Origin of the sequence: Microcoleus sp. AT8-B5 (genome assembly GCF_036705565.1) — a bacterium.
Taxonomy (GTDB): Bacteria; Cyanobacteriota; Cyanobacteriia; order Cyanobacteriales; family Microcoleaceae; genus Microcoleus.
The window spans coordinates 57,672-100,905 of record NZ_JAUBUY010000025.1 but is presented as its reverse complement, the minus strand read 5'-3'; the positions used below and the strand labels follow the sequence as shown (position 1 = coordinate 100,905).

38 protein-coding genes and 2 tRNA genes are annotated in these 43,234 nt (G+C 45.8%); 25 read left to right on the top strand and 15 right to left on the bottom strand.

Annotated features, from left to right (window positions below; translation table 11 throughout):
- Positions 1-206 precede the first annotated feature (206 nt).
- From QUB39_RS18180 to QUB39_RS18165, 4 genes are all read right to left on the bottom strand, one after another.
- Positions 207-926 carry a DUF2786 domain-containing protein gene (locus QUB39_RS18180; RefSeq protein WP_333058261.1) on the bottom strand — a complete coding sequence of 240 codons (720 nt, stop codon included), beginning with the start codon at positions 924-926 and terminating at the stop codon, positions 207-209.
- A 178-nt stretch (positions 927-1,104) separates the two neighbouring features.
- Positions 1,105-2,322: a DUF790 family protein gene (locus QUB39_RS18175; protein WP_333212226.1), complete on the bottom strand. Its 1,218-nt coding sequence runs from the start codon at positions 2,320-2,322 to the stop codon at positions 1,105-1,107.
- A gap of 15 nt (positions 2,323-2,337) precedes the next feature.
- On the bottom strand, positions 2,338-2,799 hold the full coding sequence (locus QUB39_RS18170; protein WP_333058263.1) for a DUF3598 family protein: 462 nt from the start codon (positions 2,797-2,799) through the stop codon (positions 2,338-2,340).
- Positions 2,800-3,073: 274 nt separating this feature from the next.
- Positions 3,074-4,612 carry a DEAD/DEAH box helicase family protein gene (locus QUB39_RS18165; RefSeq protein WP_333212228.1) on the bottom strand — a complete coding sequence of 513 codons (1,539 nt, stop codon included), beginning with the start codon at positions 4,610-4,612 and terminating at the stop codon, positions 3,074-3,076.
- A gap of 309 nt (positions 4,613-4,921) precedes the next feature.
- Here QUB39_RS18165 and ald point away from each other — a divergent pair, with 309 nt between their 5' ends.
- Positions 4,922-6,010, top strand: a complete 1,089-nt coding sequence (gene ald / locus QUB39_RS18160; RefSeq protein WP_333058265.1) for an alanine dehydrogenase — start codon at positions 4,922-4,924, stop codon at positions 6,008-6,010.
- A 22-nt stretch (positions 6,011-6,032) separates the two neighbouring features.
- On the opposite strand, the gene QUB39_RS18155 is transcribed toward ald, so the two are convergent.
- The 3 genes from QUB39_RS18155 to QUB39_RS18145 form a co-directional block, all read right to left on the bottom strand.
- Positions 6,033-6,182, bottom strand: coding sequence for a hypothetical protein (locus QUB39_RS18155; RefSeq protein ID WP_333058266.1), 150 nt, complete (start codon positions 6,180-6,182; stop codon positions 6,033-6,035).
- A 117-nt stretch (positions 6,183-6,299) separates the two neighbouring features.
- A complete protein-coding gene (locus QUB39_RS18150) occupies positions 6,300-6,647 on the bottom strand; it encodes a hypothetical protein (RefSeq protein ID WP_333263861.1) in 348 nt (115 codons plus the stop codon).
- Positions 6,607-6,930 (bottom strand): hypothetical protein, encoded by a 324-nt coding sequence (locus tag QUB39_RS18145; RefSeq protein WP_333212231.1) that lies wholly within the window; start codon positions 6,928-6,930, stop codon positions 6,607-6,609. Before QUB39_RS18145 ends, QUB39_RS18150 begins: the two co-directional genes overlap by 41 nt.
- A 4-nt stretch (positions 6,931-6,934) precedes the next feature.
- Between QUB39_RS18145 and QUB39_RS18140 the strand changes: the two genes are divergently transcribed.
- From QUB39_RS18140 to QUB39_RS18120, 6 genes are all read left to right on the top strand, one after another.
- Positions 6,935-7,066, top strand: a complete 132-nt coding sequence (locus QUB39_RS18140; RefSeq protein WP_333212233.1) for a hypothetical protein — start codon at positions 6,935-6,937, stop codon at positions 7,064-7,066.
- Between the two features lie 35 nt (positions 7,067-7,101).
- Positions 7,102-7,395, top strand: coding sequence for a hypothetical protein (locus QUB39_RS18135; protein WP_333212235.1), 294 nt, complete (start codon positions 7,102-7,104; stop codon positions 7,393-7,395).
- Positions 7,395-7,583, top strand: coding sequence for a type II toxin-antitoxin system PemK/MazF family toxin (locus QUB39_RS18130; protein WP_333212237.1), 189 nt, complete (start codon positions 7,395-7,397; stop codon positions 7,581-7,583). Before QUB39_RS18135 ends, QUB39_RS18130 begins: the two co-directional genes overlap by 1 nt.
- Before the next feature lie 25 nt (positions 7,584-7,608).
- Positions 7,609-7,752 carry a hypothetical protein gene (locus QUB39_RS30645; protein ID WP_445243128.1) on the top strand — a complete coding sequence of 48 codons (144 nt, stop codon included), beginning with the start codon at positions 7,609-7,611 and terminating at the stop codon, positions 7,750-7,752.
- Positions 7,753-7,930: 178 nt separating this feature from the next.
- A complete protein-coding gene (locus QUB39_RS18125) occupies positions 7,931-8,275 on the top strand; it encodes a hypothetical protein (protein ID WP_333058271.1) in 345 nt (114 codons plus the stop codon).
- On the top strand, positions 8,272-8,481 hold the full coding sequence (locus QUB39_RS18120; protein WP_333058272.1) for a hypothetical protein: 210 nt from the start codon (positions 8,272-8,274) through the stop codon (positions 8,479-8,481). Before QUB39_RS18125 ends, QUB39_RS18120 begins: the two co-directional genes overlap by 4 nt.
- A gap of 253 nt (positions 8,482-8,734) precedes the next feature.
- On the opposite strand, the gene QUB39_RS18115 is transcribed toward QUB39_RS18120, so the two are convergent.
- Positions 8,735-9,934 carry an ISAs1 family transposase gene (locus QUB39_RS18115; protein WP_333485123.1) on the bottom strand — a complete coding sequence of 400 codons (1,200 nt, stop codon included), beginning with the start codon at positions 9,932-9,934 and terminating at the stop codon, positions 8,735-8,737.
- 196 nt (positions 9,935-10,130) lie between these two features.
- On the opposite strand from QUB39_RS18115, the gene QUB39_RS18110 reads away from it, so the two are divergent.
- The 7 genes from QUB39_RS18110 (at position 10,131) to mutT (ending at position 15,744) form a co-directional block, all read left to right on the top strand.
- On the top strand, positions 10,131-11,156 hold the full coding sequence (locus QUB39_RS18110; RefSeq protein WP_333057353.1) for a site-2 protease family protein: 1,026 nt from the start codon (positions 10,131-10,133) through the stop codon (positions 11,154-11,156).
- 70 nt (positions 11,157-11,226) lie between these two features.
- Positions 11,227-11,904: a PEP-CTERM sorting domain-containing protein gene (locus tag QUB39_RS18105; RefSeq protein WP_333057354.1), complete on the top strand. Its 678-nt coding sequence runs from the start codon at positions 11,227-11,229 to the stop codon at positions 11,902-11,904.
- 158 nt (positions 11,905-12,062) lie between these two features.
- A tRNA-Leu gene (locus QUB39_RS18100) sits at positions 12,063-12,144 on the top strand.
- Positions 12,145-12,217: 73 nt separating this feature from the next.
- Positions 12,218-13,015, top strand: a complete 798-nt coding sequence (locus QUB39_RS18095; RefSeq protein ID WP_333212241.1) for an RNA methyltransferase — start codon at positions 12,218-12,220, stop codon at positions 13,013-13,015.
- Positions 13,016-13,615: 600 nt separating this feature from the next.
- Positions 13,616-14,575 carry an RNA polymerase sigma factor, RpoD/SigA family gene (locus tag QUB39_RS18090; RefSeq protein ID WP_333057356.1) on the top strand — a complete coding sequence of 320 codons (960 nt, stop codon included), beginning with the start codon at positions 13,616-13,618 and terminating at the stop codon, positions 14,573-14,575.
- A 220-nt stretch (positions 14,576-14,795) separates the two neighbouring features.
- Entirely contained in the window at positions 14,796-15,137 is a 342-nt protein-coding gene (locus QUB39_RS18085; RefSeq protein WP_172187001.1) for a DUF760 domain-containing protein, read from the top strand.
- A gap of 202 nt (positions 15,138-15,339) precedes the next feature.
- Positions 15,340-15,744, top strand: a complete 405-nt coding sequence (mutT, locus tag QUB39_RS18080) for an 8-oxo-dGTP diphosphatase MutT (protein ID WP_333057357.1) — start codon at positions 15,340-15,342, stop codon at positions 15,742-15,744.
- A gap of 54 nt (positions 15,745-15,798) precedes the next feature.
- Here mutT and QUB39_RS18075 read toward each other — a convergent pair whose 3' ends face one another.
- Positions 15,799-17,037, bottom strand: coding sequence for a histidine kinase (locus QUB39_RS18075; protein ID WP_333212244.1), 1,239 nt, complete (start codon positions 17,035-17,037; stop codon positions 15,799-15,801).
- Positions 17,038-17,126: 89 nt separating this feature from the next.
- Between QUB39_RS18075 and QUB39_RS18070 the strand changes: the two genes are divergently transcribed.
- The 3 genes from QUB39_RS18070 (at position 17,127) to QUB39_RS18060 (ending at position 21,663) form a co-directional block, all read left to right on the top strand.
- Positions 17,127-18,815, top strand: coding sequence for a DUF2079 domain-containing protein (locus QUB39_RS18070; RefSeq protein WP_333395765.1), 1,689 nt, complete (start codon positions 17,127-17,129; stop codon positions 18,813-18,815).
- Between the two features lie 250 nt (positions 18,816-19,065).
- On the top strand, positions 19,066-20,253 hold the full coding sequence (locus QUB39_RS18065) for a glycosyltransferase family 4 protein (RefSeq protein WP_333057362.1): 1,188 nt from the start codon (positions 19,066-19,068) through the stop codon (positions 20,251-20,253).
- A 165-nt stretch (positions 20,254-20,418) separates the two neighbouring features.
- On the top strand, positions 20,419-21,663 hold the full coding sequence (locus QUB39_RS18060; protein WP_333232224.1) for an MFS transporter: 1,245 nt from the start codon (positions 20,419-20,421) through the stop codon (positions 21,661-21,663).
- Positions 21,664-21,922: 259 nt separating this feature from the next.
- On the opposite strand, the gene QUB39_RS18055 is transcribed toward QUB39_RS18060, so the two are convergent.
- A tRNA-Arg gene (locus tag QUB39_RS18055) sits at positions 21,923-21,996 on the bottom strand.
- A gap of 78 nt (positions 21,997-22,074) precedes the next feature.
- Here QUB39_RS18055 and moaC point away from each other — a divergent pair.
- The 3 genes from moaC to QUB39_RS18040 all read left to right on the top strand — a co-directional run bounded on the left by moaC (position 22,075) and on the right by QUB39_RS18040 (position 23,411).
- On the top strand, positions 22,075-22,599 hold the full coding sequence (gene moaC, locus QUB39_RS18050) for a cyclic pyranopterin monophosphate synthase MoaC (protein WP_333212248.1): 525 nt from the start codon (positions 22,075-22,077) through the stop codon (positions 22,597-22,599).
- 187 nt (positions 22,600-22,786) lie between these two features.
- Positions 22,787-23,044, top strand: a complete 258-nt coding sequence (locus QUB39_RS18045) for a 2TM domain-containing protein (RefSeq protein WP_006633890.1) — start codon at positions 22,787-22,789, stop codon at positions 23,042-23,044.
- A gap of 64 nt (positions 23,045-23,108) precedes the next feature.
- The gene (locus tag QUB39_RS18040) at positions 23,109-23,411 is read left to right on the top strand and encodes a DUF3181 family protein (RefSeq protein WP_333057367.1); all 303 of its coding nucleotides are present in this window, start codon (positions 23,109-23,111) and stop codon (positions 23,409-23,411) included.
- Between the two features lie 407 nt (positions 23,412-23,818).
- On the opposite strand, the gene QUB39_RS18035 is transcribed toward QUB39_RS18040, so the two are convergent.
- The 3 genes from QUB39_RS18035 to murJ form a co-directional block, all read right to left on the bottom strand.
- A complete protein-coding gene (locus tag QUB39_RS18035; protein WP_333485122.1) occupies positions 23,819-32,821 on the bottom strand; it encodes an Ig-like domain-containing protein in 9,003 nt (3,000 codons plus the stop codon).
- A gap of 303 nt (positions 32,822-33,124) precedes the next feature.
- Positions 33,125-33,301, bottom strand: coding sequence for a hypothetical protein (locus tag QUB39_RS18030; RefSeq protein WP_333210815.1), 177 nt, complete (start codon positions 33,299-33,301; stop codon positions 33,125-33,127).
- A gap of 629 nt (positions 33,302-33,930) precedes the next feature.
- Positions 33,931-35,544: a murein biosynthesis integral membrane protein MurJ gene (murJ, locus tag QUB39_RS18025; RefSeq protein WP_333210817.1), complete on the bottom strand. Its 1,614-nt coding sequence runs from the start codon at positions 35,542-35,544 to the stop codon at positions 33,931-33,933.
- Positions 35,545-35,952: 408 nt separating this feature from the next.
- Between murJ and sfsA the strand changes: the two genes are divergently transcribed.
- Positions 35,953-36,690, top strand: a complete 738-nt coding sequence (gene sfsA, locus QUB39_RS18020) for a DNA/RNA nuclease SfsA (protein ID WP_333058200.1) — start codon at positions 35,953-35,955, stop codon at positions 36,688-36,690.
- Positions 36,691-36,692: 2 nt separating this feature from the next.
- On the opposite strand, the gene QUB39_RS18015 is transcribed toward sfsA, so the two are convergent.
- Both QUB39_RS18015 and QUB39_RS18010 read right to left on the bottom strand, forming a co-directional pair.
- Positions 36,693-36,920 (bottom strand): hypothetical protein, encoded by a 228-nt coding sequence (locus QUB39_RS18015; RefSeq protein ID WP_333058199.1) that lies wholly within the window; start codon positions 36,918-36,920, stop codon positions 36,693-36,695.
- Between the two features lie 99 nt (positions 36,921-37,019).
- Positions 37,020-38,300, bottom strand: a complete 1,281-nt coding sequence (locus tag QUB39_RS18010) for a S8 family serine peptidase (RefSeq protein WP_333058198.1) — start codon at positions 38,298-38,300, stop codon at positions 37,020-37,022.
- Between the two features lie 628 nt (positions 38,301-38,928).
- On the opposite strand from QUB39_RS18010, the gene QUB39_RS18005 reads away from it, so the two are divergent.
- The 4 genes from QUB39_RS18005 (at position 38,929) to aqpZ (ending at position 43,156) form a co-directional block, all read left to right on the top strand.
- Entirely contained in the window at positions 38,929-40,251 is a 1,323-nt protein-coding gene (locus tag QUB39_RS18005; protein ID WP_333058197.1) for a 3-isopropylmalate dehydratase large subunit, read from the top strand.
- 282 nt (positions 40,252-40,533) lie between these two features.
- On the top strand, positions 40,534-41,322 hold the full coding sequence (locus tag QUB39_RS18000) for a hypothetical protein (RefSeq protein ID WP_333210820.1): 789 nt from the start codon (positions 40,534-40,536) through the stop codon (positions 41,320-41,322).
- Positions 41,323-41,364: 42 nt separating this feature from the next.
- Positions 41,365-42,123, top strand: a complete 759-nt coding sequence (locus tag QUB39_RS17995; RefSeq protein ID WP_333485121.1) for a DNA-binding protein — start codon at positions 41,365-41,367, stop codon at positions 42,121-42,123.
- 334 nt (positions 42,124-42,457) lie between these two features.
- Positions 42,458-43,156: an aquaporin Z gene (gene aqpZ / locus QUB39_RS17990; protein WP_333058193.1), complete on the top strand. Its 699-nt coding sequence runs from the start codon at positions 42,458-42,460 to the stop codon at positions 43,154-43,156.
- The last annotated feature ends 78 nt before the right edge of the window (positions 43,157-43,234 follow it).

Here is a 43,234-nt window from a genome sequence, read left to right as displayed (position 1 = left end):
AACCAAAATTGGGACGTATTCTCCGCTTATAAAGCCAGTTTAGGCTTTGTTTGGGCTTAAAATTTGTTTAAGTCCCGCTAATTGATGCTTTGCGAGATAGTGATTATAGGGTAAAACAAGCGGCAAATGAAGCCTGGGATAAACTGGCTGCAAAATTTCCTGAGCTTGACGAACAAATTCCCTTTTAATGCTAACTATACATAAACTCAAAGACATTCATTAAGTTGTTTCAGATCCCCTTGCGGCTGCACTTGCTTGTGCAAACTAATTTTGTCGCCCACTTCATACCCCGAATTAAAACCCGCCGCGCTACTGACTTGAGAATCTGTTCTCGTTCTAATTTTAACCCCTCGGCCCTCTAGATAATCCGCGATCGCCAGTTGATTTTTCTCAAACATCGATCGCACTACAATCGCTGGAGTCGCCGCCGCATCCCCGGAACCCGGAATCCCTGAGTTTTCCATCTCCTGTTTTTGTTCCAACAATCTTTGTCTCAACCTCGTCGCGCATCCAACCCGAAAAGCATTCAGATACGCCAACCCTCTGCCATTTCCTTTGCGGTATTTAGCCCTTTTTTCAATCGCAGAGCTCAAATACTCGTACAGATGTTTGCAAACAATCAGGTTGGTAGAAGTTCCCACCAAAAACATACTGCCATTATAAGTGTTTCGCATGGCAGTGCAACCGTTAGCGTCGGCAATTCCCGAAAGCAGCATCATTTTCCAAGTGACAAATTTGGATGTTGTTTCAACTGAGTCTTCGTCAATCTCTTCTTGGTGATTTGGCCCTAAATCGGCGAGACTGAGATTGTACTGTGCCAGTAACAGGGAAGCTTTTTCGGCTGCCGCAGTGGATTCGTTTTCATTTGATGAGGTGGCGAGGGCTAACAGCTTTTTGATTCTTTCGACAATACTTGTGTCTGCCATTTTTCTATCGGTTTTAGGGTGAGAGTATGCGGTGGCAAGGATTTGGGTGAATTCCTATTTTAGTATAGCTGGGAATGTGGGAGGTTTTTTGAGGAGGATTTTTTTGAACCGCAGAGGGCGCAGAGGGCGCAGAGAGAGAGAAAGAAAGAAAGATGTTTGCAACTGATGCGCGGATTGGTTACTCTTCGAGGACTTCCAGGACTGATTTGGGCAACAATTTATCTTTAAACCAGACTACTTTTGCTGGCACTTCATTTACATTCACTCCGGCTTTTTCTAAATTCAGCCGTTCGGAAATAGCTAAAATTAAGTTATCGCATTCAGACTTCTGTACTTGTGCAAATTTCTTTTGCAAATACTCCGGCCGCCAATAGCCAACTATTTCTAATAAAAATACTCGCCCGTCGGGATGCACTAACCGAAAGTCGGGAATCATCACACTACCTGGAATCGGAATTAAATCTACTTCTCGCTCTAGTTGCCACTCGGTTTTTGTGGAATTCCATCTTTCAGCAAATGCTGCTTCTAACATACTATCATAAGGCTTGCCAGGGGGATAGTGGCTGACTAAACCGCAGTCGGAATTTAGGGTAAATTTACCTGTTTTCAAAACGCCACTAAAAGGATCTTTTGTGTGCAGTGTGGAGTGCATACTCCATTTGGTGACGTGCAGCAGTGCGGGCAGCATTTTCGCCAGGGCTAAGCCGTAGCGGGTGCTGGGTTTGAATAAGCTTGTAGGGCCGTCTATTGTCAGTGTAAAACCGTGGTCGGCATCGCCTTCGATGTAAGTCATTAATTGAAATAGTTTCAGATAGCGAAATAAGAGTTTGTATTCTCCTGGATCGTTGCGGTGGGCGGTTAATTGGACTTGACTTGCTCGGTAAAATATGCCTTGAACTTGAGAAAGATTGTATTTGTGAAGCAAGTTTTCGGGTGTTGGTGCATTAAACTCAGTGAGGATTTTGTTTTCGTTTAAATCGGCGTATAAACCTGTAGTGATTTCGTGAGGAAAAACTTCTCTGTTTAACTCTTGGCTGAGTTCACTTGCTACTTTTTCCAGGGTTAATTGGGTGGATTGAGGGCTGGGAGTCGATCGCGCGGACAAGGCAAAAACCCGCTGTCTCAACTCTGAGGGTTCTAGGGGACTGATGACTTCCAAGGTGCAGAAACCGCCTTTCAGCAGGTGCGCTAATCCCCGTTTCAGCCGATAATCGGGGCTGTCGCCTTCTAATTCTAGCAAGCGTCCGTCGAGTTCGCCTTGGGTTTTGCCGATCGACTCTTGGAAGCAGTCGATCATTTCCGTTGCGGCTTCTAAGTTTTTAGCATCTATCTTGAGGCGGAGAGGGATGATTGATTCTCCGTTTTGGCGGTGACTTAATAAATCAGTTGGTAACATACGCAGTAAAAACTTTTACTCAATTCTTTGTTCAACAATCACCATAACTCCCCTAAGTTTTCCCTCTTCTGTCAAGCTTTGGGTAGTCCGAATTCGCCGATCGGAACTGACAAGATGGATGGTTTCAACAGCCCTCATAAAGCCAGTTGCTTTGTCCCATACTTGAAAAATTATCAAATCATCTCCAACTTCTGTCGCTAGTGTATTGTAGTTGGAAAAAACTGAGTCCAGACCTTCAATTTGCACTTGTCCTTCGCCGACAACATAACCCACAAACTTTTGGGTTTCACTCTGACCATTGGCATAAGTTTGAAGGTTAGTTTGCCTCCACTCGTTATCAACTATTTTCTGGGTAACAACTGCTGTAAAACGCCTGGTTTCTTTGCAGTCGGCATCGAGTATTGTCCAGTCTCCCTCCCAAACTCCTGTATGTTTGGGGAAAATTTTAAAGTTAGTTAGTTGTGCAGTTTCGCTCATTTTTATGTAAGGTGACTTAGTTAATAGTGAGATTATACACTAATTGGGCAATTTTCAATTTTCCGGGGAATCATCATTGTATTTTCCCCATTTTGCGGGTGATTCGGCTGCTTTTTTAGTCACATCCCCGTTAACTCCTTAAATCGATTTGAGATTTGATATTTGATATTTGATATTTGAGATTTGAGATTTTAAATAGACCTAGGAGTGCTTTAATTATATAACCATCCTTTCGCTAAGACTTCCCATCCCACAACTAAGTTATTTAAGCTTGCTACCAGGGAATTTCATCATTGTCTTCTCCCCATTTTGCTGGTGATTCTGCTGCTTTTTTAGTCGCCTCCCGGTTGACTCCGTAAATGGGTGTCGGTTTGACAATTTCTAATTTCTGATATTCTGGCTTGGGCGGTTCTACTTGTGTTTGTGGTTTCGGTTTATGAGGCTGCATTCCTCCTCGGCGGCGTTGAGAAGTTCTTTCTTCGCTGGTGTCTTCGGTGACGACTTCGTAGAGAATTGCTAACTTATTTACATCGCTGCTTTTGCGGAGAACTCGACCCAATCGCTGAATGTATTCGCGTTCGCTGCCGGTGCCTGACAATATGATAGCAATTCGGGCGTCGGGAACGTCCACTCCTTCGTTGAGAACGTGGGAGGCGACGAGGGTTTTGTATTCGCCGCTGCGAAAGCGATCGAGGATTTCGTGGCGTTCTTTGACTGGGGTTTGGTGGGTAATTGTGGGGATGAGAAATTCTTGGGAAATTCGGTAAACTGTGGCGTTGTCTCCGGTGAAAATTAGGGTGCGCTGGGGAGAGTGTTCTGCTAGTATGTTGGCTAAAATTCGCAGTTTGCCTTCGGTACAAAGGGCGATTTCTTTGGCTTGGCGGTGGGCTAGCATGGCGCGCCTTCCCAGGGGCGATCGCGCGCTTGCCATGATAAACTGTTTCCAACCTTCGAGGCTGGATATTTTGATGTTAGACTGTTTTAAGAAGTCGTTGCGAATGTTGATTAATTCGGCGTAGCGAGATCCCTCTTCTTTTGACAGTTTTACCATGATTTGAACTATTTTATGGTCGGCTAAAGCATCGCCTGCCAAATCTTCGGGTCTTTTGCTAAATACTGTCGGGCCGATCAGGAAATGCAAATCGCTGTGGCGGCCGTCGGTGCGATCGGGTGTGGCTGTCAGTCCGAGTCGAAAAGGCGCGATCGCATATTCGGAAATTACTCGATAAAAGTCTGTTGGCAAATGGTGGCATTCGTCAAAAACCAGCAAACCGTATTTATTGCCCAAGGTTTCTGCATGAATACTTGCACTGTCGTAGGTTGCGACTAAAATTGGCGTTTTGTCCCGCGAACCTCCGCCCAACAATCCGATTTCGATGTCGGGAAAAGCTGCCTTTAAATTAGCATACCACTGGTGCATTAAATCGAGAGTTGGTACTACAATTAATGTACTGCGACCAGTGACTTGCATGGCTAATTGTGCCAGATAAGTTTTGCCGGAAGCGGTGGGAAGGACGACTACTCCTTGGCTTCCTGCTTCTTGCCAAGCTACGAGGGCCTGTTCTTGATGTGGGTAAGGCTGCATTTCCACGCTGGGTACGAGTTCGAGTAGTTCGTATGCCCTAGCTTCGTCCGTGAAGTGAATGCACTCGGCTTGGAGGCATTCTACCAGCGGGCGGTAGTGAATTGCTCGAATGCGGTATTTTTCCACGCGATCGTCCCAAGTGGCAAAGTCCACCCAGTCTCTGCCTTTGGGCGGCGGGTGTAGCAAGAGAGTTCCGCGATCGAATGTTAAGGTAGGTGTGCGTGGCATTTGTTTAGATAGGGGGGCGAGTTATGCCTGTTAAATTATAAGTGACAGATCAAATATATTGACTCTTCTTGAAATTATCTGCGTTACTCTGTGTTAATCAGCCCTACATCTGCGGTCGATCTATCAATCAAAAAATTATGTAATTCAAGTCTAAATTGAGGAAATTGCGATCGATCTGGCGGAAAATCCAACACAAATTATCCTACCCCAGCCGGATTGCCAAATCTAAAATCTACAAGAGTATTGGCCCGCTGGGAATGGTTTTTAAGTTAGATTCGATCTATGTATGCCTGAGATTAGAGGTTATAGATGGAAATAGGCGTCCCCAAGGAAATCAAGGATTTAGAGTTTCGAGTCGGGCTCAGCCCCACAAGTGTCCGGGCTTGTTCGGACAAAGGCCACACAGTTTTTGTGGAAACAAATGCTGGTGCTGGGGCCGGTTTCGCAGACGAGGACTACGTTCAAGCAGGGGCTAAGATTGTCTTAAAGGCTTCCGATGTCTGGAAGCGCGAACTAATTGTTAAAGTTAAAGAACCGCTGCCTGCTGAGTATCCGCTGATACAAAAAGAGCAGTTGCTGTTTACATATTTGCACTTGGCGGCCGATCGCACATTAACCCAGCATTTAATTAGCAGCGGAGTCCAGGCCATCGCCTACGAAACCGTCGAACTCCCGGACAGAAAGTTGCCGCTGCTGACGCCGATGAGCATTATTGCAGGGCGTTTGGCCGTGCAGTTCGGTGCTCGATTTCTGGAACGACAGCAAGGCGGCAGGGGCATACTTTTGGGTGGCGTACCGGGGGTAAGACCGGGTAAAGTTGTGATTTTGGGCGGCGGCATTGTCGGCACAGAAGCAGCCAGAATTGCTGTAGGAATGGGCGCCAGAGTACAGATATTAGACGTAAATGTCGATCGCCTAGCCTACTTGGAAACTCTGTTCGGTTCCAGAGTAGAATACCTCTACAGCAGTCCTTTGCAAATTGAAGCAGTTGTTCCCGATACTGATTTGTTAATCGGTGCGGTTTTGGTTCCGGGGAAAAAAGCTCCGGTGCTAGTTTCTCGCGAATTTGTTGCGAAGATGCACCCCGGTTCTGTGATTGTTGACGTAGCCGTTGACCAAGGCGGCTGCGTGGAAACTTTGCGGGTAACTTCTCACACAAATCCTACTTATGTTGAGGAAGGAGTTGTGCATTACGGCGTGCCGAATATGCCCGGTGCCGTGCCTTGGACTGCGACTCAAGCTTTGAATAACAGCACTTTGCCTTATGTTTTGCAGTTGGCAAATAACGGGATTAAAGCTTTGGAAATGAATCCGAGTTTGGCGAAGGGATTGAACGTGCAGAATCACCGATTGGTGCATCCGGCCGTGCGCGAGGTTTTCGCAGATTTGGCTGATTAGATTCCCATTTTTTTTAAGTAAGCTATCCCGCATCTAAATTGTATTTTGGTGCGGGTAGGAGCAACAGTCTCGATCCCCCTCGCATCCCCTTAAGAAGGGAGACTTTGAGTGAGGAGAGTTGAATGGCTTGCTCGATGCGATCGAGGTCATCAGATAAAATATTAGGCAGCATAATTCAGTCGTTGCGCTAGTTGCTGATGCAGCCCTCGATTGAGAAAAAGGAGTAAAGGGCGATCGACCTTTTTATGCCAAAAAGAGCGATCGACCTTCTCCCTAATTCACAAGATAATCACTCAGAGTTTTTAGTAAGCGTTGATGTCGCTTGCGATGAAATAGCTCCAATAGAACCGATAATTTGATTGCGAGGCAATACAGCAAGGAAACCTAACCGAATTAACGATTGAGACCGTAAACCACTGGGAGCAAAGTCTGGGTCTGAAGGGGAAATAATATCGACAAAATCTGGAACCTGTTGATGTAGTTGGGTGCTAACACCACAAACTAAAAAATCTCCATAAGGAGGTAGTTCCCTCAGAAGGATGACTGGACGATTCTTAATTTTCCCGTCAGCTTGAGGAATTGGGGTGAGAACAACATCAGCTTCCTGCATAGTCAGGATTTGGTGTTTTAATTGCATTGAGCGGGTAATCGTCGTTCTGATTGTAGGCTTTGTTTAGTTGATGCCTTGACAACCACAACCCGGCTTCGCGTTCTGCTAATTGTTCCGGGAGGACTGTGATAATGAGTTTTATGTTTGGTTCAAGCTTATAGGGTTCATCTAGCTGAATAGATTGCCCATCAAAATGTGCTGATAAAGAAATAAGCTTCATGGCTTGGATATCTTGAAGGCGAGTGCTTTTACTAAGTTTATCATATTTTGACGCTCTAGGGACACAGGCTTTGACCCGTTTCTCTACCATAAATTTGCTCCATTCCTTAGAAAAACGATCGCCCCTCCTCGAAGCAAAAAGCGAGATTCCTCGATCGAGAAAAGCGATCGAGCTTTCCATGACAAAAGAGCGATCGCTAACCCACTGGACGCGAATAGTTGTATAATAGACAAACTAGGCAAGCGCAAAAAGTGAAAACCTATGTCACAGGCAATCCTCAAACAAATTGTTAATCAGCTTGAAATGCTGGAAGTTTTAGAGTTACAGGAACTCGAGCGCGTAATCTGGAAATATCTGGCTGACAAACAGCAAGCTACTCAACAATATCTACTTCAAAAATCTGCTAATAAAAAACAATTATTTCGAGAATGGGATGACATTTCTGATGAAGAAGCTGCGATACTAAAAGCTGAGTTTGCCGCCGAGGATTTAGCTTTTGCAGAAGTCGCCTTAAGTGATTATCTGCCTCGACTTCAGCAACAGGATAAAATCTGATGCTAGGAGATATTTATTTGGCAGATTTGAATCCTTCTAGAGGGTCAGAACAAGCAGGAATTAGACCAGTCATTATTGTACAGCGAGATACATTAGACCGCTTTACTACAACAGTAGTCGTAATTCCGGTAACAAGTAATCTGCGACGATGCTCAAATACCAGGGACAATTATTTTACCGACTGGTGAAGGTGGTTTAACACAAGATTCGGTCGTGCTTTGCTATCAAATAGTAGCGGTAGATAGAGAGCGATTAATCAAAAAATTGGGCACTCTTTTAGCCGATTATGTATCAAGATTACAGGTAGCATTGCAGTATACATTGCAAATGGATGAATTTGAGAATGTAGAAGAATAGAATGAGTTGAAGCGCGATCGCACTCACAGCCCCAAAGAGCGATCGCCCCTGTCCATCCACAAGACCGAGATCCCTTTCCATATCCCCAAAAAGCGATTTCCTATGGGATAGCTTCGCACGCGGACTGCACGATCGTTTATAATTACAATGATTGACGAGTTATGAGGAGCGTGCAAGTATGGCAAAATTCCTCAACGAACTTGCGGAAATTATCTGGAATTTGAAACGCCAGTTGCTAGATATTGTTGACGCAGCAACAGCAGCAGAATTGACTCTATTTGAACTTTTTGGAGAAACGAGTGATACGATACCATTTCTGGATGAACTGAAAAGTGTGGCTGAACGTGCTACACCCTGGTTTAATCGGCTGTCTAATTTTCAGTTACGCATAGCTGAGTCTCAACCCACAATTTCGGTTGATATGCTAAACTTAGTAAACCAATCTATTGAACGCATCCAAATCGAAATTCCGGCAATGGAACGGAGTATTCAAGAAGTGAAAACGGAGTGGAATTTGCCATGACTAGCCAACCGCGTATTCCCAATCCTGAAACAGCCAAGAGATTATTGGCTAATTTGCGCCGCAGTCGTTTAGCAATGGAAGCAGCGACTCTGGAATTAGAAGACATTACAATGCAGTTGGAAAATGACAGCAGACAAAGGCGTTTGGTGCGGTTGAGGCAGGCAATTAACGATGCTGAGGCTGCTAATTTTTCAGTCAATGTCTGAAATTATTTCTTAAATCTCGCCCCAAAACCTATAATTTAAATATTGACGAAAACAGCAAGATCGATCGCACTTTTTGACTCATAACAAAAGAGCGATCGACCTTTCCCTATCCCCAAAAGATCGCCCTAGTTGTCAAGTAGACATGGTTTGAGATAAACTAATTCTGAAACTATTCCCTAAATATCGCCCCATCACCTATAATTTCTATTAACATCTTGTCCCCCCCTTCTTAAGGGGGGTTAGGCAGGGTGGATTAATTGTCAAAAGAGTAAACCAGTGGGGTTAGGCTATTTGCTGACGAGCACGCGCCAGATTTAATTGGTTTGTCTTGATGAGATAAACCGAAAAGTAATTCGCTAACATATTCAAGTTGATTGGCCATAAATCTCAAAGCTTCAGGAAGTGTATTTGTACCGAGCATCCAAGCTAGAGATAGTAAAAATTGTCTGACCATTGCCCAGTTGGCAGGTGCATTGCCACCTCGATGGATGCAGTTATCCTCATTTAACGTCACATCTTTAACCCAATGCAGCCGATTCTCTATTAACCAATGTCCTCGAATTGCCGACGCAAATTGGCTTGCCGACCAATCCTTACTACTTAAATAATAATGCGTTTCAGGGAAATCAACTAACCGACGACGACTTTTTTTGCCTGACCACCTACTGCCAGTTCTTTTGATAGCAATTATATGTTTGACACCCGCCCACGCTGGTAATAACTGAGTAGATACGGGATAAATTGTCGTAGAGCGAGTTGTGGTGCGGCCATGCAAGCGTTCTGAGGTTTGAGCTGAATCGATCGCGCCCACAGATGCGACTAATTTTTGAGCCACTTTAAACAAACTAGATTGATTTTTTTTGATGGTAATTATGTAGTCATTACCTCCATCAATAATTAACTGAACAGTTTTTTTTTGCATGTGCAGTGCATCGGCAGTAATTACTACTTGAGAACCCGCAAGTTGTTGCACGAGTTCTTCAACAACTTCGATTTCACTTCGCTGCTGATTCTCCATAACTTTATGTCGGACTACCCAGCCGTGATCGTGACTGTATGCAGAAACTAGACTCACAAAATTTTGGTAAGAACTATTACCGCCAACACTTGTGCTTTTGATACTTTTACCATCAATTGCCATCAATTCTCCTGGTGCTATCGATAATGTTTCCCCTGCCCATATATTAAAAAGGACGGCAATTACCTCAAAATCTAATGAGAGAATGATGTTTCTAAAAGTTGAGTCGCATGGAAAACGAATATCTGGTGGGAGGTGAAAGAGTTTTATCAGAGTAGAGCGATGATTTTTCGTAAATTCAGCTAAGGGCTTATATCCCCAATATCCCGTACAACTGCCCAATAAAATTATCATGAGTATCAGCCATAAGGGATGCCTAATCCCCCTCGGATGTCGGTGGTCAGGTACTGATTTAATTGCTTCAATTAAATTCATTGTTGATGCACGGCTTAGGATAGTCGAGCGCGAGCGGACGATCATCCGATCGCGCTCGACTATTATAATTTACTTGGGGACAATTAATCCACCCTGCTTATTAAGGGGGGCTAGGGGGGATCAGAATCTCCGCCTAAAAACGAGTAACTCCTATTCAATTAAATCGAAACTTTGTCAGCCAAAGTGACAATCTACCATGCAACTAAAATCAGCCGTACAGTGGATACCTCATCCCGACGGTTATTGGATACTTCGCAATCCCGAAGACATTACCTGTATTCAAGTTGACGACTTTGACAAACAGGTAATTTTGCAACTAAGTCAACAACCACTAACTAATATTCTCGCTGAATACGACCTGGATTTAGAAGACGTGCAAAATCTCTTAAGAGACTTAGCACAAGCAGGAATGCTAGAAGGAACCAAGCCACCGAAAGCCAAATTTAACCTGCTATCCTTCACAATTCCCCTAGTCAATCCCGATGTTTGGCTATCGCGGCACATCGACAAATTCCGCTGGATTTGGACATGGGAATTTGGCTTTTTTCTGTGCGCTTTCATCGCTTCCTCTGTAGCTGTGTGGTTGGCTTCCTCTGCCGAAGTCGCAGCCTCACATCAGCAGTTGTGGATAGCGGGAAAAAATGAGAATATTTTCAAATTTGTATTGCTGACAATGCTGGTAATAGCTTTGCACGAACTCGGTCACGCTTTCACGCTAAAACACTACGGCGGTATTGTTAAAGAAATTGGATTATTGTTTATGTGTTTCATCCCTGGATGTTACACAGATACAACCGACCAATACAGTTTAGTCCGGCGGAAACAGCGGGTTTTAGTAGTAGCCGCCGGAGTATTAATCCAAGTAACAATTTGGGCATGGGCTGTTTGGATGTGGCTGTTATCTCAGTCCAATCCGGTTTGGCATCAAATTAGTTATTTGTTGATGGTAGCCGCCTTGCTGACAGTTGCAATTAATTTAAATCCGTTGAATAGATTCGACGGTTATTATTGGTTAGTAGCAGCAACTGGCATTAACAATCTGCGACAAAGGTCGTTTGATTTTTATGTAGACTTGTTGCGGAGGGAGGAGATTGAGGAAACAGCAGAAACGCAATGGGTTTTGGCGGCTTACGCGCCTTTGAGTATACTTTATACTGTTTGGGTTTTGAGTTATCTAGCGTCATTGCTGGGTAATTTGGTTTTGCGGGTTTGGAGTTTTTAACCGCAGATTTATCACAGGCGGGACGCCCGTGCCACGAAATGCAAATTGATTATTTTAGGGGTTTACTGCAATGAATGTTTATCAAAAGTTGGGAATTGTTGGCGGAAGTTTAAGTTTGGCAGTTGTTAGTCAATGTTTTTCTGTACAAGCTGCTACTCTTACTCAAACTTATACTGTGGATCTGGGTTCCCAGCCATTAAATAGTAGCACTAATGTGGTTTTGCCTAAATTTAATTCGCTGTTAGGAACGCTATTAAGGGCTTATGTTACAGTTAAATCTACTGTTAATAACACTGTTAGCATTACTCCTTTGACTGGAGATTTTATGGGGACGGCGGCGAGTAATGCAAATATTGCTGTGAATATTCCGCTGTTAAAAGTTGACCCTAATTTGACTTTGAGTGTGTTAGCAAGTCCACCGGAAACGAGGATTGCTAATGGCGCTACAGGAAGTGTTAGCGGTTCGGCTTCGGGTACGGTGTCAAAGAGTTATGATTCCCAGCAGTCTCTGAGTGCGTTAAGTGGATGCGATGGAGATACTTTTATCGCAGGTTTGGTGACAACGGGTTTTACTCAAATTCAGGGGAATCCTGTTAGGGGAAGTTTCGATGGTAAGGTTGCGACTAACACTACAGTTAGTGCAATTTATGAGTATGAACCTGTGCCGGAACCGATGACTGCTGTTGGTACGTTGCTGGCTGCTGGAATGGGTTTGTGGTGGAAGAAAAAGGCGGCAAAAAAGGTGTAATATTAATTTGGAGATCCCCCTAGCCCCCTTAATTAACCAGGGTGGATAGGGGGAATCTCAAAGTTCTCCCTATTACTCGCAGCCCACAAAAAAAATAAATTCCCCAAAACACTTGACAGATTCGCGGAGGTATGGCAGAGTAGTAATTCGTGACCGATGCGGAACTGGCGGAATTGGTAGACGCGCATGATTCAGGTTCATGTGGTGCAAGCCTTCCGGGTTCAAGTCCCGGGTTCCGCATTCCAAAGGCAGAAGGAAGTTTGGGGTTAACCCGATACAGGCAATAACCCCATTCGCTCTGCTGAATTAAACAATGCTGACAAGTATTCAAAACCCCCTAGTTAAAGAAATCCGCAAGCTCCACAGCTCGAAGGGACGCAGGGAACAACAATTATTTTTACTCGAAGGGACGCACTTGCTCGAAGAAGCTTGCGCTGCTAAATACCCGCTAGCAACTGTTTGCTGCACTCCCGAATGGCTGGAGGAACACGGGGAACTTTGGGAGGAAGTTGGTAATTTAGCCGATCGCACCGAATTAGTAAGTGCAAAGGTGTTAGAGTCGATCGCCACTACAGTCCAACCCGACGGCATTGTCGCCACCGCACCCCGCACCGCAACAGAGCCCGCAAAATTGTCAACTTTAGGAATAGCCCTAGAAACAATCCAAGATCCCGGCAACTTGGGGGCGATCGTCCGCACGGCTGCGGCTGCTAATGCCGACGGTTTGCTGCTGAGCGCTGAGTGCGCCGATTTAGACCATCCCAAAGTGCTGCGCGCCTCCGCAGGAGCTTGGTTTAAGCTGCCAATGGCAGTCACTCCAGATTTAACCGCCGAAGTCTCCGGGTATAAAAATCGAGGAATGCAAATTTTAGCAACCGTCGCCGGGGCAAGTTTAAGTTATTGGGAAGTAGATTTGCGAGTGCCGACTCTGATAGTTTTGGGCAACGAAGGCTCTGGTTTGTCGGAAGAATTGAGGAGTTTGGCCGATCGACAAATCCAAATTCCCCTGAGTCGCGGCGTAGAATCTTTAAATGTGTCGATCGCCGCAGCCCTCATCTTGTACGAAGCTCAACGGCAAAGAAGTCAGTCGATTTTAGATTTTAGATTTTAGATTTTAGATTGAAGCATTGAGCCCACGGATAAATTCGGGGGCCAGTTTATCCGATACAGGTTTTTTATTTCTGGACGGATGAATCCGGGGGCTTGTCTCCTGGATGTTTTCGGTCATTAGTTATTAGTCATGACTCATTAGTCATTATCTGTTGGGGCGGGTTCATCAATACCTGTAACTTCATATTCAGGGCCGCCACGGGGGGCTGCCCCTACAAGATAATGAAACAGCCCTGCCCCTCTACCAATCTCCCCCTCTGAGATGTGGCGGCTTTTGTTTATATTGATGCACACTGTAAAGCCAGGAAAGCGGGTACTCTCGTATCAACAGTTCAGGCTGGCATGAAATAAATATGAAGAAGTGTAGCCAAGTGCTCTCACAAATGTTAAGATTCTTAACATAACGTAGTATTGTGCTCGCCCCAACCAAAACCTAACCTGAGACGGTGCTGACTGGGAGTAGTAGCTAGCTACCATAAAATTAAGCCTCTTTAAATGGAAGGAAAGCGCAAGTCCCCGCCCGCTTTCCTTCCCAGCTAAAGCTAGGGGTTTGCGACTACCGCAAACCTTTAGAGGCACAGATCCTCAGCGGGAAAAGCTCATGAAAACTCTTAAGTCCTCAGATACAGATTCTGTTCGCGCTTACTTGCGGGAAATCGGCCGCGTTCCCTTGTTGACCCACGAGCAAGAAATACTCTACGGGAAACAGGTACAGCGCTCAACCGCACTGCATCAGGAGAAAAATATTTTAGCCGAAGAGTTAGGCCGCGACCCGACGGCGGCTGAATGGGCACAGGCAGTTGGGCTGTCTGAGGCACAGTTGCAGCGGACGATCGAACACGGGGAAAGGGCAAAGCGCCAAATGGTGGAAGCCAATCTCCGCCTGGTAGTGTCTGTTGCCAAGAAATATATCAAGCGCAACGTAGATTTACTGGATCTTATTCAGGAAGGCACGATCGGGATGCAGCGGGGAGTAGAAAAATTTGACCCGACTAAGGGCTACAGATTTTCTACTTATGCTTATTGGTGGATTCGTCAGGCAATTACTCGGGCGATCGCCGAAAAAGGCCGCACCATCCGCTTACCGATCCACATCACCGAAAAGCTCAACAAAATTAAAAAAGCTCAGCGCCAACTTGCTCAACAGCTTGGTCGCGCGGCCACGGCTGCTGAATTGGCATCCGAGTTAGAATTGACTCCCAAACAGATTCGCGAATATCTCGATCGGGCGCGCCTGCCACTTTCCCTGGACTTGCGCGTGGGAGACAATCAAGATACAGAGTTGGGCGATTTATTGGAAGATACGGGTACTACCCCGGAAGATTTTGCCCTGCAATCTTCCCTGCGGACTGACTTAGACCAGCTAATGGCGGAACTGACTCAGCAACAGCGAGAAGTGCTCGCCTTGCGGTTCGGTTTAGAAGACGGGCAAACCCTAACTTTGGCAAAAATAGGCGATCGTCTCAACATCAGTCGGGAACGAGTGCGGCAAATAGAACGGGAAGCTTTGACCAAACTCCGCAAGCGCAAGCAAGATATCAACGATTATCTAGCCAGCTAGGTAGATTGGGGATTGGCGATCGGGGTCTCCCCCTTGCAATCCCCAATCTAAAATCGTAAAAACCGCCGCTTTTAATTCGGTTGTGCCCACTTGGTTGCTATGATTGTCCTGCTACATTAGTAATTACTTAGTAATAAAGATCAGCAGCGATCAGATAAGGGTTATTTAATTTAACCGCCCGCGTCTAACATAACAAGCTGTGTCTGAAACGGAGGTACTCGTGAGCAACTCATCTAATAAATCCCCAGAATTCTTTGAAGAAGACGGAGAAAATGCCAACTTATTATGGCAATACGTGCAGTCAATGGCTCCCGACACAGTTTCTCAGTTGTCTAAGCCGACTTCTCACGAAGTGTTTCAAGTAATGGAGCGAAATATTGTTGGACTATTGGGGAATTTGCCTTCGGAACACTTCGGGGTGACAGTGACTACCAGTCGCGAACATTTGGGTAGATTGCTCGCCTCGGCTATGATTAGCGGTTATTTTCTCAAAAATGCCGAACAGCGAATGACTTTTGAAAAGTCCATACAAGCCAGTGAGAGACATGGCTCGGACGATTAGTAGATTCTTAACATTTAAGTGATCCAAGTGTCAAGCCCCCCCTCGCAAGATGGGGGCTTAATATTTTAGATTTTAGATTTTAGATTTTAGATTTTAGAGGGTTGATTTTAGAGGGTTGATTTTAGATTAAATAATTGAATAATTATTGATATTATTCTTACATTCCCAATTCCCCATTCCCCATTCCCCATTCCTAATTAATATGTCTCTTCCTCCTGTTGCCCACAAAGTTATCGGCGTTGCTGCAATCTGGAACGATCGCCAACAAATTTTGATTGACAAGCGCCGACAACATGGACTACACGGGGGTTTCTGGGAGTTTCCGGGCGGAAAAATAGAGCCTGGGGAAACCATCGAAGCTTGCATAAAACGGGAAATTATGGAGGAGTTGGGGATTGTCGTAGAAGTTGGCGATCGCCTGATTACGATTGACCACGACTACACTAAATTTACAGTTAGACTATACGTCCACCACTGCCGCTACGTCAGCGGGGAACCGCAAACGATCGAATGCGATGAAATTCGCTGGGTGACACTCGACGAAATTGACCAATTTACTTTTCCCAAGGCAAACGCACAGATTATTGCTGCACTGCGGAAAATTTGAGCTGTAATATAAAATTCGGTTGCTACTGAACAACTGACAAATGACAGCTAACTTTTATTTTTGGACGGGCAGAGTAAAGTGAAAACAACTGCCTCTATCGGGTACGGAGTCTACCCAAATTTGACCGTAGTGCGCGCGGATGATGCCTTGACACAGAGACAGCCCAATGCCGTAACCGTCTTTTGATTTATCTCGCTGCAACCGAAAGCTGTCTTCAAAAATGCTCGCGCAATCTTCTTCAGGAATTCCCGGCCCGCTGTTGCAAATGCTGACTTGAACTTTGTAAGCGGTGCGGTGGAGAATGGACAGATTAACCGTTCCTTGGTCTGGGGTGTACTTGCTGGCGTTGTCAAGCAGGTTGACTATGACTTGTTTGATGCGATCGGGATCGGCATAAACCAAGGGCAAATCTGCGGGAATGTCTGTTTCTAAGTTCAGACTTTTCGCCTGAAATTTGTCTTGAAACTGCAAGATTACATCTTGACAAATCGCCCCCAGTTCGATTCTTTTTGGTTCAATGTGGAGTTGAGCGTTTGTACCCCGGGCTGCTTGCAGGATATCTGTAATCATACGATCGACAATTCGGATTTGGCGGCGGGCTTGTTTCATCAAATGAGCCGCCAGACTCGGTGTCAAACGCGACTTTTCCCCCTCTTTCACCTTCTGACTTGACTCCAAAGTCTCCAAAGCCAAAGATGCGGCAGTCAAGGGATTACGCAAGTCGTGGGCTAGCATCGCAATAATCCGGTCTTTCAACTGCAACTGCTCTTGCAAGTGTTCTTTTTCCTGTTTGAGGCGAAAAACTTCATCAGAAAGCTGCACGAGTTCGGCCGCGCAAGCAACGGAATAGATGGGTTTTGCGTCAGTCAGGGTTTCCGCAATAGCTGCGGCCGACTGCTGCCCAGGTGTGTATTCGTCTACAGAACGCTTCCAGCGGGGCCACCAGTGTTCGAGTTGGGCGATTAAATTGCTGCCGGCGAGAGTTTGTCGCGGATCGGGATGAATTTTGAGCAGCGAGGGAGTGGCTACAAGTTTAAAGTGTTCGGCTAAATCGGGCTGTTCTCCTACGTCGATGATTTGAAGCTCAAAGTCGCACTCTGCCTTCAAATCCTTTAGGGACTTGCGGATGTGTCTGGTCTGTTCCCTGGAAGAGGGACGCTTGTCTACGAACAGCAAAAGCTGTAAAAGCGGTGCGGGATTTACCGGCTGTTCGGGAGAACAGTCAGTGCCGCTGGTGCCGAGTGTTGGATGGACGCTGTTGAGCTTTTCGATCGGGTGAAAATAATTGAGCATTGCCGAGCCGAGTTATTTCACTTCTACTTTAATTTAATACTTACTTTAGATTTATGCTATTGTCCGATAATTTCATTACAGGCGGGCAGATGATATTTTTGAGATGGAAGAAAAATGAGTCGCTGCGGGTGGTGGTTCAAGTGGCGGTCGCCTTTTTTGTGCTGTGCCTGTTGCTGACGCTGCACCGCTACTACAGCTTTTACGCTACTTACGACCAAGGAATTTTCAATCAACTTTTTTGGAACGGCACTCGGGGTCACTTGTTTGAGAGTTCCCTCTCTTCGGCTTTGTCCACTAATGTGGTTCACCAAAACCAGCTTCCGGAGGTATCTTACTACCGGTTGGGTCAGCATTTCACCCCGGCGCTAATGCTGTGGCTGCCAATTTACTCTCTGTTTCCCTCTCCCGTCACTTTGACGGTGTTGCAGGTGACTTTAATTACGGCGGCTGGAGGAGTGCTCTATGCTCTCGCCAGACACTATCTGGAACCCCGGCTGTCGGCGACAATTGTTGTGAGCTATTACTGCGCTAACGCGGTCATCGGCCCGACTATGGGCAATTTTCACGATGTTTGTCAAATTCCGCTGTATGTCTTTGGCTTGCTGCTGGCGATGGAGAAGCGCTGGTGGCCATTGTTTGGGATTCTGGCAACTTTAATTTTGGCCGTGCGAGAAGATGGGGGAGTTGTGTTATTTGGCGTCGGAGTTTACCTGATTTTGAGCCGGCGCTACCCTCGGACTGGTTTGGCTGTCTGCATACTCAGTTTTGGTTATATGATCGTCCTGACCAATCTGATTATGCCTTTGTTTTCTGCTGATATATCCCAGCGGTTTATGATGGAGCGCTTCGGTCAATATGCCGAGGGAGATGAAGCTTCTACTCTAGAAATTATTTGGGGAATGGTGAGTAATCCCGGACGGTTGGTAGCTCAGTTATTTACGCCGTTTTTTGGTAAGATTAGGTACCTGCTTGGCCAGTGGTTGCCATTAGCTTTAGTGCCAGCTTTCGCACCTGCGTCTTGGATGATAGCTGGATTTCCGCTGCTGAAGCTATTTTTAGCAAAAGGAGAGTCGGTGCTGGCGATTAATATTCGCTATGCGATGACTGTGGTTCCAGGGCTTTTTTATGGGGCGATTCTGTGGTGGGCCCAGCGTCAAAAGGAAGAAGATAGAATGGTGAGAGAGGAAAGAATGTTTTTGCGTTTTCCTTCTGCTTTATTTCCTCTCCCTTCTTCTTCAAAGTTTCGCCGCTTTTGGGCGTTTTGCATCTGTTTGTCGCTATTTTTTACCTTCACTTCTAACCCAAATCGGACTTTTTCTTGGATTTTGCCCGATGCGATCGATCCTTGGGTGCAGGTTCCTCTCGTCAGACAATGGCAGCACGTTTTGCAAGTGCGGCCGCTATTGGCTCAAATTCCTGCGGATGCTAGCGTGGCAGCGACGAATACTATTGTGCCGATTTTGTCAAGCAGGCGGGAAATTCTCAGGTTTCCGATGTTGGAACTCCGCAATGATGCGGGGAAGGCAGTGAAGATGCAATATGTAATTGCCGATTTGTGGCAGTTGCAGCAGTATCAGGCTGCGTTTCGCGCGGAACGGGGACAGTTGCGGGAGATCGTACCGGCGATCGATCGAATGTCCAAATCTGGAGAGTACGGCATTGTTGGCTTTGAAGACGGCGCGATTTTGATGCGTCAGGGTGCTGTTTCTAATTCTGCATCAGTTGCTGCTTGGACTCGTTTTCGGCGCGAATTGGAGCCGATTTTGAAGAAACAGTAAGCGGGTAGGCGCGATCGCCATTGCTGCCCTCAGTGGCTCAAATCTTGAGGAAACCTGTTTTTTTCAGGTAATGGCGATCGAGCAATTTCCTGCAAAAACCAGGTTTAGCCATGATTTTCTGTCTTTGTTGCTGCCAAAAGTCAGGCATTCGGCATCAACTTGCGCTCAACTTAAATTTAAGGGTGATAATTATACAATAAATCTGTTAATCCTAAACATTAAGTTATATAAAAAATTTGGAGGAAGAAAGATGAAAATTTTGGTATTGGCATGGGAGTTTCCTCCCAGAATCGTAGGCGGTATAGCCCGCCACGTATCAGAACTATATCCAGAATTGGTGAAGCTGGGACACGAAATTCACTTAATTACAGTAGAGTTCGGCCACGCGCCGATGTACGAAGTGGTGGAAGGAATACGTGTGCATCGGGTGGTGGTGGGGCACGCTAGGGACTTTTTTCACTGGGTGGCGAACCTTAACCAAAGCATGGGCTACCAAGGCGGGAAACTGATGCTTGAGGAAGGCCCCTTTGATATCATCCACGCTCACGATTGGCTAGTGGGAGATGCGGCGATCGCCCTCAAGCATACCTTTAAAGTACCGCTAATTACCACCATCCACGCCACCGAATACGGGCGCTTCAACGGCATCCACAATGAAGGGCAGCGCTACATTAACGCCAAGGAAAACGACCTCGCTTACAATTCTTGGCGGGTAATTGTTTGCAGTGATTATATGCGGCGGGAAGCCGAACGGGTACTAGCGACTCCGTGGAACAAAATAGAGGTAATTTACAACGGAATTAGACCAGATAAAAAGCCCCGATGGCACGAATTTGACGCGATGAACTTCCGTCGTCAGTTTGCTGCAGACGACGAAAAAATAGTTTATTATGTAGGAAGAATTAGCTACGAAAAAGGTATTTCTGTATTTCTAAATGCAGCACCTAAAGTAATTTGGGAAATGGGGGGGAAAGCGAAAATAGTAATTGTTGGCGGCGGCAATACAGACCATCTAAAACAGTTAGCTTGGCATTTAGGAATTTGGAATAAGTGTTATTTTACTGGGTTCATGTTTGAGGAACATCTCGACAAATTTCAGACGGTGGCTGACTGCGCGGTTTTTCCCAGTCTTTACGAACCTTTTGGGATTGTAGCGTTAGAAAGCTTTGCTGCAAGAGTGCCTGTGGTGGTTTCGGATGCGGGCGGACTTCCAGAGGTGGTGCTGCACACTAAAACTGGCGTTGTTACTGAGGCAAACAATCGGGATTCTTTGGCCTGGGGAATTTTGGAGGTTTTGAAAAATCCGGGTTACGCGCAGTGGTTGGTTGACAATGCTTATCAAGATTTGGAACGCCGGTTTAGTTGGCCGAAGTTGGCGATAGAAACCCAGTGGGTTTATGAACGGGTGGTGGAGGAAAGGGCTGAGGTTGATTGGTAAGAATGCTCTTTTTTGACAGTTGACAGTTGACAGTTGACAGTTGACAGTTGACAGTGAGTCGAATATCAACTTTTTTGGGGCAAATCTTAAGAATTTGTAACACAATGATAGAGACACTCGAACTTACTTTGAGTGCACTCATAAGATTTAAAGGGAATTCGCATCTTGAATATTTTTAGGGAAATCGATCCCCAACCCAGACGCAGCTTACTGATTTTATTCACCGCAGGGCTGCTATTCTGGTCGAGTTTGGCTTCGCTACTGCCAACTTTGCCGCTGTACGTTCAATTTGTGGGCGGCACAAAACAGCAAATTGGCTTTGTGATGGGTGCATTTGCGATCGGACTTTTGCTATCGAGGCCACAATTGGGCAAAATAGCCGACAGCAGGGGGCGAAAACAAGTTTTGCTTCTAGGTGCGTCAGTTGCTGCGATCGCCCCTTTGGGCTACCTGTTAGCTCAATCTATCCCCTTACTGTTACTTCTTCGCGCTTTTCACGGTATTAGCATCGCCGCTTTTACCACAGCTTACAGCGCTTTGGTAACAGATTTGTCGCCACCAGGAAAGCGGGGCGAATTAATCGGTAACATGAGTTTGGTAAGTCCTATTGGTCTAGCATTTGGCCCGGCTATTGGCGGATTTGTGCAAGCTGGGGTTGGTTATACTCCTTTGTTTGCGATGTCGGCAGTTTTCGCTGCAATAAGTGTATTTTTTACCTGCCAAATTGCGGAACCTAATTTTGCCGATTTAACAAAATCGGACTCGCTATCGGAGGACAAAAATAGCCAAAAATACTGGAAAATGCTCTGGAATCCGAGAGTGCGGATTCCGGCTTTAGTGTTATTGGTGGTTGGTTTGGTATTCGGAACTTTGAGCACTTTTATGCCTTTGTTTATCCAAGAAACCAAGGCTAATTTCAATCCGGGATTATTTTATTCTACGGCAGCTATCGCCAGTTTCGGTATGCGGTTAGTCACGGGACGGGCTTCGGACAAATACGGCCGCGGCTTGTTTATTTCTGGCGGCTTAATCTGTTATGCCGTATCTATGTTATTGTTGTATTTTGCTAACAACACCAGTGCTTTTTTAATAGCAGCTTTGGTTGAAGGTTGCGCGGGCGGTACGGTTTTGCCGATGATGGTAGCGCTGATGTCGGACAGGTGCGAACCTCATGAAAGGGGCCGGTTGTTTTCGCTTTGTATTGGCGGATTTGATTTAGGCATTGCGATTGCTGGGCCGACTTTAGGCTTTGTGGCTGAACAAGTTGGCTACAGAAATATGTTTGGTTTTGCTGCTGGCCTCGCTGGCTTGGCTTTGCTGATTTTTATTACTCAGTCTAGCAAGGGCTTGTCTAATTCGATGAAGTTTGCGATCGGTCGAGGCAAAGATGTTTATGCTTTGAATCGATGATATTACAGAAGCAAGAAGGAAGAGGCAATCATGGGACTTACCAAAAAACCCGGTTTCTCCCAAAAATCGTGAATCTATGCGACAGATATTGAGGCAGAAACCGGGTTTTTGTTCCCGCGCAGCATTCTGAAAAACAGGCAAGATGCCTGTTCCACAAAGATTAAAAAAGTTCTGAGTTTTAAATCGTGAGTTGAATTAATTTCTTAATTCAAAACTCAAAACTCAGAACTCAGAACTCACAGCTTATAACGTTTTTAAATGGGCTTGGAGGGATTCGAACCCCCGACCTCATGGTTCGTAGCCATGCACTCTATCCAACTAAGCTACAAGCCCCTGTTGAGTTAAGATTTAATCTAAAATTGATTAAGTTCTTTTCTCACAGAATCTAACAGTAACACCATTACCAAAAAAATGCAAGACCTTTCGCAAACTTTTTCTAAATTGCCCGATCGCACACAGCTAACTCACCTCAACAACAGCGGGGAAGCCCAAATGGTGGACGTTTCGGCGAAGGTGCCGACTGTTCGGCAAGCTGTGGCGGCTGGCCGGGTGCGGATGCTGCCGGAGACGTTTGCGGCGATTGAAGCGGGAAATGCGCCGAAAGGTGATGTGTTGGGCACTGCAAGGCTGGCTGGAATTATGGCGGCGAAACAGACTGCACATTTGATTCCTCTGTGTCACCCTCTGCCGCTGAGTAGCGTGGAGGTGCAGGTGATGCCGGATGCTGGGTTGCCGGGGTATCAAATTCGGGCGACGGTGAAAATTAAGGCGGAAACAGGGGTGGAAATGGAGGCGCTGACGGCGGTTTCGGTGGCGGCGCTGACTTTGTATGATATGGCGAAAGGATTGGAAAAGTCGATCGCCATTGAGTCAATTCGCCTGGTGAGTAAAAGTGGTGGCAAGTCTGGAGACTATGAAAATAATGTAGAGGCATAATACCAATTTCATAAAGTAGCGCTAGATATTACCCCCCCAACCCCCCCTTATTAAGGGGGGCTAAGACTTCATCCATAGCACATCTTTAGAAAAATGGTATAAGTTTCCAGCCGAAAGAGGGATGCAGCATTCAAAAAGCTGCACTTATGATTAAAATAGGCACTGAACTACTATCAAGTGAAAAACTATGCCTCCTCGTTGGCCTCGCAAACCCGATCGCAATGATCCAGAGTACCGTCGCTTAGATGACAGGATGAATTTTGCTATCCACGTCGGTCTTTTTTCTGCTACCAATTCTGGGTTGTGGTTTGTTCACAATTTGCAAAAGGCTGATTGGCCTTGGGCAATTTCGGTAACGGGTGGATGGGCTCTAGTAGTTTTGGCCCACGCGATTTACCATTTTGCGATCGCCGATTATTCGCCCCTCACCAAAGATTCTGGCTGAAGGCAGTTGGCGGCGATTTGTTAAGTCTTTTGATTGATAACAAATAACTTTGTGCTTTTTTGATATGGCTAATACTACACAGGCGATCGAATCTTTAGCAGCCGAAATCGGCGAAAATGTCTACATTGACATTGCCAAATGGCATTTGTATCTCAATGATGCCCACCTGCATACAGTTGTTGCCCAACAACTTTATTCGATGCTGGAAGATGGCGATTTAGATGCTGACAAAGTTGGACAAGTTTTGCAAGGAATTCCAGTCAAGTTGGGCGGCGGCAAGCGGGAAGTGCCGCTTGCCGATTTGATTCCGATGCAGTGTCAAGTTCAGTTGATGGATGTGCTTGAGGAATTTCAGCGGAAGATGTGATACAGCAGATTTCACATTTATGAAGTACACCCCCAGATAAATCCCGGTAGGGACACTCCAAGAGCCCAAGGAGTGTCAACTTAAGCTGTGAGTCCGCCAGTCCTCTCGCCAGTCCGCCAGTCCGCCAGGGAATGAATTCCCTGTCTAATAGCTAAAGTCCTCTGAAAGAGGACTGATGAGTTTAAAAATTCTTCTTCTGAGTCCTCTTGAGAGGACTTTCGCTTTGAGGCAGGGGTTTCAACCCTTGCCGGACTATGGGTTGTACTTAAGTTGACACCTATGGGCATTGCCGTATCCTACACTTCCTAAACCTGGAATACGCTGTATCAATTGTTGATTTGGGTTTAAGTGCGATCGCCTTTTTTGGTCTTTTTGTACCGAAGGGCGATCGCGCTTTTTTCCTTTCCTTAAACCAGCATGAAATTAGCCGATGTTATCGCATTGGCACTCACTCCAACCATCACACCTAACTGCTCCCCTGTCAAGAGATTCTTAATAATAGTTCCCTGAGTATTTTGAGTTATTTCTAACTGACCAAAACTCAACCCACCGCTTAATCCAATCAAATCTTGACCCAGAGTAAAATCAGCGATAATATCAAATCCTTCACCAGTTGTTAAGGCAAAGATATCGTTGCCGCTACCGCCAATCAAACTATCATTTCCCATGCCTCCATCCAGGAGATCGTTGCCTTTGCCACCAGTGAGAGTATCGTTGTCTGCGCCTCCGAAAAGAGTATCATTTCCGGCACACCCTCCCAGGATATCTGCTCCTTCATCACCGTTGATTAAGTCATTACCTTCACCGCCGCAGATTGTATCATTTCCCTGTTGTCCAAACAGATTGTCATCACCTTGACTGCCAAGCAGGATGTCGTTACCTTTGCCTCCATATAAGGTGTCATTATCCTTACCACCATCGATGAAGTCATCATCTTTGTTGCCATAAATGATGTCAATACCTTCGCGGCCATGTAAGAAGTCATTGCCTTTGCCTCCGAAGATTAAGTCGTTACCCGACTCGCCAAGAACGATGTCGCTTCCTTCATCTCCGTAGAGAGTATCTTCATCTTTGCCTCCGGCGATGAAGTCATTGCCTTGGTTGCCATTAATAATGTCATTATCGGCACCACCGTATAAGTTGTCATCCCCGGATTTGCCCTCGAATATGTTGGCAGCATCGCTACCTAGTAATTCATCGTTTTGGGCAGTGCCTATTTGAATGTCGGATGCGTCGAGTATGGTGTTTTCAACTGAGTTGGGTCGGTTTAAGTTGGGATAGGTAATTTGGTCGCAGATGCACTCATCGTCTGAGAGGTTATTAGTTGTTGGCGTGGGAGTTGCTGTTTCCGATGGTGTCGGTGTTTCCGACGCTGTTTCCGATGTTGTCGGTGTTTCCGAGGCTGTTTCTGATGGGGTCGGGGCGATCGGTGTTGGTGTGACGGGTGTGGTGCCAGTGTCAGTGCCGGTTTCGGTAGAGTCCTCCGAGCCATATTGTACGTTTTTGACAGTCAGGGGGCTTTCAACATTCGCCTCTGCAATCATCTTGTCAAAAGCAGCGCCCGTGTTTTCAGCAAGCGCCTCCTCAATGTTCTTCGTACCAGCCCCCACTTGCTGGAGGTCTTTAGCCACCTCAGCTAACATCGCCTTTTCCACTTGAGCGAGGCGAAGCGCCGCCTCTGCGATCGAGATATTACTGGCTGCAATATCGCTGATGCGCTGATTGCCAGCAGCAATGATTTTTGCCACATTGCCTGCTAGACTGGCAACTTCTGGCTTTTGCACGCTTTGGGCAACTGACTCAATCAACTTCTGCAACAGAGCCGGATCGCTCAAGTTTACAGGAGTTCCCGGCTCTACAACCTTAGATAGCTCTCCGATGACTTTTGTGGCAATCTCCACTTTAGAAAGATTGGAAGCACTGGCAAATAAATTGGTCACCAAGACAATTGCAACTTGAACCTGAACGTGCGGGCTGTAGATAATTAACCCAGTAAGTTCATTGTCCCGCATCGCTTCGATCGCATCGTAATTGCCCAAGTCAACATCTGCCGGAATTCCCAAAGCCGCCTGCACCTTGGCTTGAGCCTCTTCTGCATCCATTCCTTTGCGCTCTAACTCGCTGACCAAGGTCGTAAGCGGAGTGATGGTCGTACCTTCAGAAGCAAACAGGGGCGTTTCCAGAGGCAAATTCGTGGCAGTATTGATGCCACCAATTCCCACCACCCGGCCCTCTTCCGGGTCTAGGAAACCGCTTTGGTTGGTATCGAAATTAGGGACAAAAATATCTAAATCATAGGTACCGTCAGCGTTAGTAATCGTAAAGGGTTCGTCGGGATCTAGAATTCCATTAAAGTTGCCATCAAAGAAAACCTCACCCCCAGTCACTTCACTGTTAAACAGCTTTCCAAAGAATTTACCGACAGCTTTGCCTGCCTTGACGACTGGCTTCACACCACTGCTAAAGCTCTGAACGGTATCCTTAATAGCCGCTTTAGGACCTTGGCTAATCATGTTGAAGGGTAGAGTCAGCACTGAACCCACAACGTTTCTGCCAGTGTTAGCTAACTTATTGATCGGTTCTAATATGGGAGCCGGCAAAATCTTTTTGATAACAGGGTTATCTGTTATAGCAACAGCTAAGTTTAAAGCGCGGTAAGCCGGATTGAAATTCAAATAGGTCTTGCCCGTAGCCTCAGCAATTCCTCTAACTGTAAAGGATTTTGGCAGAACTGGAAAGGGAACAAACACATCGAACAAGCTGGGAGATTTTGATGTCCCTTGGGGAGTGGTAGAGTTTCCAGTTTCCCAACCAAATTTTGCCAGTGGGAAAGTTGCCAGGTTGTTCTGGTACAGGGTTTTCTTTAACGGCCCAATACCTGCTGTGGCTCGAATATCCAACGAACCATTAATTGTGCCGGAAACTGAATTGATGATATTCCAAGGTTGGGCGGTGTTGAGGACAGTATCTATCTCGGAAGCCCGCAATTTCCCATCGCTTCTACCTTCTCGCTCTCCAGCATCTCGCAAATCGACGTTGACATTTCCCTTGATTCCGCCCAGGATGTAAAAATCGGCTACCTTAATATCTGGGCCAGCTTTGGCAGCGATATTTGCGGAGATTGTCAGTTCGGGAACGTCTTGGCCAGTTCCGTCAGCGTTCTTGCGATCGCTGACATAAAAGCCATCTCTTAACAATTGGATTTTATCCGAGGCGTAGTTCGTTCCTTTCCACTGTTGCAGTCCGTAGGTGTCATAGCCAAATTTTAGGTCAGCCTTTGCTTTCAAGTTTCCTTCAAAGCCTACACTCACCGGTGGGAAAGGAGGCAGAGGCTTTGTAATATTTATCGGCACATCCAAATCCAGATTGTCCAAATTCAGGGTCACAATTGGGACATCTGGTTTGCCTAAAAGTAGCTGGATGGCTGTTTCTGGCTTAGTGATAATTGGCACGTCCAGTCCATCAACCACCTCTAACGCTGTCAGAAGTGCAGCAGCTTTCGGATTTTTTTTCTTAAGCTCTTCCTTGCCTATTTCAACGATAGCTTTAGCCTGCGGAGATGTTTTCTCGAACTCTTCTATCCGTTTTAACGGGTTGTAATTATCTAGTTTAAAAGAGCCGAGATCCATCAAAATAGTCTCATTGTTTTTGATGGAATCGTTAACCAGCTTAGTCACCCGGTCTAACTTGACGATTGTTTCTATGAAGCCAGTGGATATTGGTCGGCCTGACAAACTGGAAAGGGTAGATACCATTTCGATGACACTGACCCGCTTCCGGTTGCCATCTATATCCTTAAACAAATTCTCCAGCCCGATTTTGGAAAATATCTGCGTGTCCGCATTCAGGAAATCAATAACTGGCCGAAAGGGTTTAAGAACCTGGTCAACCTTAGTGAAAACAGGTTGGGCAATGCCGGTTATAAATTCGCCAAAATCCAGTTTTGCATTATTGACCTCAACATTGGGTATGCTAGCAGAACTGACGGATTTACCGTTGACGTAATCAGCTTTTGGAAACCCGAACTTCATCTCGAAGACCAAGTTGGGGAATGCTTTGCTGACCACATTTGTCCGGCCTTTCAGGCTCAGATCCCCACTGGTGGAGAATGTAGACTGTGATAAGTTTTGCGGGTTGTAGGAACTATTGAGTTCTGCCTCGGTCAGGCGATCGCCATCATTGATACCTCCCAGATTATCTAAGTCATTCAGCTTGAGCTGATATGTGCCCCCAATTTTAGTGCGCTTGCCTTCGGTGGTATTTTCGTTGAGGGTGGCTGGGAAAAATCCTAGTTTTGCAGAAGTCTTGAACGAGTCATTTAGACCAAACCCCAGGTTAGTCGTCAGATTCGTTTTGGTCGTATCGATATAGTTGCCAAAAGTTTTGCTGTTACCCAGGCTGAAGTTTAACTGATAATCGAGGTTGGCATTCCCATTACCATCGGCGTTAAAGCCAAGGGCAGGCATTCCTATATCTTTGAGGACGTTAACTGTACCGAGTTGATATTTCCGGCCTACTGCAATATCCCAGGTGCTTTCCTCGTTAGTCGTATTCTTTTGAACCCTAATGTTGAAGTTAGTTCCTAGAGAACTCCGCAGGTTTGTTTGTAACTGCTCTGCCGTTAAATCACTACCTGTTTTGAGCGCATTAACCAGGCCATTTTTGAAGCTACCAATAAAATCTTGATTGAGGTTCTGGAAGGGGCCGATGATGGGAAGCTTAATACTTTCCTGTTCTTTTTTAAGAATTTCATCCAGCTTGGTCAATCCAGTTTCTACAATGGAAAAAACCTTAGTATCAGCGGCGACAGCAGTGGTGAAATTCCAAGCAGTTGCACCTGTAGTACCGGCATAATTATTACCAGCTAAATCTTTAATTGCACCGCTGGCAATTTCAACGTAGTAACCAGTACCGGGCGCTAAATCTGCTGTGGGATTAACTGTGACTGTACTACCGCTAACCGTGACATTTGTTGAGGTAACATCAATGGTTTCTACAACTGAGTTGTCGGAGACTTTCTTGATGACAATATTGCCGATGCCTTTTTGTACGGCTTCACTCAAGGTGACGACTAAATCAGCAGCAACTGCAACACTGGTGGCATTGTCTGCGGGGGTAAAAGTGGCTGTGGGGGCTGTGGTATCAGCGGCGACAGCAGTGGTGAAATTCCAAGCAGTTGCCCCTGTAGTACCGGCATAATTGTTGCCCGCTAAGTCTTTAATTGCACCAGCAGCAATTTCAACGTAGTAATCAGTACCAGGCGCTAAATCTGCTGTGGGATTAACGGTGACGGTACTACCGCTAACGGTGACATTTGTTGAGGTAACATCAATGGTTTCTACAACTGAGTTGTCGGAGACTTTCTTGATGACAATGTTGCCTGTACCTTTGGCAACAGCTTCACTCAAGGTGACGACTAGATCCGCACCGACGGCGACAGCAGTAGCGTTATCTGCGGGGGTGAAAGTGGCTGTCGGGGCTGTGGTATCAACGGCAGCCGCAGTGCTGAAATTCCAAGCAGTTGCGCCTGTAGTACCGGCATAATTGTTGCCTCCTAAGTTTTTAATCGCACCGGCAGCAATTTCAACGTAGTAATCAGTACCGGCAGCTAAATCTGCCGTGGGATTAACGGTGACTGTACTACCGCTAACCGTGACATTTGTGGAAGTAACATCAATGGTTTCTACAACTGAGTTGTCGGAGACTTTCTTGATGACAATATTGCCGATGCCTTTTTGTACGGCTTCACTCAATGTGACGACTAAATCAGCAGCAACTGCAACACTGGTGGCGTTATCGGCTGGGGTGAAACTGCTGGCTGTGGGCGCTGTACCATCAAGGCCGTTACCTTGAATGGTAAAGGTATAAGTAGATTCGTCGAGATCGTTGCTGGAAATATTAATTCGTGCGGTGCGAGTGCCGATAGCCGAAGGTTGGAAAGTAATTTCAAATGGGGTAGCTTGACTGGCACTAATAGTGTTGGCTGGTAATGTCTTGACGGTAAAATCACTGGCATTGGCCCCTGTAATGGTGACTACAGGCGTACCCGATAACGTCAAATTACTAGAACCCAAATTTTCAATGCTAAAGGTGCGAACTAGCGGGCTACCAACTGGGGTATCAGCAAAAGCAGTGCCATCAATTGTCGTGGGTGTAATATCTTGATTGGCGATGGAAGTACCATTGCCTTTGAGATCAATTTCCGGCGGGTTAATGAAGAAAGCTAAATCATTAGAGGCATTGGCATTGCCGTAGTTGAAGATATAGTTCCCACCCCCATAAGGGTTGGTATTCGAGAAAGAGAATGTACCTGTTCCCTCAAAAATAACGGAGTAGGTTTGCCCACTGGTAGCCGAATAAGGAGTGTCTAATTTAACTGTTTTCCAACCCATGCCCGATGGGAGTGATATGCTCTGTTGATAGGTAGGAGTACCTTTGTTCCCGCCAGCACCGCTGCCATTACTGCTGTTGTAAATCAATAAATTGCCAGTAAAAGCACCTCCGGTATAAACCGCAATCTCGCTAATTGTTCCATTCTCAGAAGCTGTGAAGCTCTGTCCCTGATGATTGGTATTAGCACTACCGTTTTGGGTTAATTGCGGGATGGGAGGAATCGGCAGCGTGGAAGCGGTGAGGGTTGTGAAGTTCCAACTGGTTGGCCCTGTAATCCCGGCATAATTGTTACCAGCCGAGTCTTTAATCGCCCCGCTAGCAATTTCTACATAGTATTCGGTACTTGGTGCGAGGTCAGCGGTAGGATTAATGGTGACAGTAGAACCACTGACGGTGACGTTAGCTGATGTGACATCAATGGTTTCAACAACTGAGTTGTCGGAGACTTTCTTGATGACAATATTGCCAGTGCCTTTTTGTACGGCTTCACTCAAGGTGACAACTAAATCAGCAGCAACTGCAATATTAGTGGCGTTGTCTGCGGGGGTGAAACTGGCTGCTGTCGGTGGTGTGGTGTCAGCTACGGTGCTGAAATTCCAAGTGGCAGCACCTGTAGTACCGGCATAATTGTTACCAGCTAAGTCTTTAATTGCACCAGCGGCAATTTCAACGTAGTAATCTGTACCCTCAACTAAATTTGCTGTGGGATTAATGGTGACGCTACTGCCAGTAACTGTGACGTTAGCTGAGGTGACATCAATGGTTTCCACCACTGAGTTGTCGGAGACTTTCTTGATGACAATATTGCCAGTGCCTTTTTGTACGGCTTCACTCAAGGTGACAACTAAATCAGCAGCAACTGCAATATTAGTGGCGTTGTCTGCAGGGGTGAAACTGGCTGCTGTCGGTGGTGTGGTGTCAGCTACGGTGCTGAAATTCCAAGTGGCTGCACCTGTAGTACCGGCATAATTGTTACCAGCTAAGTCTTTAATTGCACCAGCGGCAATTTCAACGTAGTAATCTGTACCCTCAACTAAATTTGCTGTGGGATTAATGGTGACGCTACTGCCAGTAACTGTGACGTTAGCTGAGGTGACATCAATGGTTTCTACAACTGAGTTGTCGGAGACTTTCTTGATGACAATATTGCCGATGCCTTTTTGTACGGCTTCACTCAAGGTGACGACTAAATCAGCAGCAACTGCAATATTAGTGGCGTTGTCTGCAGGGGTGAAACTGGCGGCTGTCGGCGCTGTGGTGTCAGCTACGGTAATCGTTCCATAGGTATTACTATTATCAGTAGCAGTGGTACTGGCATTTGTGGCAGAATTACTACTGTAGGTCACTCCTGATGCTGTTACGGTTGCACCAGCGTTCACGAAAATAGCACCGCTTTTACCCTGACCGGGCTGAGCGCTAAATCCGCCCGCACCTCCAGTGGCGCTGTTGTTATTAAACGTGGCATTCGTTAGCACCAGAGAACCATTGCGAAGGAAAATGGCTCCGCCTAATCCAGCTCCGCCGCCACCGCCAGCGTCGTAACCATTGCCGCCGAAACTGCCTCCTAAGCCACCGCCGGTATTCCCGCTACCACCACCACCACCAAAGCCACCATTACCACCAAGGCCGTAGGTAGAACCGTTAGCAGCAACGCCCGCATTACCACCACCCCCACCGAATCCTCCAGAACCGCCTTGACCCGATACACCGCTAAACTGGCTAGCACCACCGGCACCGCCGCCACCAAAGTCACCTCCTTGACCGCCGTTGGTACCATTAGCATTGAAAGCACTGAGGCCACCGCCGCCACCCCCACCGAACCCTCCGTTGCTAGCAACTCCACTATTGCTGGTTGTGCCGCCCGTGCCGCCGTTGTTACCAAAGAAGCTACTGCCACCACCGGTACCCCCACCAGTGGTGCCATTAGTCCCAATGTCACTAAATCCGCCGCCACCACCCCCACCACCAGGTTGGTAGCCACCTGAGCCACCGGCTCCGCCGAAGCCGCCACCACCACCCAAACCATTAGAAGCGCCTCCTTGACCGCCTACTGCCTGGTTCTGGGTAAAGGTAACATTATTGATGGTTACTTGAGCGGGCAGTGAAGTTCCGTTGCCATTGATAAATAATGCACCACCAGCCCCTAGTCCACCACCACCGCCAGCAGCACCATTGCCACCATTGCCGCGTCCGCCATGCAGGGTGAGGTTGCTAAAACTCACTGTGCCTTGGTTAACAAAGAACAGGCGCACATCACCGTTGTCATTAATGCCATTATTATTGGCATCCCCACTTATCTTTACGAGGTTCAGCCCAGTCCCCTGAATGCTCACACTGTCATCGACGATTAGTTGCGAATTGAGGCGGATGGTTTGGGAGGTGTTAAATACACTGGGATCGAAAACAATGGTGTCTGCACCGGTCTGGGTGTTGGCTTGGGCGATCGCCTCGCGCAACGACCCCGCCCCACTGTCGTTGGTGTTCGTCACGGTAAAGGTGGCAAGTACCCCGTCATACTTCTGTGATCCTTGTGTCTGAAAAGCTATGGGAGTCTCAATGTTGCCGGTGTTTACCTCCAAAGCCCAGTCGCCACCTAATGCTGCATTACCGGTCTTGTTGGTAGATGCTGCCACATCCGCCCCTGTGATTTGACTCAGGCGCTTTACGAAGTTTTCTCCAACTTCTCCGGCTGCTACATCGCATCCATAAAGTAGAATATCCCCATTTGCTGTCAGCGCACTTCCCCACTGTTTTATCTGAGCGCTAAAATTTTCTAGGTTATTGTCATTGAGTACGTCTGCACCGAGTTTTAAACTGCCTTCGCTGCCGTGAGAAACTATATGAACTGCTTCAATATCTTTTTGATCTGCCAAGGCTTTAGTAATTTGGTCGATCGCGCTGGAATTTTCATTTAAAATCACAATTTGAGCGGGATCGATGCCTTGGATCAGGCTTTGATAATCTTGTACAGAGGAGTCAACGAAAATAATTTGCTTGTTCATGGTTGGTACGTTCATAATTCCTGACATCCTTGATATCTATATATTGTTTACATCCAAGTCCGGCCGGGGTTTCAACCCCCGCCTCAAATCTTAAGTGATCCCTATGATGACTGAAGAATTTATTAGTTCTATTGCTTAAATAAATCGGGCGGTAAAATTGTTAGCCCGTTCCGCTGGAGGATTAAATAACCTGGAAACATCCAAGGCGTTACCGCGAATTAGTAGCTCGATGCTGTCCATAATTCAAGCGATGTTTCTGATACAGCAGATCACTTTGGCTTCGGGAAATAGTGCCAGGATTAATGACAGTTTGCTGCATCACAGGCGATTGGTGTCGCCGATCGCTTCTTTTTCCGCTTGTGGCTGGTAGTCAGCCGAAAAGATACTCATAATCAGCGTCGGTTTTAGTTCAGGGAAATAAACACGGAACACTGATTGTTTTGGGTCACGGCTGACAGCATTCGATCGACTTGCGCCCCCAACAGGGGAAGTCATAGCGCTGTGAAACCGGGGATTTTGTCGTAGTAGTGCAGCCAGTAAAGTAGAGCCTGAGCGGGGTAGTCCTGATATGAAGTGGGATCTCACTGGCTTCGCGTGGGAATGAATGTACATAGCATAGATGCAAATTTAATATATCATACTAAAGACATATTTTTTATACCATGTTTTTATTTAACACTTGGCAACACAACATCCAGGTTTACGATATCTTTACAATTTAGACATCGTGGGTTGGCTTTCCCTATCTCTATCATTGCTTCCGGCTTCTGCCTCTGTAAAGTCGGAAAAGTCGGATCTTAAAGTCGGAAAAGTCGGATCTTTTCCATGAGGACATAATTTAGGCATCCAAAAGAGGCTGTGGGTATGAGGGTTTATTTTTTTTAGCGGATTTTTATTGGCTATTTTGCCAGACAGCATAAAGTTTGACGATATCTTGAGAATCTAGACATCGCCTTTGTTAATTACTCTGGAATTTTTGACCGCAGATGGTGGCGGATATACGCGGATGGACGCTTCGGAGTGTTGATTTGGATTTAAGGACGATCGCCCTTTATGGTATTTTGTCTACTTAAGGGATCTCGCACTTTTATTGATTCCTTGAATCTGCCGCCAATTTCGGATGTTTATTTGCGAAAACGGCCGCGAATGCGATCGACAAACATATCAACTTCCGGCAACTTCATCTGACTAACAAACAGGGCAAAAACCCCTAACCCTACAAAACTTGCCACACTCAACTGCACTAATTGAATTACTAAACCTTCAGTACCCAAAACTCTTTGACAGCCTTGCAGAGTAGCCAATGTAACGAAAGCAGTTACAGAACTGGCAGAAGTTAAGCCCAGAAAAGGCAAACTCCACTCCCCCCAAGGCAGGCCACCCAGCTTTTTATCTAATAAGTACAAAAGCATAATCATCGAAACAAGATTCACTCCCACCGTCGCCAAAACTAATCCGGGCGCGCCAAAAGCTCCAACTAACAAATAATCCAAAAGACCGTTTAAAAAGATATTGATAATACTGATGCGAAAAGGCGTTTCTCCGTCTCCCAAAGCGTAAAATACCCGTACCAAAACGTCGCGTCCCAAATACACAAACATTCCAATACTGTAAGCCATCAATATCGGCGTGACAAACTCCGAGGCCGATCGATCAAAAGCATAGCGTTCGTAAACCACGCGGACGATCGGCCCGGCAAGTGTTACCATTAAAGCGCTCAGCGGCAGCATCGTCAGGGCCGTCAAAATTAAAGATTGACGAATTCGAGCTTTTAATTCCGGCCAATCTCTCGGATCGGTGAGGCGAGAAAATATGGGGAGAAATGGCACTAAAATTACATTAGAAATGATGCCTAAAGGCGTCATAACTAACAAGCCACTGTAACCCATCGCAGAGGCAGCTTGAGGGATGTAGGATGCGAAAAATAGGTCAGTATAAACATTAATTTGCAGCATTCCTGATGATAAGGTAGCAGGAAGCATCACCTTAATTACTTCTGGCACTCCCGGCCGTTTAAAATTAAACCGCAAGCGCAATGTTCCCAAGCCGGCGCGCCACTGTGCCGCTAGTTGCACCAACCACTGCAAAACTGCGCCCGCTAAAGTTCCCCAAGCTAACACTAAGCCGCCAATTAGTGCGAATTCTGGCTGAATAATTTTGTTTCCGATTTGCAGTGCGAGAATCCCCAAACCGCCGACAAGTGCAACGCTGGAAAATAAAGGGCTAATCGAAGGCAACCAGTACATATCGGCGGCGTTGAGAGTGCCGAAACCAATGCCGATTAAGCCTGAAAGTAATGCCATCGGTGCCATAATCCGAAATTGCTGGACGGCAATTGCTTTAATTTGTAAACCTTCGGCTGTTCTATTTAATCCCGGTGCCACCAAATCGATCAGCGGATCTGCAAAAATAATTAAAGCGATCGTCACCAACAGCAACAAGCCCCCGACTAAGGTGGTGATAGTCTCGACTAAGGGTGCTGCTTCTTTTTTATCCCGGCGGGCTAAAACACTGACTATGGCGCTGTGAAATGGCCCGTTAATCCCTCCCAGCAAAATAAATAAGAAACCAGGGATGACGTAGGCGTAGTTGTAGGCATCGACGGCGACACCGACTCCAAAGGCTGCGGCGATCGCAATTTGGCGCACCAATCCAAAGACTTTGCTAATTAGAGTGGCGACTGCGACAATGCCGGCAATCCCTGCGAGGGAACGAGAGGGCTTCTGTAATTGGGACACAAATGGTTACAAACGCTAGTGCTAAAAGGATTCACTTATTTTAATCGCGAATCGGGAGAATCATATCATGAACTGATAAAACTTCTAGGGGGAATTGCGTTTATACCAATTTTATCGATATTACTGACTTGCGGAAATTCAATAATCGATCGGGACTATTCGTCCTAACTACCAACCGCCGTTTCGTGCTATGATGCTTCAATCTAAAATCTAAAATCTACAATCTACAATCTAAAAATGATGAAACAAATGAGTTAATAAAAGCAGAAAAATAACATAATAGTTGATAACTTATGACTGATTGTGTTAGCTCCCAGACTTATTTAAAAAGTTCGGAACCAGGTATTCGGTTATAGGTATAATCTACAATCGAGAATCTAAAATCTAAAATCTAAAATCTAAAATCGAATGACTGACTTAATTTACAAATATCCTCCTCTTTTACCCGGAATTCTCATCAAACGTTACAAGCGATTTTTTGCCGAAATCGAACTAGATTCGGGAGAAATCATCACCGCGCACTGTCCGAATACTGGCCCGATGACAGGTGTTTACATTCCGGGCAATCCAGTGCTAGTATCTCCCAGCGACAATCCTAAACGCAAGTTAGCTTATACTTGGGAATTAATTAAAGTTTGCGACACTGTGCCAACTTGGGTGGGAGTTAATACTGGGCTGCCAAATCGAGTAGTTAAATTAGCTTTGGAATTGAAATTATTTCCTGAGTTGGGCAATTATAGTTTAATTCAACCGGAGGTTGTTTACGGCAGTGATAAAAAAAGTAGAGTGGATTTTTGGCTAACTGGTGAGGAAAAACCGATTTTTCTGGAAGTGAAAAATACAACTTGGGTAAAAGAGGAGTTGGCTTTATTTCCCGATACAGTGACGGAGAGGGGACAGAAACATTTGCGGGAATTGATAGAAGTTGTGCGGCAGGGTTCGAGGGCTGTAATGCTGTATTTTATCAATCGCGGGGATTGTACTGATTTTGCTCCGGGAGATAGTGCCGATCGCCTTTACGGAGAATTGTTCAGACAGGCTATAAGTGAAGGTGTAGAGGTTTTGCCTTGTCGGTTTGATGTGACACCGGAAGGTGTTCGGTATTTGGGATTAGCAAAACTGGATCTACTAACCCCTAAATTATAGGTTTAAATTGCCTGCATTTCTCGATCGATCTCGACACTAGCCACGCCCGGTACTGTCTTTAGTCCTTCTAGCTTCGATTGAGAAACTTCTCCAATAACGATACCAATCACAGGCAGTACCTCATCCACTTTCATTCCCGCCGATTCTAAGGCAGTGACAACCGATTGAATTACCGATATGTTTTGGTCGTCAACACTCACTATGATGCGCTGTACTTGTTCGTCAGACATATTTAGCATCCTTTGGAGCAAATCCATTGCGCTATTGTAAATTGTCTTCTGTTAGATCCCCGCAGGCTTAAAGTGCTGCGGGGATTTGGGTATTCTGCATTACGGAGCTTGTACTAAACCGCTTCCGACACGAGTATTTGGCAAGGGTAGCGCCATAGCATAGGAAGTCAGCAATTGCCAAAGTTCAGCACCTCGTTTACCAGTCGATTCGGCATACAGGGCCGCGAGCCCAGCCACGTGCGGTGTAGCCATGCTAGTGCCATTGTAAGCAGCATAACGCCCTTGCTCCATAGGCACTGATGAGTATATTTCCACTCCCGGAGCGGCGATATCGACTTTAGCCCCTGGAAATATGCCAGATTTAGCCGAGAAGTCAGCCACTGCCTCGCAGTTATCGATCGCTGCAACAGCCATAATCGACTGGCTATTGGCTGGTTGTCCGACGCTTCCTCCGGTTCGTCCGTTATTGCCGGCTGCTGCCACGATCAGACACCCATTTTGCAGCGATCGGCGGCCGACAGTTTCGTAAGCAGTAGACGGTGTTCGAGTGGGGTTTCCTAATGACATCGAGATCACTTGACAGCCGTTGGCGATCGCCCATTCCATGCCAGCCAGAATCCAGGCACCAGCGCCACTACCGGCATTGCTCAACACTTTACCGACATAAATGGTCGATTCGTAAGCGATCCCGTACCGCCGGCCGTTCAGATCCTTGAACCCGCACGCTGTCCCAATGCAGTGCGTGCCATGACTGTTGACATCTTGTACGTCCTCCCCTGGTACGAAGGACTGCGATATGATCGATCGGCCCGCGAAGTCAGGATGCAATAAATCCATCCCCGTATCCAGCACCGCAACTTTCATTCCGCTACCAGTCAGCAGAGAATTCATCACCTTCGTTGCCTTCAAACCCCAAGTAGACTCGATATCATCAGCAAAACATCGTGGTTTCTTGATTTCTGCTACCTCTGTATTAGTGGCTTTGTCGTACAGGTTATCCACCGCATCGCGATAGCCCCGCAGGTAATCTGCCGACAACCCATCGCCAATGGCGTAGAAAGTGCGCTCTGGTTCGATCGCCAGAATAGCCGAATCCTCTCCCGCTGATGTCATGACGCTGCTGAAAGCCTCTTCGTCTAAGGAAACAACGGCAACGCCGAGAGTAGGAAACACCGCTCCCCCTGCAGCTTCAATTTGGATCAAGTCTAGAGCAGAGTCCGCGAAATCGGAAGCATTTGCCAGTCCTCTGATACCAGTTTGGTCGCTCAAGAGGTCTAATCCTTCTGTCACTGCATCTTCGCCGAAAGTAATAATGTAACGCCCTGTTGTTGCATCGGCTTGGGCAGTTTCTGGGATGGGAAAACTAGGTTGTTGAGACATAAAATACCTCTTATTGAGTATTTGACGGTTTGACTGGGATGAGAAATCTCTGACAGCTTTTATGACATTGATTTCTCTTCAGGTTGAGTTGTCGAAATTAAGCTGTCTTGCTCCTGATGAAACCCGGTTTTTTTTTGTTAATTCAATTAGCTTTGGATAATGCGTTTATTTGCAAAAGAGAGTTCTTTAATCCCAAGGCTGTTTCATTTTCCAAATCTAAGCTTGCAAGGGCAAGTGACAAAAGTGACTTAATCTAATTGCTGCGAAATTCTCATTTGTAGGACTTACGCTGCATTCCTTCTATTTTGACACTATGTGTACTTGTATGGTGTTCTTCGGCGCACCATACAAGTATAGTCTTTGCATAAGTCGTATAATAACAGTGGCTAGCTGTTAGTTACCAGTCGCATAATCGAGGGACTTGCATAAATTTTATTTTTGTGTTAATCGAAGTAGAGGCTATTGTAGAGATTGGCGATCGGCGAAAAAGAAAGTGACAGTCAATCGACTTGAGATTTGAGATTTAAGATTGAAGAAAATGTTTAGTTGATAAATTACCTGTCAACATCAGGCGATGTTTCGCTTACAATACACTATGTAGCATCAAATAAAAAAGAGCGATCGCACTATGGGAATGACTCTGACCGAAAAAATATTAGCCAAAGCATCAGGCCGCACTAAAGTTGAGCCCGGAGAAAATATTTGGGTAGAAACAGACGTGTTGATGACCCACGATGTCTGCGGCCCCGGCACCATCGGCGTTTTCAAACGCGAATTCGGTGAGAATGCAAAAGTCTGGAACCCTGACAAAATCGTCCTCATTCCAGACCACTACATTTTCACCAACGACGAACGCGCTAACCGCAACGTCGATATTCTCCGCGATTTTGCGAAAGAACAAGGGATAAAATACTTTTACGACATCACGGATCGATCGGACTTCAAAGCAAATCCCGACTACAAAGGAGTTTGCCACATCGCGCTAGCACAAGAAGGCCACACCAGACCAGGGGAAGTGCTCTTCGGCACAGATTCCCACACCTGTAATGCCGGCGCTTTCGGACAATTCGCCACCGGTATCGGCAATACAGACGCGGCTTTTATCATGGGAACCGGCAAACTGTTAATCAAAGTTCCCGCAACCATGCGCTTTGTGTTTAACGGTGAACTGCCGGATTATTTGTTAGCAAAAGACCTAATTTTGCAGATTATTGGTGATATTAGCGTTGCGGGTGCTAACTACCGGACGATGGAATTTGCCGGCGATACAGTTGAACGTTTGACGATGGAAGAACGGATGACGCTGTGCAATATGGTGATTGAAGCTGGCGGTAAAAACGGCACGGTTGCGCCGGACAAAACTACGTTTGATTACGTTACTTCGCGGACTGATAAACCCTTCGATTCATTTTACAGCGATGGGGATGCTAAATTTTATAGCGATCGCACCTACGATGTCACCCAATTAGAACCAGTCGTCGCCAAACCGCACTCTCCCGACAACCGCGACTTAGCGCGCAACTGTCGCGATGTCAAGATCGATCGAGTTTACATCGGTTCCTGCACCGGCGGCAAAACCTCCGACTTTCTAAATGCCGCCCGCATTCTCAAAGGAAATCAAGTCAAAGTTCCGACGTATTTAGTACCAGCAACTCAGAAAGTTTACGAAGATTTGTTTGTCACAAAATACGATGGTCAAACGCTTTCGGAAATCTTCTTAGCTGCCGGCTGCATTGAACCTGCCGCGCCTTCTTGCGCCGCTTGTTTGGGCGGGCCGAAAGATACTTTTGGGCGGATGAATGAACCAGAAATTTGTGTATCTACAACTAACCGGAATTTCCCCGGCCGCATGGGGAATAAAGAAGCGCAAGTTTATCTCGCTTCGCCTTACACGGCGGCGGCTTCGGCGCTGACTGGGTATGTCACCGATCCGCGCGAATTCCTGTGTTAGAAGTTGTTAGCGATGTTTAGAATCTTAGATCCTCCACTTCTTAAAGAAGTCGAGGATCTGGGTATTCTGTTTTTTTAGATGGGTTTACCGATCGCTGAACGTGACAGCGATCGGCTAGTTAGAATAAAATAACAATAACTATCTAAGCAGATGAGCGGTAAAATACATAAGTATGTCATTGTTCGTTAAACGTCGCAATTCGCTTGCGCTTATGATAGCTTTACATTCTGTTGCATACCAAAGTTTATTGCACCTACCTACTTATCTCAAATCTAAAAACTCATGATAAATCATAATATTTTTCGTAAGGTGGTCACCACAGTTGCCCTAATTGTTATTACCCTATCATGCAGTTCAACCAAAATAGTAACTCAAGCACAGAAAAAAGCAGAAAAGCTACAGCCACAGGTTGCTTACGACGATTTAATCGTTGACCCTGAATCAGAATATATTATGATTCCCGTTATCCTATCTAGCGATGAAAAAAAATATGGACACAATCCTATCTCATCAAAATTAAGTTTGTCAAGGGGCCGTCGTATGATTGGTTATAATATGATTTTTTATAACAAAACTAACGGAGAATCTAATATTCTATTAAATAGAAAAGCGTTAATATCTAAATTTGAATATTTGCCAGGTAAAAAAGATATAGAAAATCCCAGCGATCAAAATGAACAAACAAATCAACCGAAGCAAAATCCCTCCAAAAAAGTATCCAGCAAGCCTCAGAATCAATTGCTGTTGTTTCATATCATAGATAGCGACACAAATGCTGATGGCAAACTTGACGATGCAGACGCGATCGTTGGATATTTATCTAACTTGGCAGGCAAATCGCTTCAGGCAATCACTCCGCCCGATACCCAGTTAATGAGTTGGGTATTTGATAAAAAGAGCGGCGGGATTTTTGTTACAATTAGAAAAGACTCCGATGGCGATCGCAAATTTACCGAAAAAGATGATATCGATTTTGTCCGAGTTAATGTCAGCAAACCCAATGTTGGCAAAGAGATAATCGACGGTAAAACTCGTCAAAAATTGCAAAAAAATATTCTTAGTTCAAAGTAAACATAAGGTGCACACCCTACTTGAATTGACAGGAGATTTACTTTGAAAACACTATTTTTGGCTTGGCAAAGCCCGGACAGCGGTTCTTGGTTTCCGATTGGTCGATTGACATTTAACGGTAAAGAATACCAGTTCAATTATACAAATGGTGTTCTAGAAGCGAAACTCAAGTGCGGGTTTCTGCCTTTGCCATCTTTCCCGGATTTCCATAATGTTTACACTTCACAGAAACTGTTTGCGTTGTTTTCTAATCGAGTGATGGCCCGATCGCGCCCTGAGTACCCTGAATTTGTACAGTGGTTGAATATCCCTGAACACGAACATGACCCAATTGCTTTATTGGCGCGCAGCGGAGGCAAACGGGCAACTGATAAATTTGAGGTATTCCCTTGTCCCGAACCCGATGAAAATGGACGTTACTTTATCCATTTTTTTGCAGATGGACTGCGATACCTTTCAAAGTCGGCAATTGAACGGATTAATCGGCTTAAAGTGGGCGAACTTTTGTATTTAGCCCACGAATTTAAAAATCCGCGCGCTTCCCGTCTGCTTCTGTGTACTAAAGATCACTGGATTGTTGGCTATTGTCAGCGCTATCTTGTGGATGATATTTTTGAAATTATTTCGCAGCATCCAGAATTGGTTCGCGTACAAGTCGATCGCGTCAATCAACCCCCAACGCCGCTACAGTTCCGCTTGCTATGCAAGATGACTGCCGATTGGCGAGACTTTCGCCCCTTCCAAAGTCGGATGTACCAGCCGATTAGCAATGATGTTTTAGCTGCAAGTGCGATCGGATAATCAGCAACAATAAGTAAAATTACGATCGCAGAATTAGGGAAGAAGTCAAGTTAATTGTTGTGAATTGAATACAGAAGATTGCACAATTTATACAAATAATTAGCTTGATCTTGACATTTTTTACATAATGGAGTATGTTTGAGCTAATTTATCGATTCCTAATTTCGCATTCTCAGTTAAGTCCATACAATTTGTGAAAATTAGAGCTACAGATTGCTAATGATTTTGATTAGTCTTGTTGCGCTAAGTGAAACAAATTCGAGTTCTAATTTTTATATTGAGAACTCGTATGGGTGTGAAATTAACCGATTAGAAAATTGAGACAATTGTGAGTATGAACAAAAAAATAAAGATTGGGGTTGCTGAAGCTTTTGGTACTTTTGTGTTGGTATTAGGTGGATGTGGCAGTGCGGTTTTAGCTGGAGATAAAATCGGCTTTTTGGGAGTTTCGATCGCCTTTGGTCTATCCCTCTTAATCATGGTTTATACCATCGGCCCTATCTCTGGATGCCACATTAATCCGGCGGTAAGTATCGGTTTAGTAGTTGCGAAACTGATCGATGCTGTTTTGCTTCCTTATTATATAGGAGGTCAGATTGTAGGCGGAATTTTAGGCGGTCTGGTTTTGTATATGATAGCATCAGGAAAACCAGGCTTTGATGCGGCTGCTTCTGGATTTGCCTCTAACGGTTTTGCAGAACATTCTCCCACGGGTTACGGACTTTTGGCAGCAGCTTTGACGGAAATTGTACTAACTGCTTTTCTGTTATTTACCATCATGGGTACTACCCATCCCAAATATCCCGTCGGTTTGGGCGGAATTCCCATCGGCTTGATGCTGGTGTTGATTCATTTAGTCGGAATTCCCATAACCAATACTTCAGTTAACCCAGCTAGAAGTATCGGTGTCGCACTTTTTCAAGGCGGATGGGCAATCCAACAGTTATGGGCGTTTATTGTATTCCCTGTGATCGGTGGAATTATCGGCGTTTTGGCTTATAATTTCATTAAACCCACTCTGGAAGAAATTTGAGCGAAAATCATAAATAAACCGGGTTTATTGAATTTTTTAGGGTGGTAGAATTCATCCGGCAACTTAAGAAACCCGGTT

Bases quoted from the DNA above. Each gene is read 5' to 3' on its own strand.
- QUB39_RS18180 (WP_333058261.1), bottom strand. From the start codon at position 926: ATGGCAGACACAAGTATTGTCGAAAGAATCAAAAAGCTGTTAGCCCTC.
- QUB39_RS18175 (WP_333212226.1), bottom strand. From the start codon at position 2,322: ATGTTACCAACTGATTTATTAAGTCACCGCCAAAACGGAGAATCAATC.
- QUB39_RS18170 (WP_333058263.1), bottom strand. From the start codon at position 2,799: ATGAGCGAAACTGCACAACTAACTAACTTTAAAATTTTCCCCAAACAT.
- QUB39_RS18165 (WP_333212228.1), bottom strand. From the start codon at position 4,612: ATGCCACGCACACCTACCTTAACATTCGATCGCGGAACTCTCTTGCTA.
- ald (WP_333058265.1), top strand. From the start codon at position 4,922: ATGGAAATAGGCGTCCCCAAGGAAATCAAGGATTTAGAGTTTCGAGTC.
- QUB39_RS18155 (WP_333058266.1), bottom strand. From the start codon at position 6,182: ATGCTGCCTAATATTTTATCTGATGACCTCGATCGCATCGAGCAAGCC.
- QUB39_RS18150 (WP_333263861.1), bottom strand. From the start codon at position 6,647: ATGCAATTAAAACACCAAATCCTGACTATGCAGGAAGCTGATGTTGTT.
- QUB39_RS18145 (WP_333212231.1), bottom strand. From the start codon at position 6,930: ATGGTAGAGAAACGGGTCAAAGCCTGTGTCCCTAGAGCGTCAAAATAT.
- QUB39_RS18135 (WP_333212235.1), top strand. From the start codon at position 7,102: ATGTCACAGGCAATCCTCAAACAAATTGTTAATCAGCTTGAAATGCTG.
- QUB39_RS18130 (WP_333212237.1), top strand. From the start codon at position 7,395: ATGCTAGGAGATATTTATTTGGCAGATTTGAATCCTTCTAGAGGGTCA.
- QUB39_RS18125 (WP_333058271.1), top strand. From the start codon at position 7,931: ATGGCAAAATTCCTCAACGAACTTGCGGAAATTATCTGGAATTTGAAA.
- QUB39_RS18120 (WP_333058272.1), top strand. From the start codon at position 8,272: ATGACTAGCCAACCGCGTATTCCCAATCCTGAAACAGCCAAGAGATTA.
- QUB39_RS18115 (WP_333485123.1), bottom strand. From the start codon at position 9,934: ATGAATTTAATTGAAGCAATTAAATCAGTACCTGACCACCGACATCCG.
- QUB39_RS18110 (WP_333057353.1), top strand. From the start codon at position 10,131: ATGCAACTAAAATCAGCCGTACAGTGGATACCTCATCCCGACGGTTAT.
- QUB39_RS18105 (WP_333057354.1), top strand. From the start codon at position 11,227: ATGAATGTTTATCAAAAGTTGGGAATTGTTGGCGGAAGTTTAAGTTTG.
- QUB39_RS18095 (WP_333212241.1), top strand. From the start codon at position 12,218: ATGCTGACAAGTATTCAAAACCCCCTAGTTAAAGAAATCCGCAAGCTC.
- QUB39_RS18090 (WP_333057356.1), top strand. From the start codon at position 13,616: ATGAAAACTCTTAAGTCCTCAGATACAGATTCTGTTCGCGCTTACTTG.
- mutT (WP_333057357.1), top strand. From the start codon at position 15,340: ATGTCTCTTCCTCCTGTTGCCCACAAAGTTATCGGCGTTGCTGCAATC.
- QUB39_RS18075 (WP_333212244.1), bottom strand. From the start codon at position 17,037: ATGCTCAATTATTTTCACCCGATCGAAAAGCTCAACAGCGTCCATCCA.
- QUB39_RS18070 (WP_333395765.1), top strand. From the start codon at position 17,127: ATGATATTTTTGAGATGGAAGAAAAATGAGTCGCTGCGGGTGGTGGTT.
- QUB39_RS18065 (WP_333057362.1), top strand. From the start codon at position 19,066: ATGAAAATTTTGGTATTGGCATGGGAGTTTCCTCCCAGAATCGTAGGC.
- moaC (WP_333212248.1), top strand. From the start codon at position 22,075: ATGCAAGACCTTTCGCAAACTTTTTCTAAATTGCCCGATCGCACACAG.
- QUB39_RS18045 (WP_006633890.1), top strand. From the start codon at position 22,787: ATGCCTCCTCGTTGGCCTCGCAAACCCGATCGCAATGATCCAGAGTAC.
- QUB39_RS18040 (WP_333057367.1), top strand. From the start codon at position 23,109: ATGGCTAATACTACACAGGCGATCGAATCTTTAGCAGCCGAAATCGGC.
- QUB39_RS18035 (WP_333485122.1), bottom strand. From the start codon at position 32,821: ATGAACGTACCAACCATGAACAAGCAAATTATTTTCGTTGACTCCTCT.
- QUB39_RS18030 (WP_333210815.1), bottom strand. From the start codon at position 33,301: ATGACTTCCCCTGTTGGGGGCGCAAGTCGATCGAATGCTGTCAGCCGT.
- sfsA (WP_333058200.1), top strand. From the start codon at position 35,953: ATGACTGACTTAATTTACAAATATCCTCCTCTTTTACCCGGAATTCTC.
- QUB39_RS18015 (WP_333058199.1), bottom strand. From the start codon at position 36,920: ATGTCTGACGAACAAGTACAGCGCATCATAGTGAGTGTTGACGACCAA.
- QUB39_RS18010 (WP_333058198.1), bottom strand. From the start codon at position 38,300: ATGTCTCAACAACCTAGTTTTCCCATCCCAGAAACTGCCCAAGCCGAT.
- QUB39_RS18005 (WP_333058197.1), top strand. From the start codon at position 38,929: ATGGGAATGACTCTGACCGAAAAAATATTAGCCAAAGCATCAGGCCGC.
- QUB39_RS18000 (WP_333210820.1), top strand. From the start codon at position 40,534: ATGATAAATCATAATATTTTTCGTAAGGTGGTCACCACAGTTGCCCTA.
- aqpZ (WP_333058193.1), top strand. From the start codon at position 42,458: ATGAACAAAAAAATAAAGATTGGGGTTGCTGAAGCTTTTGGTACTTTT.